The sequence below is a fragment of the Corynebacterium sp. ACRPS genome (assembly GCF_022346005.1).
Taxonomy (GTDB): Bacteria; Actinomycetota; Actinomycetes; order Mycobacteriales; family Mycobacteriaceae; genus Corynebacterium.
This window is the reverse complement of record NZ_JAKRMY010000003.1, coordinates 57,672-114,499: the sequence shown is the minus strand read 5'-3', so window position 1 is coordinate 114,499 and position 56,828 is coordinate 57,672. Positions and strand designations below refer to the sequence as shown.

Sequence of the window (56,828 nt, the reverse complement as noted above, 5' to 3'; positions counted from 1 at the left end):
AGGCCGAAAGGGCCGCTCGGCAAGCAGAAAGCTTGGGTGCGCGGGCGCGGGTGCTCGCAGTTCGGGTATCGGAGGAAGCGGGGAATTCGCTGGAAGCGGCGGCTCGGCAAGCGCGCTACCAAGCGATGTCCGCGGCCGTGTGCGAGGGGTGCGAGAGCCGCGAGAACGCAGCCTCGCGCCGGGCTGAGCCGCGCGAACGAGACGCGGGGCCTGGGGAGGAAGCTGCGCGCGGGAAAGCCCCGCGCGAAGACGGAGCTTCGCGCAGAGGAGAAAGGGCGCTGGAGATTGCCGTGGCGCATACGGCCGATGACCAGGCGGAAACGCTCCTCCTTGGTGCCCTGCGCGGCCGCGTGGCCGGCATGCCGGAGCGAGCAGTGGTGGAAGGCGCGCGGGTGGTGCGGCCTTTCCTGCAGGTGCGCCGTGCCGATACGGAGGGCGCGTGTGCGGAGCTGGGGCTTGAGGTGTGGCAGGACCCGCAGAACGCGGATACGGATTTTCGGCGGGTAGCGCTGCGCCGCGAAATCATCCCGGAGCTATCGCGGGTCATCGGCGGTGATGCGGTACCGGCGCTGGCGCAGGCGGCGATGGATACCGCGCGCGATGAAGAATACCTCGCCACGGCGGCCACCGCGGACTGTGCGGATTTGGCCGCGCTGCCGGAGCCGCGACGCCGGCGCGCTATTGCGGCCTGGCTCATCGAGCGGGGAGTGAAGGTGACGAGGGAGGGGATTGGGGGCATCGGCAAGCTGTGTACCAACTGGCACGGACAAGGGCCGGTGGCTGTGAGTTCGGTGCGGCAGGCGGGGCAGAGGTTGGAAGTAGCACGTATAGGTGGCAAACTGGCACTATTGTCTGGTCATTAAAGGAGCGCACACGTGCACGACAAGAAAGACTTCGCCGTCCCCGCAAACCGCTACGGAGACGATGTAGAAGCAATCCTCATCACGGAAGAGGAAATTAAAGACCGCGTCCAGCAGCTGGCGGATGCGGTATCTGAGAAATATGCCGACGCCGAGCAGGACCTGCTTTTGGTCTGCGTATTAAAGGGTGCGGCCTTTTTCCTGACGGACTTCGCGCGCAAGCTATCCATCCCCTCGGAGCTGGAGTTTATGGCCGTCTCCTCGTACGGCGCCTCCACGTCTTCTTCTGGGGTGGTGCGCATCTTGAAGGACTTGGACCGTGATATCGCCGGGCGCGATGTGGTCATCGTGGAAGACATCATCGACTCGGGCCTGACGCTATCCTGGCTCATTCGCAACCTGCGGGGGCGCAACCCGAAGTCGCTCAACGTGGTGACCTTGTTGCGCAAGCCGGAAGTGGTAAAAGCGCAGATCGATCTGCTCGATGTCGGCTTTGATATCCCCAATGAATTCGTCATTGGCTATGGCCTTGACTACGCGGAACGCTACCGCGACCTGCCCTTTGTGGGCACCCTTCACCCTGATGTCTATACCACCAACTAAAATCGCGCAGTAATGAAAAACAATAAACTCCTTCGCTACGGCGGCATTGCGGCACTGATCCTCGTAGCGCTGTACGCCTTTACGTTTTTTAGCAACGAGACCCGCGGATATGTGGACACGGATACCTCCGTGGCCCTGAAACAGCTGCAGGATAAAAACGTTGACGAGGTAGAAATTGATGACCGCGAGCAGCGCCTGCGCATCAAGCTCAAGGACGAAATCACGGTAGAAGAGCGCGAGGGCGTACAAGAGATCGTGTCTCAGTACCCCGCGCGCGCCTCCGAGCAGGTCTTTGATGCGGTCAAGGATTCGGGTGCGGAGAAGTATCAGACCAACGTCACCCAGGATTCGTTCTTGGGCTCCATGCTCAGCTTCCTGCTGCCGATGGTCATCCTCTTCGCCCTGCTGTTCTGGCTCATGTCCCGCATGCAGCAGGGTGCAGGCGGCATGTTCGGCATCGGCAGCTCCAAGGCCAAGGAGCTGACCAAGGATATGCCGACCAATACCTTCGAGGATGTTGCCGGCGCCGATGAGGCCGTGGATGAGCTGCAGGAAATCAAGGACTTCCTTGATGATCCTTCCCGTTATTACGAGCTCGGCGCGAAGATTCCGCGTGGCGTGCTGCTTTATGGCCCTCCGGGTACCGGTAAGACCCTGTTGGCCCGCGCCGTTGCGGGCGAGGCCGGCGTGCCTTTTTATTCCATCTCCGGTTCGGACTTCGTGGAGATGTTCGTCGGTGTGGGTGCCTCCCGCGTGCGTGACCTGTTCAAACAGGCCAAAGAGCACAGCCCGTGCATCATCTTCGTGGACGAGATCGACGCCGTGGGGCGCCAGCGCGGATCCGGAACCGGCGGCGGGCACGATGAGCGCGAGCAGACCCTGAACCAGCTGCTGGTGGAGATGGACGGCTTTGGCGATCGCGAGGGCGTTATCCTCATCGCGGCCACCAACCGCCCAGATATTTTGGACCCCGCATTGCTGCGCCCGGGCCGTTTCGACCGCCAGATTCCGGTCACCAACCCGGATCTGGCCGGCCGTGAGCAGATCCTGCGCGTCCACGCCAAGGACAAGCCTTTGGCGGAAGAGGTCGATGTGGCGCAGCTGGCCAAGCGCACCGCCGGCATGTCCGGTGCGGACCTTGCCAATGTGCTTAACGAGGCCGCGCTTCTCACCGCCCGCATCGGCGGCAACGTCATTACCTATGACGCGTTGGAAGAAGCCACCGACCGCGTGGTGGGCGGTCCACGGCGCCAAGGCAAGATCATCTCCGAGCACGAGAAGAAGGTCACCGCCTACCACGAGGGTGGCCACACCCTGTCCGCGTGGGCGCTCAAGGATATCGAGCGCGTGTACAAGGTCACCATCCTGGCCCGCGGCCGCACTGGTGGCCACGCCATGACCTCGCAGGAAGACGACAAGGGCATGTACACCCGCGACGAGCTGTTTTCCCGCTTGGTCTTTGCCATGGGTGGCCGCGCCGCCGAGGAATTGGTCTTCGGCGCTCCCACCACGGGTGCGTCCTCCGATATCGAGAACGCCACCAAGATCGCCCGCGCGATGCTGACGGAATACGGCTTTTCTCCTGACCTGGGCACCGTCAAGTACGGCCAGGAGCAGGGCGATCCGTTCAGCCAGATGGGCGGGGGTGGCGGCTCCATCGATTACTCGGATGACCTTGCCTCCAAGATCGATGAGCAGATGCGCTACCTCCTCGAGCGCGCGCACGAGCAGGCCTACGACATCCTGCGCACCAACCGCGAGTTCCTGGACAAGCTGGCCGAGGCCCTCCTGGAGAAGGAGACCCTGCGCCGACCGGACCTGGAGAGCATCTTCGACGGCATTGAGCCGCGCGATGCCTATGATGTCTTCCCCGGCGAAGACGATCGCTTCCCGCGCCAGATTGGTTACGCGCCGGTCAAGACCCCGGTTGAGCTGGCCAAGGAGCGCGGCGAGGAACTTCCTAAACGCATGACGCTTCTCGATGCCTCCCGGGCAGCCCGCGAGCGCCGCCTCGCCGGCGAAGAGATCAAGGGCGAGGTTGGCTTTAACTTCGGCCAGCACGCCGGCGACTACGTGAACCCCGAAACGGTGCGCGAGCTGCACGGCGGTGGCAGCAGCCACCGCGAAGACCGAACTGACCAGAGCGGCCGCAGCGATGGACGCAGCGGCCGAAACGACCAGAACGACCGCGCCGACCAGAGCGACCACGGCGACCGCGCCGACCAGAGCGACCACGGCAGCAGCGACGGTGGGGAAGGTCGAACGGATTCGGCATCGGAAAGCAGGGGAAAGCACCACAAGCCAGAGGGAGAAACCAGCCAATGGTTTACCCCAGGGTGGAATGAGTCTTCCCGCCGCGATAATCCCTACGCGCGCGATGCGGAAAAGCCGCGCGATGACGAAGAGTAAGAAGTACGTGCATGTCTGAAAATCACACTGATCCCCAGCAGGTGCCCGCCCGCGCGCCGTATGACCACGAGCGGGCGGAGGCGGCCGTCCGCGAGCTGCTCCTTGCCGTTGGTGAGGATCCTGACCGCGAAGGCCTGCGCGAAACCCCGGCACGTGTGGCTCGCGCCTACCGTGAGGTCTTCGCCGGCCTGCACGAGGATCCGACGGAGGTGCTGCATAAGACCTTTGCTGAGGATCACCAGGAACTGGTCTTGGTGCGCGATATTCCCATCTACTCCACCTGCGAGCACCACCTCGTGCCGTTTTATGGCGTGGCGCATATTGGCTATATTCCCGGCAAGGACGGGCACGTCACCGGGCTGAGCAAGCTGGCCCGCCTGGCGGATTTGTATGCCAAGCGCCCGCAGGTCCAAGAGCGCCTGACCCAGCAGATTGCCGATGCGCTCGTTAATGTCCTCGAAGCCCAATCCGTCATCGTGGTCATCGAGTGCGAGCACTTGTGCATGGCCATGCGCGGTATCCGTAAGCCGGGCGCAACCACAACGACTTCCGCGGTACGCGGCGGGTTTAAAAATAACGCCGCCTCGCGCGCAGAAGTGCTCAGTTTTATTCGTACGTAGCGCGTACGCAGTCGAGTTTGTCGAGCGAAAAGGAGAACGCAGTGCACCCGGCTTCCTCAGTTGCAGAGTTGACCATCGCGAAGCGCACGCTCGTCATGGGCATCGTGAATGTTACAAAGGATTCCTTTTCCGATGGCGGGCGGTGGCTCGACTTTGACGCCGCCACCAATCATGCCCGCGAGCTGGTGGAACAGGGTGCGGACATGATCGATGTGGGCGGCGAATCCACCCGCCCGGGCGCGGTGCGCGTGGAAGCACAAGAAGAAGCCGACCGCGTGGTCCCGGTCATCCAAGCACTGCACGAGCAGGGCATTCGCACCTCGGTGGACACGATGCGCGCCTCGGTTGCCGCCGCGGCGGCCGCGGCCGGGGTGGACATGATTAACGATGTCTCCGGCGGCCTCGCAGACCCCGAAATGTATGCCGCCATGGCCGATGCCGGCGTGCCCGTCTGCCTCATGCACTGGCGGACGCTGCAGGAAGGCGCGTTCGGATCCGCGGCGGGCACGGCGGATCACGGCGGCGATGTAGTGCGCGACGTGCACGAGACCCTCGAGCGCCTGAGCAATAACGCCCTGGATGCGGGCGTGAAAAGGGAGAATATAGTGCTGGATCCGGGCCTCGGCTTTGCCAAGAGCCCGCAGGATAACTGGGCGCTGCTGCAGGCCCTGCCCGAGTTTCTGGACGGGGAATTTCCCATCTTGGTGGGTGCCTCGCGCAAGCGCTTCCTCGCCGCCATTCGGGCGGACCGCGGGGTAGAGGCCAGCCCGCTGCTTGCCGATCCCGCCACCGCCGCCGTGACCGCCATTTCCGCCCAGATGGGCGCGTGGGGCGTGCGCGTGCACGAGGTGGGCGTATCCCGCGATGCCGTCGACGTGGCCGCCGCGTGGAACGCCGGCGAGTCCTATGTAGGCGGCGCCAATGCCACCGGCAGCTACCGCAATGCCGCCACCGGCACGGGCACAGTGACCTCTACCGCGATGGGTACGGAAAGGAATTAACCATGGCAGATCGCATCGAATTAACCGGCCTAGAGTGCTTTGGCTACCACGGCGTCTTTGATGAGGAAAAGCGCACCGGCCAGCCCTTCATCGTCGATATCACCTGCTGGTCCGAGTTTGCCGAGGCCGCAGCTCACGATGATCTGACCAAGACCATCAATTACGCAGAGCTTGCCGATGTCACCGCCAGCATCGTCGAAGGCCCCTCCCGCGACCTCATTGAGACCGTCGCCAGCGAGGTGGCCGATACCATCATGGAATCCTTCGCCGACCTGCACGCGGTGGAAGTGACCGTGCACAAGCCCAAGGCGCCGATCCCGCGCACTTTTGCCGATGTCGCCGTCGTCGCCCGCCGCTCCCGCAAGCACGCGCGCACCGGAGCCCCACGGCCCGCTCCGCAGGTGGGAACTCCGCAGGGAGCCGACGCGCAGCGCCCCGGCACGAACCCCGGGAGTCAGTAATGCGCGCGGTACTATCCATCGGCTCCAATATGGATGACCGCGTGGAGCTTTTGCGCACGGTATTTACCGAGTTCCGCGAGGACATCGTGGCGGCCTCGCCCGTCTATGCCACCCCGCCGTGGGGAGTAACGGACCAGGATGAATTCTTGAATGCGGTGCTCATCGTGGACGTCGAGGAGAGCCCGCTGGAGCTCTTACGGCGCGGCCAGAAGCTGGAAGAGGCGGCTGAGCGCGTGCGCGTGCGCCACTGGGGCCCGCGCACCCTGGACGTGGACATCGTCGATATCGAGGGCTATAGCTCCTCCGATGCGGAACTTATCGTCCCGCATCCCTATGCCCACGAGCGCGCATTCGTGCTTATACCCTGGTTGGCCGCCGAGCCGGCTGCTAAGTTGAAGGGACAGGATGTCTCCGCGCTGGTTGCCGCGTTGGACCCGCAGGAAACCGTCAATATCCACCGCTTGGGCCTGATGGAGGAGTTATGAAACGAACCTCGCTCGGTGCGCTTATCGGTGTTGGGATATTCATGGCAGCCGCGGCGGCCATCCTCACCACGCGCTTTTATGGCTCCATGATGTCCATCCCGGTCACGGTATCTGCCACGCTATGGCTCATGGTGGTGGTGTGCTTGGGGCTTACCTGGAAAGTGGATAAGGCCACCGATGAGGATCACGGCATCGGGCTAGATAATTCGCAGCTTAATCCGATGACCATCGCGCAGTTCATGCTGGTGGGCAAGGCTTCGGCGTGGACGGGTGCGATCGTCGGCGGGCTCTATGCAGGGGTGGCGGTGTATGTCATCCCGAATGCGGGCACCCTTGTCGCGGCTTCCGATGATCTGGTGGGAGTGCTCGCATCCGCGATTGGCGGCATCGCCATGTCTGCGGCTGGCCTGCGATTGGAGCGACACTGTGAGACCCCGCCGCCACCGGACGGGCTTCAAGCGGTACATTAGGGAGCATGACTCAGCCGCGCTCTTCTTCCAAAAACTCGTCGTCCTCGCCGGATTTGGGACAAATTGGGATTATCGCCCTTGTCATCTTGGCCGTCATCGCCAGCATCGTCATGCTCATTTCCGGCTCGGCAGCGGCGCTCAAGATTGCGCTGATTGCCGCCCTGTGGGCCGCGGTGGTGGGCTTTTTCTTGGTAATGCGCTACCGCCGCCAGGCCGAGGAATCCGTGACCAAGCTGGAGCTACAGGAGCGCGCCCACCGCGCGGAGCTCAAGCAGGCCCGCGCAGCCGAAGGCAAGGAGCTGCCGGATCAGCAGATCCTCGATGAGATCCGCACCGAGCTGGCCTCTATCCGGAAGCAGATCGAGGATTTGTCCGGCCACGAGTTCACCTACGAGCCCGCCGCCCTGCACGCTGAGGCGCGCCGCATCATGGAGCTGGAGGCCCAGACCGCCGCGGCGTCCCACCGCCGGGAGGAAGACATCGACTTTGAGCAGGCCTCTTCCGGCGCGCCGTCGGCCGATGCCATCGCCGGCCGCCTGGGCAATCAGCCCTCCGGTGCGCACGCGGACTCTAACCCGCTCAATGAGATCATCAGTGAAAACACCCGCGCGCAGCGCAGCACCGGCCGGACCGCCGAGCCGCTTGCCGATGCCCCCAAGCCCGCCACGTCCAGCGAGGCCGCGGGGGCGAAGGAGCCGAAGGACGTTTCCTTCGATACCGGCAGCTTCCAGGCCGTGCGCTGGGATTCGGGTGGGGACTCCAATATCAAGCGCCAAGGCTCTCGGCAGTCGGGCTCTGGCAACGCAGCTCACTCTGGCGCACGAGGTAGCCACCGCAAGCCAGAGGCTGATACCGCATCCGAGCCGGCTTCCGATGCGGTGACCCAGAACATCCCGCAGCAGACCACCGGCAAGGATGCGCGCGAGGAGTACAAGGGTTCGGGCCACCACGTGGCCGCCGAGCAGAAGCAATCGGCCTCGCGCCGCCAGCAGCAGACCCGCGGTCGCCGCCGCAGCGATGAACAGCGCGATGGTTCCGTGTCCGTCTCGGAGCTGTTGGCACAGATGAAGAAGGATAAATAAATGCGTCCACCGCGCATGCGCGTTGCCCTTTTCGGGCGCAGCCTCGCCGGGATTTCCCTGGCCACTGCCATGGAGCGCGCCGGCCACACCGTGGAGATGCTCAATGATCCGGCCGAACTTGGCTCCTTCCAGGCGCTGATTCTGGCAGTGGGTGAGGCACGGCTGGACGCTGCCGTCGAGCTGGTCCAGGACCACGTGCACAAGGGGCTCATCGCTTTCCACACGTGCCTGTCCCGAGGCGTGCAAGGCCTTGACCCGCTGGAGACCCACGGTTGTATCGTGGCGGCCGTCGCCCCCATGGCGGGCGGGCGCTGGGCAGTATCCACGCTGGATGAGTTGGGCGAAAATATCGCTGACTTCGTAGTGAGCGAATTCCGGGGGCAGGCAGTGCCGCTTTCCGATGCTGAGCGTCCCGCCTTCGCCGCCCGCTCCTACTACATAGAAATGCTCAGCCGCTTGCACCTAGCAGCGGCCGTAGAAGCCAATTTCTTTGCCGAGTTCGATGAGATCCCACCGTCTGAATTCGACATCGATACAGAGGACATCATTGCGGCCTACCGCGGCGCCACGGATCCCGGAATGCGCCGCCACTACTTAGAAACCGCTCGGCGCTTGGGTGAAGTAGAAGATCGCACCGAATTGGAAATGTGGGCCTTGCAGGAGGAATCCCGATGAGCTTGAAGATGGGACAAGCCACCGTCATCAGCGAGGTCGACCGCATCCGCATGGTGGGAAGCGCGCTGCGCAAGACCGGTCGCCCCGTGGCCTTCGTGCCGCTGACCATCGGCGTGCATGCCGGGCATATCGCGCTGGTGCGTGCGGCCCGTCGTATCCGCGGCGCGGTGACCGTCGTGGCCCTCCAGGAACCTCGTGCCGAGGATGTAGATCTCCTGCGCGCCGAGGGCGTGGACGTCATCTGGGATTACACGCCCGACAAACTCTGGCCCAATGGTCGCCGGATTACTATCTCGGCTCGCGGCGTCGCCGTCGAACGCGACGCCGCGAACTCCGCCGCTGCCGAGCAGACGCCTGATGCTGAATCTGCACCTGAAGGCTTAGAGCCCGATCTATCAGGCGAGCTCACCCTCTACCTCACGCTGATGATGGCACTGTCGCCCACCGATGTCCTCATCGGGGAAAAAGACTACGAGCTCCTCTTGGCCATTCACCATGCGGTGCAGGACCTGCACCTCGGGGTTCGCGTGCAGGGCGTACCCGCCGTGCGCATGCCCGATGGCGTGGTGATGAGCCTGCGCAATACCCGCGTGCCCGAAGATAAGAGGGAGGACGTAGCCGCCCTGTCCGCCGCGCTTACCGCCGGGGCACATGCCGCAGAGGCGGGGGCAGACAAGGTTCGCGAGGTTGCCGCAGGTGTCCTAGAAGCCGCCGGCGTTGAACCGGAATACTTAGAGGTGCGCGGCCGCGATCTGGGCGAGCCACCCGCCGAGGGCGATGCCCGCCTGCTCGTTGCGGCCACCATTGGCGGAGTTAGATTAATTGACAACGTTGGCCTGCCGTTGGGGATTGGGTTCACTAATATTGAAGAGCACGAGGCTAAGGCCGAGCTCGAGCGCGAAAAGCAGCGCGAACAAGACCAATCCCCGGAGGACTAATGACCGAAATCCACATCCGCGACCTCGACCCGCGCGATGAGCCCAAGGCGATTGAGTTTGCCATCGAAGGCATGCACCTGCACTGGTTTGTGAAGAACCCGCGCTTCGAGCGCGCCTACGGCCGTTACTTTTGGGATTTAGAGCGGGCCCAGGCCACCGATATTTTGGCCGCCTATGCCGATGATGGGCGTTTCCTCGGCGTGATTCTGGCATCGATTAAAGGCGAACCAGCGCTGCCGTATCCGTGGTGGCGCAAGGCTTATGTCAAGGCCGTGGATCTCTTCAATAGCCTGCGCCCTGGCGGGCACCGCGGTGACTATGATGCCGCGAACGAGGACATGTTGGTCAGCTACCTAGCCGAAAATACCGTGGACGGTGAAATCGGCTTTCTCGTCGCTGACCCGAACTCGGGTGTGAAGGGTGTGGGCACCGCGCTCATTGAGGCCTTTGAGGAGCGCCACCCCGGCAAGGATATTTACCTCTACACCGACGATGGCTGCACCTATCAGTTCTACGATTCCCGCGGTTTTGAGCGGGTGGGGGAGAAGCAAATCTCCATCGATAAGGACCGCGACCTTACCTGCATGCTGTACGTGCGCCACGTGGCGTGAGGCTACCGCGTCACGCCACGCAAACGAACGGAGCGTCACGCCACGCAACGCAGCCACATCGGCGAACGCTACAGACTTCGCGGCACGAACTCTCGCGGCGCGGGTCCTCCCCGCGCCGCCCGCGCCACCCGCGCCGCGTTAGTTCGCCAGCGCGCCCATCGGATCCCACGCTGGCAGGGTGGTGATATCGGAGGATTTGAGCGCCTCCTGGTACTGCTCAGGCAGGCGGGACGGGTGGACGGCGATTTCGAAGACGTACTCGTCAAACCAGTCATCGGCCATGGTCCAAAAGCCCTTGTCGCCCTTCTCGGTGCCCCAGGAATTCTCCACGCGCCAGCGGGTGACGTCGCCGCCCTCGGCGATATCCGCGCCGGTAAAGACCATCGCGTGCGTCATCAGGGACTCGTGGAGGCGGAGGCGGTCCGGCTTCTCGATGCCCATTTCCACCCCATACAGCCCCTCATAATCGTGCAGGCGCTTGGCCCAGACGCCGCTATCGGCATCGGATTGCTGGCCGGTATCGCAGCCGAACCAGACGGGCTGGCCATCCTCGATGGCAGAGCGGGTGGCATCGCGCAATACCTCGACTGGGGCGTTGAGGTAGGTGACCTTTTCACCGACGACGTTGCCCAAGTAGTCCACGGTGTAGAGCTCGCCGTAGTTATTGCGCGGGTCATTGACCACGCAGACGTACTCGCCCAGATCCTTCGGGAGGTACTCGCGGGCGAAGTCCTGCGGGGTAAAAGTGCCCTCGCGGTGGAAGTTATCGTCCTTATCGCGGTACTGCCACTGGAAATCTGTGGGCGGGAGGCCGAGGTTGGCGGTGAGGATGCGGTAGACATCGGCAAGCGCCTGCTCCTGCGCCCCAGACTTGCCCACGCGGATCTGGTGGGCGGCGCGGCGCAGGACGGTCTGCAGGTTGCGGTTGAGCATGGCGCTGGCCTCGGAGGACGCGGTCTCCGGCATGGCGTACTTGGGCACCACGCCGTACTTTTCCACCAGCGAGACGAACATGGACCACTGGCCGCCATCGCCAATGGGGTCATCCATGAGCTTGGTCAAGGTGCGGTCCGTAATTTCGCGGTCCTTGAGCTCGTCTACCGCAGTGAGGAACCAATTGGCTTTTTCCAGCTTGTCGTAGAAGTACAGGTAGGTCTGCGAAAGCTCGAAATCCTTGGTATTGGTGCGGTCCATGATGCCACCGCGCAGGGAATTCAGGCCCGCAAAAATCCAGCAGCGGCCAGAAGCCTTCTGGTTGGCCGCGCCCCACTTATCGAGCTTGTGGCTGGTCGCCGTGGTGAGCTCGCGCACGAGATCGCGGTCGACGCTCAGCTTATCGATACCCTCCTGCGCCACCGCATTCCGCGCCGCCTTGATGGCCGGCTCGCTGCTAAGCGTGGCGTTGGTGGTGTGAACTTCCTGTGGATTGATCTCATTCATTTCTCGATGCTCCTTAGTCCATCCGGTCCCAGAAGGGAAGCTCGATGGGCTCGGTCTCTAGCGCTTGTTGCTGCGCGGAAGTGAGGAATTCCTTGCGCACGACGATGTGGAAGACGTTTTCGCCGAACCATTCATCCGACATCGTGGCAAAGCCCTTGCCGGGTACCTCATCGGCGTCGTCCTTGCGCGGCGCCTTGGTGCCCCAGGAATTCTCCACGCGCCATGCACGGGGTGCACCATCGATGCCGGTCAGCGCCATCGCGTGGGTGGGTGCAGATTCGCCGGAGGTAAAGCGCTCCTCCTTGCTCATGGTGGAGTCGATGCCGTAGAGGCCATCGGTATCGACGAGGCCTTCGTCCCACACGGCGTTCTGGAAGGAGAACTGGCGGTCGACATCGCAGCTAAACCACACAGGCTCGCCGGCCTCGATGCTGGCGCGCGCGGCGGAGCGCAGTTCGTCCACATCGACGTTGAGGTAACCGGCGGGCGCGCCGCCAGCGACGTTGTTTACGGCGGCGCTGGTGTAGAGGCGGTGCTTATCGTTGGTGGTACGGGGATCATCGGCAAGCACGACGTACTCGTCCAACTTTGGCAGGTACTTATCCGCAAACTCGCGCGGGGTGGAGTGCACGCGGAAGAATTGATCGTCCTTGGTGCGGTAGCTCCACGTGAATTCCTCGGGCGGGGTGCCCAGGTGAATGGCGAGCACGCGTTGGATATCGGTGCGGGCTTGCTTGATAATGCCCCCGCGATCCCCCTCGCCTTCCACCGCACGGTGCGCGGCGCGGCGGATGATGGTGGCGATATCGCGGTTCATCTGGTCGGTGTGGCCGGACGAGTGCACCTCAGGCATGACCTCGGCCGGTACGGCACCGTACTTGTCCACGAGGTTGGTGAAAAATGACCACCAGCCGCCGTCGTCGCCTGTGAGCTCGAGGGAAGTAGCCACGTCGCGGTCATCCCAGTCGGTGCCGTCTTCGGTGAGATCCAGCAGTTGGTTGAGCACGAAGTTGGCGCGCTCTAGTTTGTCGAAGTACTGCAGGTAGGTAAAGGAAAACTCAAAGTCATCGATATTGAGCTCCTTGGCCGCGCGGTGGCGGAATACGTTGAGCGCGGCAAACATCCAGCAGCGCCCGGAGCGCATCTGGTCGGTAACCCCGAGGCTGTCGAGCTTTACTTCGGTGGTGGGGTAGAGGGCGGTAATGCGGTCACGGTCGAGGGCCGCCTTGGCCACCCCTACGCTGGTAATGGCATTGCGCGCGACGCGCAGCTGGGAGTCCGCTGCGGCCTCCTCGCGCAATTGGGACAGGAAGTCATTGGTGAGCAAAGTCATATTCTCTGTTTTAGCAGACTGCGATCTCACCCCAGGCCGTTGGGGCCGAATGGGCCATTATAAGTGCTCGGCTAGTCGCGCCACGGCCGCGGGGTTTCCCACCTCTTCTGGGAGCCAGGGGATCTCGTGGACCGGGGTACCTGGAAGCTTGTCGTGCAAGAGCGCTAAGGCTTCATCCTCTGCGGCGCGCCGGGCGGCTAGGAACTCGCCTTGGTCCGCGGGCGTGCGGCGGTTGACCAGCATGGATCCCACCCGCACTCCATTGCCTGTGAGATCCGCGTGGAACTCGGAGGATTCTAAGACGGGCAGGCGCTCGGCGGTGAGAACGATATGGAACACGGTGCGCTGAGAGGTCAGCGCAGCGCGCAGGTGCTCGAAGCGCTCGCGGCGCTGGAAGAGCGTGGCTCGGATTTCCTGATTGCGCCGGTCCACCGGATCGTTATCGGCACCGGACTCCGCGGACATCCCGCGCACCAGCGAGCCGAATTTATCGGACTTCTCGCGCCGGGCAAGCAGCCCATCGGTATAGGCCGCCATGATTTCCGGCAGGGCCATCAGCCGGGAGGTGTGACCGGACGGGGCGGTATCGAAGATGAGGTAGTCATACTCGTCCGCGTTAGCGACCAAGGTGGCCATGCGCTCCAAGAGCGCCGCCTCCTGCGTGCCGGGGGATTGCCGGGCCAAATCTAGGTGCTTTGTTACCTCGCCGTGCAAGTGCTCCGGCATGAACCGGCGCATCGAGGCGCCCACGGTCGTGAGGTGTTCCTCGGTGGCCCGGGCAGGATCGAGCTCGATGGCGGAGAGGGATGGGGTGAGGTGAGAGGAGGCATCGGAAAGCGTGGCATCAAAGATATGCCCCAGGTTGTGCGCCGGATCCGTGGAGACCAAGAGCACGTTGTGGTCCTGGGAAAGGGACAGGGCCGTGGCGGTGGCGAGGGTGGTCTTGCCCACGCCGCCCTTGCCGCCAAAGAACATGATGGGCGCGGTTTCTAGCAGCATTGAATATTCTCCAGGGGTGATTTATCCATGCCCATGCGTGTGTGCCAGGCATGGAAATCTTCGTAGACCAGCGGCAATAGCTCCAGCGTGTAGTAGCTGGCGGGGTTGGGGATGCCGAGCGCCTCCGAGGCCACCAGCATCATAAATAGGTCATCTTCTTGCTGCTGGGCCTTGGCAAAGACGGCGCGGTACGGGGCCTGGTAGTACTCATTGAGTCCCGCGCCGAAGGCCTTAAGCTTGTCGAGCATGCTGGGGAAGGGGAGCGTCGGTATCGTCATCGGTCCACTCCAGCGGTGGTTCCTTGCGCGCGTTGGAGATGGCGCCGATCGACTCCACGATGACCCAGATGGAGGCGATGACGATGACGACGTCCATGCCGAAGAGCAGCCAGTTCTGATCCGCAAACAGGGATTTCAGCTGTAGCAGCGCTGCCCACAGCGACATGATGGTGACGAAGATGAGCGGGATGATAACCGGCAGGGTAGGCCGGCGCAGGTGGGTGAGGATAACCACGACGATGGCCAAGGACAGGCTGGCCATGAGCTGGTTGGTGGTACCAAATAGTGGCCAGATGGTCATGCCACCGGAGCCATCCGCACCGGCGGAGAAGGTCAGGCCGAAGGCCAGGCCCACCGCGATGATGGTAGAGACCAGCGCCGTAATGCGGATGCCCATGATTTCGCCGATTTCCTGGACCACGATGCGCTGCAGGCGCACGCCGGAGTCCATGGTGGTGGCGGCGAAGAGTACGGCCATGGTCGCCAGGATGGTGGCAGACAATGAGGTGGGAATGCCCAAGCCCTCATTCATCAGCGCGCCGCCTCCCTGCACGAAGGCGTTGACGCCGCCGGCGTTCCACTCGGCGTAGATTTCCTCCCAATTCGCCAGGGTCTTAAAGCCGGCGGTGGTGGCGATGATGGTGCCGAGCGCCAGCAGACCCTCGCCCACCGCGCCGAAGTAACCCACGAAGCGAACGTCGGTTTCCTTATCAATCTGCTTCGACGAGGTACCCGAGGCCACGATGCCGTGGAAACCAGAGATGGCGCCGCAGGCGATGGTGACAAAGAGCAGCGGGAAAATGCCCGGGGTTCCGTCAGGAACGTTCTCGCGCACGGCAGGGGCGGCAAGCTCCGGACGGGTGATAAGGAAGGAGCCGTACAAGATGATAAGACCGACGAAAAGCTGCAGGCCATTGATGTAATCGCGCGGCTGGAGCAGTACCCACACCGGCAGCAGCGAAGCGATGAAGGCGTAGATAAATAGCAGGATGATCCACACGCCGTTGGCGGGAATACCCAGGACCGTCTCTGGCAGCACGACCGGGAAGCGGTCACCCAGGACCATCAGCGAGTACAGCGCCACCACGCCCACGAGGGAGACCAGCGGCAGGTTCCAGTTCAGGCGGTAGATGGCCTGCCCAATCAGCAGCGCGACGGCGATGGCGCCCCACGTGGGAATGACCGCCGAAGGCGTGGAGATAAGCAGGTTCGAAATCACCACGGCGAAGGCAGCATTGACCATGAGCAGCAGCAAGAAGATCACAATGAGGAAGAGGTTGCGCCCGCGCTTGCCGATGTAGCGCCCCGACAACGTACCAATCGACTGACCCTTGTGCCTTTGCGAGGCCCATAGCGCGCCCAGGTCGTGCATGCCGGCGATAAAGACGGTGCCGAACGTGACCCACAGGAATGCCGGGAGCCAACCCCAAATGACGGCCACTGCCGGGCCGATAATCGGTGCCGCACCCGCCACGGAGGTGAAGTGGTGGCCCCACAGCACGTATTTATTGGTGGGAACGTAATCCACGCCGTCTTTGAGGCGGTGCGCCGGGGTGGTGTAGTTCTCTGATAGCCGGAAGATGCTCTTGCCCAGGAATTTGGAATAGAGCAGGTAGCCGGCCAGCATCATCGCCACGCCGATGATGACAAGGATGAGAGAGTTCATGGCTGTGTCTCCTTGCGCGTCGAAGGTGGGGTGTTGTGTATCACAGGTCTGAACAGTATGTCACGGTTCACACAAATTCTTGCAGTGCGGGTGGATTAAGGGGGTGGTGTCCCACTATGTGGACGCGGTGGAGGGGCTTATGCGTTCCTTTGCGCGCTCGGCGTGGCTTGGCGGACATATCTGGGCCAAATCGCGGGTAGCGGGCGGGATTAAAGGACCCTGCTGGCGCGGCATGTAGCCAGTAGTGCCGAAGTACCGTGGTTAACGGCGAAGGCTCAATCGACTGGACTTATGGAGGAGTCGTTATCTCGCTTCCTGCAGTTGGGACCCCTTTGGTGGCGGCACTTGTAAATCTTGACGAAATATCTCAAAAATTTCCGAACAGCGGCTTTTTGGCGAGGTAGCGAATGATTCGATTTTCGGTCTGGCTAGTCTACTGGAGCTCGAATTCTACAACGTCAACTTCGTCTGTATCCGCTAATCCGGGGTAGTGAGTATCTAGAGCTTCGTGAAGCTCGGATAGAGAATTGAACCCGTCATTTTTAGCTTGCTTTTCCGACAGCAGCCCGCGCTGGGTAGATACAACGGCTGTGACCTGTGCGGGTAAGCTGACGACTTCCCCGGTTTCCTTCTCAAAGACTATTTGGGCTTTTCCTTCATTGAAGGGATCATCTACTCGGATTGTTTGACGCTTTTCTCCGCTCCGAATGGAATCCTCGTAGCCTTCCCACATGTAGATGCGCTGCTCTTTTTCCAAGTCTTGCAAGTTAAACGCGAATGGAAGAAGTTCTTCCACAGTGGGCGCAACGAGGCCGTTGCTTCCGCGCACAATACACTGGATAGATGGATCGACATCAAAAAGTACCTGGCGGCATTTACCACAGGGTGAAATTACTTGTCCGGTAGGTCCATATATGGCGACTACTGCTTGGATGGGATCCCCTGGATAACTAGCGGCATGGTTTGCTAAAGCAGAGACTTCGCCACAGGGGCCACCAAGGAAATGGTGTGCGTTTAAACCGAGAACGTGTTTTCCTGATTTGGTCAGGAGAGCTGCGGCTACGGTGTGGTCTCCTCCGTCTTGGAAGCGCTGCGCATGGGCGGCTGCTTTGGCTGTTAATTCCCGAAGTTCGTTAGTAATCACGCTTTAATGGTAGTAACTACTAGCAGCTTCGATCTGAAGTGTCCCAGATTTTCCCATCTACTCAAACGGAACAAAACCTGGGACACTTCAATGTCGGATATTACCTACCTGCGCACCGGTGAAGGATGGTTGTACTTGTGCGCGGTCCGCGATGGTCATTCCCGCAGGGTACTGGGCTGGGCTATGGATAGCGTGCAAGACACAAGTTTGGCCGAACGGGCCCTGCGGATGGCGTATACATTGCGCGGTGATGTTCCTGACGGGCTGGTGTTTCACGCCGACCGGGGAACACAATTTACCAGCGAACAACTCTGGGAGGCGTGCCGCAATCTGGGCGTTGCTCAATCCGTGGGGCGTACCGGGGTGTGTTTCGATAATGCGATGGCCGAGTCGTTCTGGTCGACGCTTAAGACCGAGTTCTACGACCGGAAACGCTGGGCAACCCGCGATACTGCGCGTCAGGCTGTGGCTTACTGGATTGAAGTAGTCTACAACCGTCGGCGCCGGCACTCCGCCCTTGGGATGGTCAGCCCTGTCGATTTCGAAAATCACATCACCCAAACCAGAAACGAAGAAAAAATCGCTGCCTAACCGCTAGGTAGCTCTACTACGTGTCCACGATTTGCGGGCAACCCCACTCGCATCTGACACTAGACAGTAAACTCTTATTAATATAAAGTAAGGCTATGCTAAAATCGTTTACAAAAGGGCGTGTAGTTCTCGCGCTCGTATTCGCCTTAGCTCTAGGGGCAGGCCTTGTGGCGTGTTCTTCTGATTCTTCTTCTACGGAAGAGAACGGAGATAAGAAGATCGAGCGAGTTGTGGCGCTCGATTGGCGCTACGAGGAAATCCTCAAGGCTCTCGATGTGGACCCAGTGGGAATCGTGGAAATCGGTAAATCGGAAGCGCCGACCACCTTAAAGGGCCAGCTGGAGCAGGCCACCTCAGTGGGTCAAGCCAAACAACCGAACCTAGAGGTTATCCAATCCTTGGAGCCAGATCTGATCCTGGCTAGCCCTACCCGCCAGGCCAATATCATGCCACAGCTAGAAGAGATTGCGGATACCGAATCCTACTCAGATGAGACTTACTCGGACGTGCTGGATTCGATGGATGAGATCGCGGCCAAGCTTGGCAAAGAGGAAAAGGCCAAAGAGGTCCGTCAGCGCATCGAGGACAAGATCGCTCAGACTAAGGACACGGTAAAGGCAGGCAGCCGTGCTGTTGTGGCCGGTTGGTCCAGCGAGCTGCTCTATACCTGGGTCAATCCTTCCTTCCCCCAGTCCCTGCTGAGTGAGGTGGGCTATGACTACGCCTTTGAAGGTGAGAAGTCATCCATCGAATCCAAGACCGATGTAGCGGAACTGACTGGCGATAAGCTCCCCGGTATGAAGGCTGACCGGGTCTTTATGTACAAGGACGTCGATGCGTTTAAGAAGACGCCCTATGCTAAAGGGAGCGGTGACATCGTAGAAGTAGACCAAGATATCTGGTCACGCGCCCGCGGGCCGCTTTCTGCTGAGCACATGCTCGATGACATTATTACAGCTGAAAAGTAGTGGCACTACGAACTAAAACCGGTTCCTGCTTGGTCCTTGCCACCGCTGCCGTCGTGTTCGTGTGGTGGTGGCAGCTTCGCCATGTTCAGGTGCCAGTTGATGCCCCGTGGCTGGAAGAAGAGCTACATAGCGTGGCTTTTGACCGCCTCCTTGCTACCACGGTGGTTGGTATCGCGTTAGGTGTGGGTGGGCTATTGCTGCGCACGGCCACCGCGAACCCGCTTGCCGATCCGTCCATTACTGGTGTGAACTCCGGTGCGGCACTCGGTGCAGTCGCAACCGCAATGTTTATAGGAAGCGAAACCTCGAGCGTCGATCAGCTGCCCGGCGCACTGTTGGGCGCAGGGATTGCTGTGGGGGTGACTGTGGGCGTCGGTAAGAGCGGTGAGATCCAGCGCATGGTGCTCGTTGGCGTTGCCGTTTCCACGCTGTGTAGCGCTTTGACCTCCATTTTCCTAGTGATCGATGAGGCTCAACTGGCTACGGTGATGTCATGGCTTTCTGGGCGGCTTGCCGGAGTGCGCCTGGTTGATATTACCCCCGCGCTGGTTTCCGTGCTGGTCGTGGTGCCCTTGACCTTAGTCAGCGCGAAAAGATTGGACTTACTCGTAGCTGGTGATGCCGTGGCCGGTGCTGTAGGCGCGAAGCCGGAGCGAATTCGGTTGGCTGCCATTGTGGCGGCGGTAGTGCTCATTGCTCCGGCGGTGGCCGCGACTGGGCCGATTGGGTTCTTGGGGTTAATGGCCGCAGCAGTTGCGTGGCGCGTATGTGGTCCGCATCACCGCACGGGGCTGTGCGTGGCTGGAATTGTTGGAGGGGCGGTGCTCCTAGTAGCTGATTTGATTGGCCAGGCAATCTGGGCGCCGGCCGAGACCCCAGTGGGCATCGTGACTTCTTTGGCTGGCATGCCATTAGTGTTGTGGTCCGTCCATGCGCTGGGGAGGAGGAAGCATGCGGCATAAGAGATTTGTTGGGGTGCTAGTAGTACTCATCCTGGCGTTGGCGTTGAGCGCAATCATCGGCATGGGCGTCGGTGCGGTGATGAAACCGCCGGGCGAGGTGATCACCGCCTTCGTTACCGGAGAGCCGCTCATCTGGAAGTACCGCGCCCCGCGGATCTTGGTGGGTATATGCGCAGGCGTTGCCATGGCCGTGTCCGGCTGCCTATTGCAATCTGCGCTGCGCAACCCCTTGGCTGCACCAGATACGGTGGGTATTACCTCCGGCGGTGGACTCGCGGCCGTTGCGGTACTCATGGGAGCAGGTGCCCTGCCGGCCCATCTGTTGACTTTTATTGTCTTTATCGGCGCGTTGGCGGGAACTGCGCTGGTTCTCCTCCTCGCTGGACGTGGGGCGAGTGATCCGGTACGCCTGCCGCTTACCGGGGTAGCGGTATCGTTTGGGCTGGGCGCAATCACCGAACTGTTGCTGGTGCGCGCCGCCCCAGAAGCGGGCGCGGCCATGACATGGCTGAAAGGTTCGCTTTACGCCCGCTCGCTTGGCGATGCCACTATTGTCGCCCCCTTTATCCTTTTCGCCCTAACCGTTGCGATGGTGGTGGCAAAACACCTGGATATGCTGGCGCTGGATGATTCCACCATGGCCGGTATCGGTGTTAGGACTAGGACGTGGCGCCTCGTAGCCATCGCCTTGGCCGTCATCCTCGGCGCCGCAGGGGTTGCTGCGGCTGGGGTCTTGGGGTTCGCCGGGCTTATCGTCCCACATGCTGCCCGTTTGGTGGTCGGTACGAATCTGCGCCGGCAAATACCCGTGGCGGCGCTCGGCGGCGCGGTCCTTGTCACCGCATGCGATTCGGTAGGCCGGTGGGCCTTTGCGCCCACGGAAATTCCCGTCGGTGCGCTCATCGCGTTGATTGGCGCACCTTACTTCATTTTCTTATTGACTCGGCTCACCCGAGTGCGAAACGGAGGCTAGACATGACACTGACGTGTAGCGCATTAACCGTGGGCTACGGTGGTCCAGATGTGGTTAAGAATGTAAATCTCCACTTAGCCAGCGGTCAAGTAACTGCCCTTATCGGGCCAAATGGCTGCGGTAAGTCGACGCTTCTCAAGACCTTGGGCCGCCAACTTACACCCAGCTCAGGTGCAGCCTACCTCTTAGGAAAAGATATCAGCGAGTATTCCTCGCGCGCTTTTGCCCGGGAAGTTTCTTTCCTGCCACAACACCCCGTGGCCCCGGAAGGTGTAGTAGTGCGCGATGTCATCGGCTACGGCCGCTATCCCTATACGGGGGCGCTAGCAACGATGCGGGCCGGAGATCATGAAGCGGTTGAGCGTGCAGCCAGACGTGCTGGGGTGAGCGAGCTGCTTGATACCCCCGCCGCAGACCTTTCGGGCGGCCAGCGCCAGCGCGTTTTCCTCGCTATGACGTTGGCGCAAGAAACACCAATTACCTTGCTTGATGAGCCAACTACTTACCTCGACCCCGCGCACCAATTGTCCATCTTGGACCTCATCCGAGATCTTAACCGTGCCGAGACTACGGTGGTCATGGTGGTCCACGATATGGTCCATGCCGCGCGTTACGCCGATCGAATCGTAGCTATGCGTGAGGGGCGCATTGTGGCCGAAGGGCCCACCGAGGAAGTTATGACCGCTGAACTCGTACGCGAAACCTTCCATGTTGAGTGCCTAGAGATGACTGATCCATCTACCGGTCGACGCTTCCCCATACCCATTTCCGTTCACGCTCCTGAACTTTTTGGACCCCAGAAGGAAGAAGATAAAACTCTTTAAAGGAACACGTAGTAATGGAAAACGATCTAGGCCACGAGGTCGACTCGAACCGCGCACTTAACTTTTGACAACTCCTTAGGGACCATAGTCAGCAAGAATGTTCCAGCCCGATCTCTCGGCACACCAACGGTCACTGGCCTGTAGTTAGAATCCACGGTTTTCGGGTAGGTGCCGTTGCGGTAATTGTCTGTTCCAGCAGCAGCTTTGCCTTCCCCATCGCCGGGCTCATAGCCAAGGTGGGCATCCATCTCAGCATTTAAACCTCTAGTGATCGAGACTTGCAACATGCCCCGAACCAGGTCGTTGGCATCCGTTGTAGACGTGCCTAGGTCATCAATCAGTTTCGCGATTTCAGGGTTAGCAAGAAGCTTCTTTTCAATCGCATCAATCTTGGCCTTATCAACTTAGATCTCGTCGTGCCACACTAGTCATTCTGGCTTATCTCCTTATGCAGGTTGGGAACCTACACACAAACCATTAGACACTCTCTCAATAGCGGCCACCGAATCTGCATAGGAGACTTTGACATGCGCAAAGCCACCTCCCCAATAGAACCGGACGAATAAAGGAAACAGCCGAGCCGACTCCGTCGGCCCGCCGCAGTACCAACTACCCAGAACACAGCAGTACCGAGTCCCCAGTACACCGGTACCAAAACCTCGCATCTGACAGCGCTATCACCGCACGGTAATCCGTCGTAACCGGAGTCCTTCCGGTACGTGCCGCACCCGAGCGGTGTATCTCCCGGAATGAAGTGTCCCGAGCATTGTGAACTGCTACCGGTTTCACACTCAAGCGCTACCGGATGGTCACGACACTGCTACCAAATAGCCGGTCACAACAGATTCCATCACGGTGAAGTGCATGCCACATTGTCCGCACGCCTAAGACACCGTCATTATCCCGATGAATAGCACTAATGCGTTCAATTAGCACAACCGTCACGAAGGCGACGAGCACTTAAGCCCTCGGGCTTTGGACTGGCGATAACCACGCGAGGTGATAAACCCGCCAGCCCGGTTATTCTCTTAACGCCAGTGCAGATGAACTCGACAGAGAAATGATTCCGGTATTTATCGATGAACCGGATCATAATCGAGGCTTGGGGCCTGGTCGTGAGGCGAAAAAGCTGACGCGGCCTTCAGCAACTCGTTGGTATCTCGAAGCTGGTGATTTTCGCGGCGTAGCCTGGCATTTTCGGCAGCCACGTCTTCAGGAACAGGTTCTGGGGTTCTTCCTGCACGGCGAGCAGGCTTAAGTCCATTGACGAGCTGTGTGCCATGAAACCCCCAACTTTGAAGCTACTGCCTAGCATGCGGGGCGCATTGACATGTTTTCCGCCACGATGCGGTCCTCTACAAGACGAACCACACGGTCCTTTAAATCCTGATCAAAATTTTTCTTGGCATGTTCCAGATTTTCCCATCTACTCAAACGGAACAAAACCTGGGACACTTCAATATGTCAGTTTAGGCATCACACACTTGTTTTCCTTTTAGAATAGGTATAAAAACTTAGCTATAGAGCGGGACAGTACCCGCAGCTACAGAATACCGGCGTTGAGTCAGTATCTCAGGGCCGGATTCTTTTTATAGGTGGGGAAGCGCAGGCTTAAACGAGGGTTAAACGATATTTTGTAGGAATCGTTAATGTTCTCGGTCGATACAGCGTCATGGTGTGTACTTGCTGTCTGTGCGCTCTTTCGTTGCTTTGGCAGACATGGCTGGGCCAAATCGCGGGTAGCGGGCGGGATCGACTACCCTTGGCTAACGTGAGCGAGCAGAAGAATACTGAAGTAAACGATGTCCCTGAGCAGCTGCGCATCCGCCGCGAAAAGCGCGACCGCCTGCTCGAATCCGGCGTGGAGGCCTACCCGGTATCCGTCGAGCGCACCATCGCGCTTAAGGAACTGCGCCATGATTTCCGCGTAGTGGCCGAGGGCGAAGAGCCGGGCAATGAAGAGGGCGTGACCTACCTGGAGCCCGGCGAGGAAACCGAGGTCACCCACGCCATCGCTGGCCGCCTTATCTTCATGCGCAATACCGGTAAGCTGTGCTTTGCCACCTTGCAGGACGGCGATGGCACCCAGATGCAGGCTATGCTTTCGCAGGCCAAGGTGGGCAAGGAGCGCCTCGATGCCTGGAAGTCCGACGTGGACTTGGGCGACTTCATCTCCGTTAGCGGCCACGTGGTTGCTTCCCGCCGCGGCGAGCTGTCCATCATGGCTGAGGAATGGACCATGGCGGCCAAGTCCCTGCGCCCGCTGCCGGTGTCCTTCGCGGATATGGCTGAAGATACCCGCGTGCGCCAGCGCTATAACGACCTCATTATCCGCGAAGAGGCCCGCAAGAACGCCATGGTGCGCGTGAAGGTCATGCGCGCGCTGCGCAATTACCTGGAAAGCCAGGACTTTGTAGAGATCGAAACCCCGATGCTGCAGACCCTGCACGGTGGTGCGGCCGCTCGCCCGTTTATCACCCACTCCAATGCGCTCGATATTGACCTCTACCTGCGCATTGCCCCGGAGCTGTACTTGAAGCGCGCCGTCGTCGGTGGCATCGACCGCGTCTTTGAAATCAACCGCAACTTCCGCAATGAGGGCGTGGACCGCTCCCACTCGCCGGAGTTCGCCATGCTGGAGACCTACGCCGCCTGGGGCGATTACAATGATTGCGCCCGCATGACCCGCGAGTCCATCCAGTCCGTGGCTCGCGAGGTCTTTGGTTCCACCACCGTCACGCTTGCCGACGGCACCGATTTCGACTTCGGCGGCGAGCAATGGCCCGAAATCGAGATGTATCCTTCCCTGAACGAGGCCTTGCAGCGCAAGTTCCCCGGTCAGCCGGAGGTCACCATCGATACCGACGTGGAGACCCTGAAGGGAATTGCCAAGGTCATCGGCCTCGACGTGCCGAAGGGGGAAGGCTGGGGCCACGGCAAGCTGGTGGAGGAAATCTGGGAGGTCCTGTGCGAGGACCAACTGGAAGGCCCCATCTTTGTGAAGAACTTCCCGGTGGAGACCTCCCCGCTAACCCGCCAGCACCGTTCCGAGCCCGGCGTGACCGAAAAGTGGGACCTGTACGTGCGCGGCTTCGAGCTGGCCACCGGCTATTCGGAGCTTGTCGATCCCGTCGTCCAGCGCGAGCGCTTTGAGGATCAGGCCCGCCTAGCCGCCGGCGGCGATGAGGAAGCCATGGTCTTGGACGAGGACTTCCTCGCCGCAATGGAACAGGGCATGCCGCCCACGGCCGGTACCGGTATGGGCATGGACCGCCTGCTCATGGCCCTGACCGGCCTCGGCATCCGCGAGACCGTGCTCTTCCCGCTGGTAAAGCCAGAACAGAAGTAGCCATACCCGGCGCCCACTCGGTGCCCGCCCACGCGGGCACACGTTAGCGCCCCGACACCGGCTGCAGCCTTCCTTTGGCTGCAGCCTTTTTGTTTGCCCATTGCACCCGTCGCATGTGCCTCGCAGCCCGAGTCGCACGCCTACTTCTGCCTACCTCTGCCTACCTCTATCGACTTCACAAAAGTGCAACCTCCTCGGTGATATCTGAGCGAAAAATGCTACATTTCAGGGCCGAGTTTGCTCAGTTATCACCGAGGACCTATTGCATAGGAGGGTGCACAAAGGAGGTTGCGCATCAGACGCTGCACAATCCAGGCCGAACGGGAGTCGTTGTGTCTTGCAAACCGGGCCGCGAAAGGTGGGAGTCAAGGAGTACCTGGTGTTCTCAGGAGCCATCCGTGGCAAGCGGTCCAGCGGAGGTATCGCCGCGCAGGCGCTTGATGATGTTTTCTGCAGAAATCAGGCACATAGGCACGCCGACGCCCGGCACGGTGGTCGCACCAGCGTAGTAGAGGCCGGCCACCTTGCGCGAGGCATTGCGCCCGCGGAAGAATGCAGATTGAAATAGCGTATGCGCTGGCCCCAAAGCTCCACCTGACCAGGAGTGATAGCGCTCGGCAAAATCGGCTGGTCCGAGACTGCGTGTGATGGTGAGTCGCTCGCGGAGGTCAGGAATATCGGCGGTGCGGGAAAGCTGGTCGAGGGCGGCATCGGCAATAGCAGCAACGCGCGGGGAAGCCTCGGAGTGGTAGGCATCGCCGTGCCCGTAGGCTTCTGCAGCGGGTACGGGGATGAGGAAGAACAGGTTTTCGTGGTCTTCCGGTGCGACATTCGCGTCGGTGGCAGAAACCTTCGAAACGTAGATGGACTCAGAGGCGCCGAGGGGACGTTCTGGGTCCGGTGCGGAAAAGACCGCGCGGAAATCGGGGTCCCAGTCCTGGCTGAACAAAAAGGTATGGTGAGCTAGCTGCGGGAGCTTGCCCTGCACACCGGCAAGTACCACCACGGTGCCCAGCCCCGGATTGCGGCGGGCCCAGTAGCGCTCCGGATAGGTGCGCAGTTTCCGGGGAAGCAGCTGATTTTCGGTATGGTGCAAATCCGCGGCGGAGACCACAATATCGGCATCGATATGCCCGGTTGTCGTGCAGACGCCGGTGGCACGTGTGGAAGACCCGCTGGCGGTGGTGATGGCGGTGACCTCTTCGCCCAAGCGGAATGTGGCGCCGAATTTTTCTGCTTGGCGGTAAATGGCCTGCACCACTGCGTGGAATCCGCCGAGGGGGTAGCGCACGCCTTCCACCAGGTCGGTATGGCTTAAAAGGGAATACAGTGCTGGGGCCGCGGCGGGCTCGGAAGAGAGAAAAACCGCTGGGTAGCTCAGAATCTGGCGCAGGCGCGTATCCGAAAATTGCCCGTTGACGTGCTTTTGCAAGCTGGTAGTCAGCAGCGCTGCAATCCGCGCTAGCCGATGCCGAATATCTGCATGCACCAGGTTCAACGGCGCCGAAAATGTGGTGTACAAAAAGTGATCGAGCGCTACGTGGTAGGCGTCGCTGGCATCTGCTAAATAAGTGCGCACCTGGCTGCCGGCACCTGGTTCAATCGATTCGAAGAGGTGGGCAACGTTATCGGTCCCGGAATGTACATCCACGGGGGTGGGGCGCGCGGCGGTGCCAGGAGCGGACTCGCCGGGGCCGCCGGTATAGACGCGGTAATCCGGCGAGAGTCCCACCAGATCCAGTTCCTTTTCTGTCGAGGTACCGCAGAGGGAAAAGAAGTGGTCGAAGGCATCCGGCATGAGGTACCAGGACGGTCCGGTATCCCAGCGGAACCCCGCCTCCGTATAGCTGCCTGCGCGTCCGCCTACCTCGTCTAAGGAATCTACGACGGTAACCTCGTAGCCCTCTTTTCCCAGGAGGGCAGCGGTGGCAAGGCCGGCGATGCCGGCCCCGATGACGACAGCGTGCATGATGTTCTCCTTAGTATTCAGTCTTCGGCGGGGTTCTTCATCTACGTGCGATGCGCTATCGCACCGCACGCACCGCACGCACCGCACGCACCGCGCGGGCGGCCAGCCACGCCTTGGTGCGATTCGGCACGGATATGCGGGTGGTTTTTAACTCCGCGGCGGGGGTAGCGGCGAGCTGGTTGGTGAGCTCGGCAAAGATATCGGCGGCCGCGCGCACGCCAACGCGGGCGGATAGCGGCAAGAGGTGTATAGCTTTTTCGGCGGCGGCGAGCTCGCGGCGGATTTCGGCGATGAGGGCGGACTTGGCGGCCTCGGAAAGCTCGCCACCAGCGGCCTGCGGGAAATAGGCCCGGCCCAGGACCGAGGAGTCCTCGCCCAGATCCCGCAGGAAGTTAATCTTTTGAAACGCGGAACCCAAGTAGCGCGCACCGCGGTCCATCGTGGCGCGATCGGCGGCGGAGACGGTCTCTTCCGCCAAGAAGACCTGCACGCACAATAAGCCGATGACCTCGGCGGAGCCGTAGATATACTCGGCGAGCTCGGAAGCGGAATACTCCCGATGGGTGAGATCTGCGCGCATGGAATCGAAAAAAGCCACGAGATGATCGCGCTGGAAGCCGCAGCGCCTGGCGGTAATGGCATAAGAGTGCACGACGGGATCGGTGTGCAGCCTTTTCTCCGGCGCCGCCAAGATAGCGGCCTCGTAGGCATCGAGCGCGGCGGCGGCATCGATGCGGGCTTGATGTGCGGTGCCATCGACAAGCTCGTCCGCGATGCGCACCACGGCATAAAGGTGGCGGATGTCTTCGCGCACCCGCCCGCGCAACAGGCGCGTGGCCAGGGAAAAACTGGTGGAATACTGCCCCATAACCCGCGCGGCCGCGCGCGAGGCCGCCTGGTCATAGCGAGTCAACATACTTGCAAAAGTAGCACGCGCCCAAAGCGCCCTAGCGGTTGGTGGCCCGCGGCTGGCCCTCGGCAAAACCGGCCGCCGATTGCACGCCCACGGTGGCGCGCTCGTGGAAGCTAGCCAGCGAATCGGCCCCGGCGTAGGTGCAGGATGAGCGCACGCCGGAGATGATGCGGTCTACCAAATACTCCACGCCGCCGTGCTCCGGATCGAGGTAGATGCGCGAGGTGGAAATGCCTTCCTCAAACATCTCCCGGCGGGCGCGCTCGAAGGCCTCGGTGGCGGAATTGCGCCCGCGCACCGCCCGGCGCGAGGCCATGCCGAACGATTCCTTGTAGAACGATCCATCGGCGTCCTTGTGCAGGTCACCGGGGGATTCAAAGGTGCCGGCGAACCAGGAGCCAATCATCACATTGGACGCACCCGCGGCCAGTGCCAGGGCCACGTCGCGGGGATCGCGCACGCCGCCATCGGCCCACACGTGCGCACCAACCTCGCGGGCCGCGGCGGCGCACTCCAGCACGGCGGAAAATTGCGGGCGGCCCACGCCGGTTTGCATGCGGGTGGTGCACATCGCGCCGGGGCCCACGCCGACCTTGATAATATCCGCGCCCGCCTCGGCCAGCTCGCGCACGCCGGCGGCCGTGACCACGTTGCCGGCGGCAATCGGTAGGCCCAGATCCAGGGCCTTGACCTTGCGCAGCGCCGCCAGCATGCTGTCTTGATGGCCGTGGGCGGTATCGATGACGAGGACGTCAGCGCCGGCATCGGCAAGCGCCCGCGCCCTGCCCTCAACGTCGCCATTAATGCCCACCGCGGCACCGATGTGCAAGCGCCCCTGCTTGTCGATGCCCGGCTTATACATCGTCGCCCGCAGCGCACCCTTGCGCGTCAAAATGCCCGCCAGCGTGCCATCCGGATTGACCACTGGGGCGAGCTTGCGCGAGGTTGCGCGCAGGCGGGTAAAGGCCTCCTGCGGGTCGATGCCCACAGGCAAAGTGACCAAATCAGTGGTCATGAGCTCGCCCACGGCGGTGAAATTATCCTGCCCGCGCAGGTCCTTCGGAGTAATGATGCCCACAGGCAGCGCGCCGTCGACCACGATGGCCGCGCCGTGGGCGCGTTTGTGCAAAAGGTTGCTGGCATAGCCCACCGTGTGGTGCGGCTTGATGGTGATAGGGGTGTCATAGACCAGGTCGGCGGCCTTTACCGAGGCGATCGTTTCCGCCGCGGCCTCCAGGCTGAGGTCCTGCGGCAGGATGGCCATGCCGCCGCGCCGGGCGATGGTTTCTGCCATGCGGCGGCCGGCCACAGCGGTCATATTCGCCACGATGAGCGGGATGGTATTGCCCGTGCCATCGGCCGCGGTGAGGTCGACCGCCTGCCGCGAGCCAACATCTGAGTGGTTCGGCACCATAAATACATCCGAGTAGGTCAGCTCGTAGGGCGGGCGGGAATCATTGAGGAAATGCACTGTGAGATTGCCTAACGTGAATCGAGGGTGCAGGAAAAGACATCTAAATCATACGCCCCAAGTTTTGCAGGTTTAGCCAAGTCAGTATCCTGATTTGGTGTCTCAGAATCCCGCTCCGAAAATCTCCGCAGAGGTCATAGTCAACCTCACCATCTTGGTGCTCTCCGCGATGGTGATGATTTTGAATGAAACCGCCCTTTCGGTGGCGCTGCCCACCATCATGGCGGATTTCTCCATCCCGGCGACCTCCGCGCAGTGGCTGCTGACCGGCTTCTTGCTCACCATGGGTGTGGTCATTCCCACCACCGGGTTCCTGATGGATAAATTCACCACCCGGCAGATTTTTGGCGCCTCCACCGGCGTTTTCCTCACGGGCACGGTGCTGGCGGCCCTCGCCCCGGCCTTTGGGTTGCTGCTTGCCGGCCGCGTGCTGCAGGCCGCCGGTACCGCCCTGATGATTCCTACCCTTATGACCGTGGCCATGACGCTCGTTCCACCGCAACGCCGCGGCACCGTCATGGGCATTATCACCGTGGTCATCTCCGTGGCGCCGGCCCTGGGCCCCACCGTCGGCGGGTTCATTTTGAGCATGGCGACCTGGCACGTCATCTTCTGGACCATGGTCCCGCTCATCGCCGCCATTTGCATCGCCGGCTACTTCCGCCTGGTCAATGTGGGCGAGCGCAGGGATACCCCGCTCGATATTCCGTCGGTATTCTTATCCGCCCTGGCCTTCGGCGGGCTCATTTATGGCCTATCGTCCATCGAGAAGATGGTGGAGGGTGGCTCGCTTGCCGATGCCCTCGTGCTCCTCCTCGGCGTCCTCACCCTCATTACCTTTACCGTGCGCCAACTCCGGCTGGCTAAGGTAAACCGCGCGCTTTTGGACCTGCGCCCGTTTAAGGTCCGCAATTTCACCCTCGCGGTCATCGCCATGCTGCTCATGTTCGCCCTGCTGCTGGGCACGGTGAATATCCTGCCCATTTATCTACAGACCTCGCTGGCGGTATCCTCGCTGGTCACCGGCCTCGTGGTGATGCCCGGCGGCCTTTTGCAGGGCGGGATTTCCCCGATTGTGGGACGGATTTATGACGCCCTTGGGCCTCGGCCGCTGTTGATTCCCGGCGCAGTCATGTTTTCTACCGGCATCTGGCTGATGACCCTGCTGACAGAAAACAGCGAGGTGTGGATGGTCATCGGCATGCATATCCTGTTCGCCGTGGGCATCGCGCTCATGATGACCCCGCTGATGACGGTCTCGCTGTCCTCGCTTCCCGATGACCTCTACTCCCACGGCTCTGCCATTCTAAATACGCTGCAGCAACTCGCCGGCGCGGCGGGTACCGCCTTCCTCGTCGCCTTTTTGACCAGCGGCACCAAATCCGGCCAAGCCGAGGGGATGAGCGAGGCCGCCGCCACCGCCCAAGGCGCGCACTGGGCCTTCCTTTTCGCCGGCGTGCTCTCGCTTTTCGTGCTCGTGCTAGCGCCCCTGCTCAAGCGCGTGCCCGCCGAAGACTAGTCCCCGCGCCGGGAAGCTGCACGTCGCCCGACGCGCCGACGGAGTGGCCTCCGCGCGGGCGTTCCGGGCCATCCCGCCGCCGGTTATCTTGCGGCGCCTACTGCGCACACAGCGGCAGCTTTAGCCGAGCGGCTTCGGCATCGTCGCCCCACACCATGAAGATGGACTGAGTACCCTCCACGGCCATGACGTAGGTCTGCGGATCCGTTGAGGCCTCGTAGCTTTGGATGGTGCACCTATCGTTAGACAGCTCTACTGGGGCAGCGTCTGGGAGGACGGCATCGCGTTCTTCCACGCTGGGGTAGTAGGCGGCGGTGTAGTCGAAACCGTTTCCCGAGCAGGTGATCTTCGCTTCTTGACCATCCTCTGGGGCGCGGGAGGAACACTCCGCGCCGAGCTCGCCGTCTTGGCCGCTGCGCGAGCCAATCAGGCTCGGATAAGCATTCGCTAGGTTCTTTTCCTTGTCATCCCAGCTGGGGTAGGACAGGAAATACCACAACGCTCCCGCCGCAGCCACTGCGATGACGGCCAAAACAGAAATGAGCGCGATGAGCCCGCCCTTGCCCTTCTTCTTTGGCGGGGCCGCATTCATCGGTGGTACCGGCTGTTGCTGGTATTGCTGTTGATACTGCGGCTGATACTGGGGCCCGCCTGGTTCTGCGGCGGGAACTGCTGCTGCGGTTGCGGTGGGAACTGTTGTTGCGGCTGGGACTCGGGCTCTTCGGCCTGCACCGGCGGGAACTGCGAAGTATCGAGATCGCGCTCGGGGCGCAGCGCTGCCACCACCTCTTTGGCGCTCGAGTAATCTTTGTCCGGCGTAAAGGAAGGGCACGTGGCGGCAACGAGTTTTTGGAAGGCGCGGACGGCATCGGCGCCGGTCACGCTCTCGGCCTTTTCTGGAGTTTTCTCGGCGGTTTCCTCCGCCGATTCCTCCGCCGTGCTGGCACCACCTGGGCCCGCGGCGGCGAGGACGGCGACCTCTTTATCCTCATCCACGAACACGCGCTCAGCCTTGAGCCCATGGACGGCGAAATCCGCGTGGTTGCGGCTAATCAGGAAATCCACCGCGCCGGCCACGGGGGTGAGGATTTCTTGGGCGCGGGGTTTGGTGGGGGCATCAGCAAGCGCGGGCAAGGCTGTGCCCTTACAGCCCTTGCGGACCAAGAATTCCTGGCCATCTGCGGTGGTGCCAGAGCCCTCCAGGGCGGCGAGCGCGGGGTGGTGCAGGCCGTGCAGGGCGGTAGAGGCCTTGACGATGCCCTCTACCCCCGCCGCGAAGATCTCCACCGTGAGTTCCTCATGGGTGGAGCCGTCCTCCACGGCAAAAAGGGTGGAATTGGGCCCCTCATCCAGCACTGCCTTTTCGTGCAGGTTGTGCTGGGAAGCAAAGAATTCGGGAAGGTGCGGCACGGCTGTTTTATTCCTTCGTATCTACGAGACGGCAGGGAGAATGTAGAAGATTCTAGGCTAAATAGAGCCTGTTCGCTACCGGCGTACACCCATGTGAGCTGCGAGTATGGGCGGTTTGGGGCGTTTATAGGGCAATGGGGGCCAAAAAGAGGAAATCCTTTGGGTCGTGCGGCGTTACAGTGGGTACCACATTAGAAGCGAAAGTTTAGGGGAGTCATGTTCGAGAGGTTTACAGACCGTGCTCGTCGCGTCATCGTTTTGGCGCAAGAAGAAGCACGCATGCTTAACCACAACTACATCGGAACCGAGCACATCCTGCTCGGCCTTATCCACGAGGGAGAAGGTGTAGCTGCCAAGGCTCTAGAGTCCATGGGCATTTCTTTGGAGGACGTGCGCCGTGAGGTAGAGGAGATCATCGGCCAGGGCAGCCAGCCGCACACCGGCCACATTCCTTTTACCCCGCGCGCTAAGAAGGTCCTCGAGCTGTCCTTGCGCGAGGGCCTGCAGATGGGGCACAAGTACATTGGCACGGAGTTCCTCCTGCTCGGACTTATCCGTGAGGGCGACGGCGTTGCCGCACAGGTGCTGACGAAGCTCGGCGCTGATCTGCCGCGCGTGCGCCAGCAGGTTATCCAGCTGCTGTCCGGCTACGAGGGCGGCCAGCAAGAAGGCGGCGGCGACTCGAACCAGGCCCCAGGCCCCATCGGCGCGGGCGCAGGTCCCGGTGCCGGTGCCGGTGGGCGCGGTGGTTCCGGCGGCTCGGGCGAGCGCTCCAACTCGCTCGTGCTAGACCAGTTTGGCCGCAACCTCACCCAGGCAGCCAAGGACGGCAAGCTAGACCCCGTCGTGGGCCGCGAGTCCGAGGTTGAGCGCATCATGCAGGTGCTCTCGCGCCGCACCAAGAACAACCCAGTGCTCATCGGTGAGCCTGGCGTTGGTAAGACCGCAGTGGTTGAGGGCTTGGCGCTGGACATTGTTAACGGCAAGGTCCCAGAAACTCTCAAGGACAAGCAGCTGTACTCGCTTGACCTGGGTTCTTTGGTTGCCGGTTCCCGCTACCGCGGTGACTTTGAGGAACGCCTGAAGAAGGTTCTTAAGGAAATTAACCAGCGCGGCGACATCATCTTGTTCATCGATGAGATCCACACCCTCGTCGGTGCCGGTGCTGCCGAAGGTGCCATCGACGCCGCTTCGCTGCTAAAACCCAAGCTGGCCCGCGGCGAGCTGCAGACAATCGGTGCTACCACCCTGGATGAGTACCGCAAGCACATCGAAAAGGATGCCGCGCTGGAGCGTCGTTTCCAGCCGGTGCAGGTCGATGAACCTTCGCTGGATGACACCTTCCTCATCCTGAAGGGCCTGCGCGATAAGTACGAGGCGCACCACCGCGTGTCCTACACCGATGAGGCGCTGCACGCCGCCGCGCAGCTGGCGGACCGCTACATCAATGACCGCTTCTTGCCGGACAAGGCCGTCGACCTCCTCGATGAGGCCGGTGCCCGCATGCGCATCAAGCGCATGACCGCCCCGAAGGGCCTGCGCGAGGTCGATGACCGCATTGCCGAGGTTCGCCGGGAAAAGGAAGCGGCTATCGATGCCCAGGACTTCGAAAAGGCCGCCGGCTTGCGCGATGACGAGCGCAAGCTGGGCGAGGAGCGCTCCGAGAAGGAAAAGCAGTGGCGCTCCGGTGACCTGGAGGAAATCGCCGAGGTGGGCGAGGACCAAATCGCTGAGGTCCTGGCGCACTGGACCGGCATCCCCGTGCTGAAGCTGACGGAGAAGGAATCTTCCCGCCTGCTCAACATGGAAGAGGAGCTGCACAAGCGCATCATTGGCCAGGACGAGGCGGTCAAGTCCGTCTCCCGCGCCATCCGCCGCACCCGTGCAGGCCTGAAGGATCCACGCCGTCCTTCCGGTTCCTTCATCTTCGCCGGCCCGTCCGGTGTGGGTAAGACTGAGCTGTCGAAGTCGCTGGCTAACTTCCTCTTCGGTTCGGATGATGACCTCATCCAGATCGATATGGGTGAGTTCCACGACCGCTTCACCGCTTCCCGCCTCTTCGGTGCTCCTCCGGGATACGTTGGCTACGAAGAGGGCGGCCAGCTGACCGAGAAGGTTCGCCGCAAGCCGTTCTCCGTGGTGCTTTTTGATGAGATCGAAAAGGCCCACAAAGAGATCTACAACACCTTGCTGCAGGTGCTGGAAGACGGCCGGCTTACCGATGGCCAGGGTCGCGTCGTCGACTTCAAGAACACCGTCCTCATCTTCACCTCGAACCTGGGTACCCAGGACATCTCGAAGCCGGTGGGCTTGGGCTTTACCGGCGCTAGCGAGAACGATTCGGACGCCCAGTACGAGCGCATGAAGGCGAAGGTTAACGACGAGCTGAAGAAGCACTTCCGCCCCGAGTTCCTGAACCGTATCGATGACGTCGTGGTCTTCCACCAGCTCACCCGCGAGCAGATCGTGCAGATGGTTAACCTGCTCATTGACCGCGTGGGTACCCAGCTGGAAGAGCGCGATATGGGCATCGAGCTCACCGATAAGGCCCAGAACCTCCTGGCCCAGCGCGGCTTCGACCCGGTTCTTGGTGCCCGCCCGTTGCGTCGCACCATTCAGCGCGATATCGAGGACCAGCTCTCAGAGAAGATTCTCTTCGGCGAGATTGGCGCCGGCGAGATCATCTCGGTCGACGTTGAAGGCTGGGACGGCGAGTCCAAGGACGACTCCGGCGCTACCTTCACCTTCACCCCGCGCCCGAAGCCGCTGCCGGATGACATCGATGAGCCCTCGCTTGCCGATGCCTCCGTGCGCGACAACAACCCCTCCGACGAGGCCGCCGACGGTTCCGCTTCGGATAATTCCGACTCCGATTCCGATGGCGACAACGGCGACGGTAACGGCGGCCCAGAGGGCGACGATCCGAAGGATGGTGGCCCGAAGGACGGCGGTTCCGGTTCCAGCAATGATGGCATCGACACCAACGGCGAGCCAGATGTCATTTCCCCGGACGTGCCTTCGGAAAAGCCGGGGCTCGGCAACTCCGACGACGATGGCAAGAACCCGCCACCGGCAGGCGCTGGCCAGCCGATGTAACTAATCGGCTAAGCCCCGCCCCCGTGCGGGCCTGCATAAACCACCCACGGTTCCACCGCGAACCCTGGGTGGTTTTCGTATGCGCCCACCCATGGTCAGCTTGCTCACCAGCCGGGGCGGGCGAATGCCTCTGTCCAGCGGTATGGCGGTACAGCGGCCCGCTGGTTCTGTGGCGCAGCGTCGTGCACGGGGGTATTGCTAGAATGACCGGTTATGGGACTTCAGTATCGTTCGCGCAAAAAGACCGGCAAGAATAGCTGGATAAACATTTCCGGATCCGGTGCCTCTATGTCCACGAAGATTGGGCCGGTGACCTTTAATTCCCGCGGCGGCATGTGGGTCAACCTCCCGGGCGGACTCAACTTCCGCGGCCGCTGGCGTTAGCGAGTCGCTGCGCCTAAACGCTGGCAGGCCCGGCGGCCAGTTAGTCCGGCAGATGGAAGAGGCCGGCGGGGTTTTGCTCGGCGAGGCCATCGTCAAGCAGCGAAGCCAGCGCGCGGGAACGCTGCGCGGCATCGGGCCAGACTACGTCGATCGCGGACTGCGGCACTGGGTGATCGGCGGCGCGCAGCACGTCTAGGATTTTGCCGCGCACCTGCCTATCGGTCCCGGCAAATTTCTGCACGCGCTTTTTGGCGCGCGTTTGTTCCGCGGCGGAAGGTTCGGGGCATCCGGCGAGCTGCCAGGCGCAGGTCGCGCGCAGGGGGCAGCGCTTACAATCGGGATTTTTCGCAGTACACACCAGCGCGCCGAGCTCCATGAGCGCGGCGGAAAAACGCGGCCCATTGCGCTCGGGCAACAGCGCGGCCACAGCGGCGAGCTCGCGCTTGGAGGGCGACGGAGCGAGGAAATTCCCGTCTTCGGCGCGGGCATAGACACGGCGCACGTTGGTATCGACCACCGGCACGTTCTGGCCAAAGTGAAAGCACGCCACGGCGCGGGCGGTATAGTCGCCAATTCCAGGCAGCGCCAGCAGCTCATCCACGTCCGCCGGAACCTCGTCCATTACCCCCGCGCACTCCCAGAGCCGCAGCGCGCGCCGCGGGTAGCCGAGCTTGCCCCACGCGCGCAACACCTCGGCGCGGGAGGCTTGGGCGAAGTCCGCGGGGGTGGGCCAGCGCCGCATCCATTCCTCCCACACGGGGGCGACGCGCGCGACGGGGGTCTGCTGGCTCATGACCTCGGAAAGCAGCACTCCCCAGGCGGAGGTGCCGGGGCGCCGCCAGGGTAAATCGCGTTCATTGGCGTCAAACCAGGAAAGAAGTGCGTGCGTATCCATCTCGCAGGACAGTCTAGGGCATTAAAATATAGTTCATGCCATTAAGTAACGTTGCCCATAATCCGCAGGCGGTCTGGGAGGCCCTCCAGGCTGGAAACCAGCGCGTCATCGACGGCACCATCATGGATCTCAACAAGATTTATGAGCGTGACGGGCTCACCAAAGGCCAGGATCCCCGCGTGGTGGTCCTGGCCTGCTCCGATTCCCGCGCGCCCATCGAGCACATATTCAATATCGGCTTTGGCGATGCCTTCGTCATCCGCACCGCCGGCCACATCCTGGACGCCTCCGTGCTGGCTTCCTTGGATTATGCGCTCGACCACCTGCACCCCAACCTGCTGGTGGTGTTGGGCCACCAGTCCTGCGGTGCGGTGGCGGCCGCGGTGGATTTTGTGCGCGGCGGCGAGCTGCCCATCGGCCTGCAGCGGCCCATCATCGAGAAGGTCGCGACGTCCGCGTGGACTGCGGGGCCAGACGCCACGCTTGCCGATGTCGAGCGCCAACACACCCTCCAAACCGTCACCCAGGTCGTGGCCAGCATCCCCAACGTGCGCAAGCAGCTTGACGATGGCTCCTTCGGCATTGTCGGCGCCCGCTACCTCCTCGAGGACTCGCGCGTGGAGCCGTTGCACTCTTACGGCGTTGAGTTGACACGCGGAGCCCGCTTAGCGGATCCAGGCGCGTCTACCACTTAAAATTGAGCGTGTGAACCAGAATAAGCCCCTTCCAGAAGAGATCTATAAGCGCCGCCGGGTTGCCGCGCTTATCATCGTGATCGTCCTGGCCGTGGTGCTGATCTGGGCGGCGGTGGCCGCCTTTGGCGGCGATAGCGATGATTCCGTTGCCGCGTCCTCAGAGTCTTCGGTGGCGACCACGTCTTCGGAATCCACTAGCGAATCTGAAACCACGTCCGCGGATTCGACGAGCGAATCCGAATCCGAGTCTGCCTCTGAATCTGAGTCCGAGGCGGAGGAAGCAGGGGATGGGGCATCGGTAAGCAAGGAGCCCGAGGAATCCGTGCACGCCGCGAAGGATACCTGCTCGCTTGAGGACTTGGAGGTGCGCACCTCCATGCTCAACTACTCCGTGCCGGACGGCGAGCTGCCGAAGTTCTTTATGACCGTGACCAACCCCACCGCCGCGGATTGCACGATCGATCTAGATGAGAACTCGCTGCGCTTCGAGGTCTACAAGATGGCCGATAACCAGCGCGTGTGGTCCGATACCGATTGCTACGCCTCCGTACAGACCGGAGAGCAGACCTTCCCTGCGGGCAAGGAGCTGAAATTCGAGGCCGAATGGTCCCGCCAGGCGTCCGAACCGGGCAAGTGCACCGACCGCCCGACCGCCGAGCCGGGTGCTTACTTCGCCCACACGGTCATTGGCGATAATTCCTCCCCGCCGCAGGACTTCACCCTCCGCTAAGCGCGCGGCCTCCTTGCAGTCGGCCGCTCGGAAGCAGCTCGGGCAGAACCAGCTCGGGCGGAAATAGTCCGTGCGGGAGCGGGTCGCGTGGAAGCAGTCCGCGCAGAGCCAGCCCGGGCGGAAGCAGGTCGCGCGGGAGCAGACCGCACGGAAGTTCGCGCCGCTGGAGCACCCGGCTCCTCGTCACCAGCCGGGCTAGAACCGGCCAGCGGTTACGGTTGGTCTACGGCTGGACCGCGGCGAGGGCCTCGCCAAGCGTTGCAACTTGGCGCACCTGCATGCCGTCCACGGGGTTGATTTCCCCGCGCGGGACAATCGCCCGCTTGTATCCCAGCCGCGCCGCCTCCTGCAGGCGCCGCTCAACATTGGGCACCGGCCGCAGCTCGCCTGCCAGGCCCACCTCGCCGATGACCACGGTCTTCGCAGGCAGCGGCTGCTCGTGCAGCGAGGACCACGTGGCCAGCGCCACCGCGAGGTCGGTTGCGGTTTCGGTAATCCGCATGCCGCCCACCGTGGCTACATACGCATCCTTATCGTTTGTGCGCTGTCCGGCGCGCGCCTGCAATACGGCCAGCACCATGGGCACGCGGTTGGCATCGAGTCCGGTGACCACGCGCCGCGGATTCTTCGCCACGGGGTCCACGGTCAGCGCTTGGACCTCGGCGAGGATGGGCCGCACACCGTCCATGGCGACGGTCACCGCGGAGCCATCCGGCGTCGTGCCCCGGTGGGAAAGGAAGAGCCCCGACGGGTCCGCGACCTCCCTAATACCCCCGGCGGTTTGCTCGAAACAGCCCACCTCGTCGGTCGCGCCGAAGCGATTTTTCATCCCGCGCAGCATGCGCAAGCTGGACTGGCGGTCGCCCTCGAAGTTTAAGACGACATCGACAAGATGCTCCAAAACCCGCGGTCCCGCCACGTTTCCGTCCTTGGTCACGTGCCCCACCAGCAGCACGGGGATACCGGTGGATTTCGCCAGCGACGTCAGCGCCGCGGTCACGGCGCGCGATTGCGCGACGCCGCCGGGCACGCCTTCCACCCCCACTGCATGCATGGTCTGCACGGAGTCCACGATGATGAGGCCGGGTTTTACGGCATCGACGTGCCCAAAGACGGCGTCCAGGTTGGATTCGGCCGCGAGGTACAGCGATTCCTGCAGCGCCCCGGTGCGCTCGGCGCGGGCGCGGACCTGGCCGGCGGATTCCTCGGCGGTGGCGTAGAGGACGGTGCGGCCGAGCTGCGCCCACCGGGAGGCGACCTCGAGAAGCAGCGTGGATTTGCCCACGCCGGGCTCGCCGGCCATGAGTACCACCGAGCCCGGCACGATGCCGGAGCCCAGCACGCGGTCGAGCTCGCCGATGCCCGTGCGCACCGTCTTCGTCGCCTGCGCGCCCACCTGCGTGATGGGCTGCACCGGGCTCGCAGGTGCCACGCTCGCATGCCCCCCGCTTGCCGATGCCCCCGCCACCACCGGCGCCTTTTCCTCCATCGTGCCCCACGAACCGCAATCCGGGCAGCGCCCGAGCCACTTGGGGGAGACATATCCGCATTCGGAGCAGGTGTGGATGGGGCGAGATTTTTTGGCCATGGTGTAGAGCCTAGAACGTGGCGGCAAAAACGACGAACGCGCCCGTACTCCGCAAAGTAGGGCGCGCGTGCGGTGGCTATTAGTGGTGCGAGTTACCGGTGTTCGCGTCGGTGGTGTAGCCCTCTGGGGATTCCACGTCGCGGTCGTACTTACCGGACTCCATCTGGGAGGCGGCGACGGTGGCATCGACCTCGATAGAGCCGTTGGAGAACTCGAAGGTAACCGGGCGGTGGCCGGCGTATCCAAAGTCATCGTTATCCAGGTGGGTGGCTACGTACTGCACGGTCTCGGAATCGTGATCCGGGGTTGCGTCCAGGTTCTTCTGGGAGTCCGCCACGATGGAGTGATCGCGCTTAAGCGGCTGGGTCTGCTTCATCTCGACGGTCTGGCCATCGACCTTCACGGACTTCAAAGTGATGACATCGGTTTCATAGCCCTGGTTGACGGCGTTGAACTTCAGCGCGGCGCCACCGTCAGGCTCTGTCAGGATGGTGACATCGCGGACGGCAATCTTATCGTCATCGGTGCTGGCAGAAGCACCATCAACCGCAGCTACCTTCTCTGCGGTCTGGGCGATGTGGCCTGCCGAGCAAGAAGCCAGCGCCAAAGCGGAGACGGCGGTAACGGAAATAATGGCACCGCGGCGGGCGGCGGACTTCAGGGACTGCACGTTGAGCATCCTCCATCAATTGCGATCTCAGGACTTATCAAATCTTTAGCCTAGTCCCTTTCGATATAAAGTACACAGTTTCTCGCTAACCTAGCGGGTAGTCCGTGGGGGTAATCGGGGGCATCCGGTGGTAGGCATGTCGCGCGTGATAAAATAGCGGCCTTAGTTATCGGCATATTCACGGGATTATAAGGAGTGGCAATGGAATATAAGGTCGGCGAGGTCGTCGTCTACCCGCACCACGGCGCGGCGGTCATCGAGGATATCGAAACCCGCGAAATGGGCGGCGAAGAGCTGGAATACCTCGTGCTGCACATTAACCAATCCGATCTCGTCGTCCGCGTGCCCAAGAAGAATGCGGATAACGTCGGCGTGCGCGATGTCGTGGGCAAGGAGGGCCTAGAAAAGGTTTTCTCCGTGCTGCGCGATGAGGACGTGGAAGAGGCCGGCAACTGGTCCCGCCGCTACAAGGCCAACCAGGAGCGCCTGGCTTCCGGCGATATCAACAAGGTCGCAGAGGTGGTGCGCGATCTGTGGCGCCGCGATCAGGACCGCGGCCTGTCCGCCGGCGAGAAGCGCATGCTGGGCAAGGCCCGCACCATCTTGGTGGGCGAGCTGGCGCTGGCGCAGCCGGTCGATGATAAAAAAGCCGATACCATGATGGAAGAAATCGACGCCACCATCGAGCGCCACCGCGCCGCAGGTCTAGTCGATGACCAGTCCATTACCACCGATATCGACAACGACATCGATCTCGATGACCTCTCCTTCGACGACGAAGACTAAACCCCGCGTTATCGCCTTAATCGCCGCGGCCGGGCAAGGCACCCGCCTCGGTGCGGAGGTGCCCAAGGCCTACGTCGAACTTCGTGGCCGCACCCTCTTGGAGCGATCCGTGCGCACCATGGCCCGCTCCGGCCTCGTGGACGAGGTCATCGCGGTGGTGAGCCCGGCCATGGAGGGGGAAGCTGGGGGCATCGTCAAGCGCGTGGGCGCAGATATCCCGGTGCGCCTGGTGCATGGGCGAGGCGAGCGCGCCGATTCGATCTGGGCCGGGCTGCAGGCCATTCCGGACGAGGATGCTGTGGTGCTCATCCACGATGCAGCCCGCGCGCTCACGCCCACCGCGATGGTCGAGCGCGTGGCGCGGCGCGTTCTTGTCGGCGCGCCCGCCGTTGTGCCGGTGGTTCCCGTGACCGACACCATCAAGGAAGTCGCCGGTAACGCCGTGGTTGGCACCCCTGATCGCGCCCGCCTGCGCGCCGTGCAGACCCCGCAGGGTTTCCGCCTCGCCGCGCTGCGCCAGGCCAACCTGGATTATTGGCGCGAGCAGCCGGATTTCACCGCCACGGACGACGCCAGCCTCATGGAATGGCACGGCCAGCGCGTGGAGACCGTGCCGGGCGATTTCCTCGCCTTCAAAATCACCACCCCCACGGACCTGACCCTGGCCCACGCCCTTGCAGAGGAGCAGCATGACTGAGCCCATCATTCCCCGCGTCGGCATCGCGACCGACGCCCACCAGATCGAAGCCGGCAAGCCCTGTTGGATTGCCGGGCTGCTTTTCGATGACACCCCCGGCTGCGAAGGCCACTCCGACGGCGACGTCGTAGCCCACGCGCTTGTCGATGCCCTCCTCTCCGCCTCCCACCTCGGCGATCTCGGCTCTTTCGTGGGGGTGGGCCGGCCCGAATACGACGGTGTGTCCGGCGCCCAGCTCCTGCGCGAGTGCCGTGAGCTGCTGGAAGCGGAAGGTTTTATCATCGGCAATGCCGCCGCCCAGCTCATTGGCCAGACGCCGAAGATGGGCCCGCGCCGCGAGGAAGCCGAGGCCGTGCTTTCGGAAATCCTCGGCGCTGATGTGTCCATTTCCGCCACCACGACCGACCATTTGGGCTTTACTGGCCGCAAAGAGGGCCGCGCGGCGGTGGCAACGGCCGTTGTCTGGCGGCGCCAACACTAACCCCGCGTACGGGTGATTTAGACTGGGGGCGTGAGTACTTTGCGCATTTTTGACACAGCCACCCGCAGCCAACGCGACTTCGAGCCGATCCGCCCCGGCCACGCCTCCATCTACTTGTGTGGCGCCACTCCGCAGGCGCAGCCGCATATCGGGCACCTGCGCTCCGGCGTGGCTTTCGATATCCTGCGCCGCTGGCTGCTCGCGCAAGGCTATGACGTCGCGCTCGTTCGCAATGTCACCGATATCGATGACAAGATCCTCACCAAGGCCGCCGAGAATAATCGCCCCTGGTGGGAGTGGGTGTCCACCTACGAGCGCGAGTTCACCAAGGCCTATAACCTGCTCGGCGTGCTCCCGCCGTCCGTGGAGCCGCGCGCGACGGGGTTTGTCACCCAGATGGTCGAGTACATGCAGCGGCTTATCGACGCCGGCTTTGCCTACCCCGTTCCCGCCCAAGACGCCGAGGCCACCCCGCAGACCGATGGCGCGGCCGGATCCGTGTACTTTGACGTCGAGGCCTGGACCAAGGCGGAGGGATCCGACTACGGTGCGCTGTCTGGCAACCGCGTCGAGGAGATGGAACAGGGCGAGTCAGACAACGCGGGCAAGCGCAGCCCGCTCGACTTCGCCCTGTGGAAGGCCGCCAAGCCGGGCGAGCCGAGCTGGCCCACCCCGTGGGGTCGCGGCCGCCCGGGCTGGCACCTCGAGTGCTCCGCCATGTCGACGTACTACCTGGGCTCCAATTTCGATATCCACTGCGGCGGTTTGGACCTGCAATTCCCGCACCACGAAAACGAGATCGCGCAATCGCACGCGGCAGGCGATAAGTTCGCCAATTACTGGATGCACAACCACTGGGTGACCATGGCCGGCGAGAAGATGTCGAAATCGCTCGGCAACGTGCTTTCCATCTCGAACATGCTGGAGCTCGTGCGCCCGGTGGAGCTGCGCTACTACCTGGGTTCTGCGCATTACCGCTCCGTGCTGGAATACTCCGAATCCGCCCTGACGGAGGCGGCGGCGGGCTACCGGCGTATTGAGGGCTTCGTCAAGCGCTTTGCAGGCGTCGAACGTGGCGACTGGACGCCGGACTTTGAGGACGCCATGAACGATGATATCGCCGTGCCGAAGGCTTTGGCCGCTATCCACACCACCGTGCGCGCGGGCAATAAGGACCTGGCCGCCGGGGACGAGGACGCCGCCCGCGCGAAGGCCGCTCAGGTGCGCGGGATGGCGCACGTACTTGGATTTGACCCGCTGGAGTGGGAAGATGGAGGCGAAGCTAGCGGAGCAGACGCGGCGCTCGATGCGCTGGTCCAGGCAGAACTGGAACGGCGCACGCAGGCCCGCGCGGAAAAAGACTTCGCTACTGCCGATGCCGTGCGTGACCGCCTCACCGCCGCCGGCATCACCATTACCGATACCCCAGACGGCCCCACGTGGTCGTTGACCCAGCGCTAGACAGCTTTCCGCTGTTATTTTCGCTGGTTATTGAACGGTTTCCTCGAAAGGACTGAAACGATGGCACGAACCCATGGCCGCGGTGGCGCGGGCATCCGCAAGACGAATAAGAAGGGCGCTACCAAAGGCTCCGGCGGGCAGCGTCGCAAGGGCCTAGAAGGCAAGGGACCCACCCCGAAGGCCGAGGACCGCGTCTACCACGCCAAGCACAAGGCGAAGCTGGAGCGCGAGCGCCGCAACTCTGGGCGCCACCAGAAAGAAACCGCAGAGATGGTGGTGGGCCGCAACCCGGTCATCGAGTGTTTGCACGCCAAGGTGCCGGCCACCACGCTCTACATCGCTGCCGGAACGCGCAACGATAAGCGGCTTTCTGAGGCCGTGTCCATGTGCAATACCCGCAATATCCCCATCATCGAGGTCCAGCGCCACGAGATGGACCGCATGACGGGAAATGGCATGCACCAGGGCATCGGCTTGCAGATACCGCCATATAAGTACGCAGCGGTGGAGGATTTGATTGCCAACGCCGCCGAGAACCCGCGCCCCGGCATGTTCGTCATCCTGGATAACATCACCGACCCGCGCAACCTGGGCGCCGTCATCCGTTCCGTGGCCGCTTTCGGCGGCGATGGCGTGATCATTCCAGAGCGCCGTTCGGCTTCTGTCACCGCGGTGGCGTGGCGCACCTCGGCTGGCACCGCTGCCCGTTTGCCGGTCGCCCGCGCAACGAATATCACCCGCACCGTGAAGGAATTCCAGAAAAACGGCTACCAGGTCGTCGGCCTCGATGCCGGTGGCGATCACACGCTGGATACCTATGAAGGCGGCACGGATCCCGTCGTCATCGTCATCGGCTCCGAGGGCAAGGGCATTTCGCGTTTGGTCAGCGAGACCTGCGACGTCCTCATGTCCATCCCCATGACCGGGTGGGTTGAGTCCCTCAACGCCTCCGTCGCTGCGGGTTCGGTGCTATCCGAGTTCGCACGCCAACGCCGCGCCGCCGAAAAATAACCCATTTCCGCTGCGCCAGCTCGCCGCGACGGATAAGCGCCATCCACGTTCGGTGCTGGCAAAGTCGAGCGCACAGAATCGCCTCCTCAGCCGCCGGTGCGGTTGTCGGCGCAGCTAGTGTCAAAGGCGCGCTGGGTCTTTGCGAGGCACAACCTTCTCAGTGCGAATCGTTGTGGCACACAACAATTTAACCATTATCTGCCCAGGGTGGCAGCCACCGGATGGTTCCGTCGACCCGGGCTAAGTGCCCGCGCAGGGGCGGGGCATTGGGATCATCGTCGTTCACGCCATTGTGGTACGGACAGGCGATGGTCAAGTTTCCCGGGTTAGTTTCGCCGCCATTTTTCCAGGCATTGAGGTGGTGAACCTGGCATTCATCGGCGGGGTAGCGGCACTCCGGCCACGGGCAGACCGGGTTTTCGGCCGCTGCCATCAGGCGTTGCTTTGCAGAAGCAAAGCGCGAGGTGCGGTAGAGGTTGACCGGACCTTCCACTGGGTGGATGAGCGTGACGTAGCCGTGCTCAGTAAATACCCGTCGCACCAGCTCGGCGCCGGTCATCGTGGCGCCATTGGTCAGCTGGACCACGATATCGCCCTGGGAGTCGGCGCTATGGGCAGAGCCAGGACCAGAGTCAGCGCTGACGTTGGAGTTTGAACCAGCAGTGGAGCCGGAGCCGAAATCGACGATGCGATCGAGCTCGTCGAGGCGAAGCACGACATTGGTCGTCACGCTGGGGCGGGCGGCGGCCTCGCCGTGGAAGATATTCTGCACAGAAGCAAGCGGGGCATCTTTATTAATCGCGGCGTGCATATCGGCGATATCGGCGGACGGGCCGGTAATGGACATGGTCCAGGGGCCGTCGGCGCGGCGATAAATCTTCACGCCGGGCTGGCGCTTGACGGGCCCCTTGAGCTCCTTGACGCGGGCGCGGCCCCGCTTATCAATATCCGAGACCTTCCCCTTCATCCCACACAATTCGCGCCGCAGCGCCCAGGCATCGCGCTTCTTCTTCAGCTTGGCGGCGTGGCGCTCGATGGTGAGCAGGGCCGTCAGGCTGTGCCCGTTGGCGCGGCTGGCGGCGATGGATTCGCGCTGCTGGCGGCGGAAGGCGGTGGTGCCGAAGTAGGTCTCGGCAAGCGTGAGCAGTCGGGTGGCGGTGGTATCGGGGCACCCGGCCGCAATCAGCGCGTGCAGCGAGAGGCCGTGGCAGTCGGCGATGATATCCATGCCGGGTGCCAGGCCCTTGAGAAATGTCTGCAGCGCGTTCATGCCCCAGAGACTAAGAAGCCCCGCAAGCCCGCGCTAGCCGATGCCCCACCTCCCTGTGGACAACTACCCTTAAGCGTCACCTAAGCCGAAAAATTCGCGGACTTTATCCACAGCATTGAAGGAATCCGTATTTGGTCCTATGCTCGCCGGCGTTTCTTTGCTAGAGGGAATCACGTGCCCGAGGCCCTCCATGGTCCAGAGCTCCACGGGGTAGTCGCCGTCGTAGTAGGTGGAGGTTATCCCGGGTATGGGCTGGGTTTCGCGGGGCGGGCGGCAGCCATTGGCCAGCGCGAAGTGCTCCGCGGTGGCGGGGGCAGAAAGCACGCACCCGTGGGTTTGCTGCCCATCGATGCCGGCAAGCCCGCCATCATAGGGCGCAATCAGATCTTCGGTGCCGTGGATAAACAGCAGCGGGGTAGGCCGGTAGTCATCGGGGTGGGTGGGCGCGTGGTTGGAACCTTCGCCCAGCGTGGAGGCGAAGACGCAGGCGCCGGTGAGGGTAAAGGGGGCATCGTAAAGCAGGCGCAGCACCATTTGCCCGCCATTGGAATAGCCGGCGGCGAAGGTGCGCGCGGTGGAGTACTCGCGCTGCATGGTCTCGATGAGGAAGGTGCTAAAGGCAACGTCATCCACCCCGAGCTCGCGGGCGCGGACCGGCAGGTTGGCGCGGGTGTCGTTGAAATGGTGGTCGATGCCATCGGGGTAGACGATGAGGGTATTGGTGGCATCGGCAAGCGCGTCCACCGTGCCGTTGGTAAAGCGGCGAATAACGTTGGCGGACTGGTGGGAGCCGTGGAAAAACAGCAGCAGATCCGGCTGGGGTCCGAGGTTCTCGGGCTCGATGACGATGAAGCGGCGGGTGTGGCCAGCCACATCCGCGGTGCGGCGATGAATATGCATGCCCGCCGAGTTTAGTCGGCGTGGTGGGCCTCTGCGGCGGTGCGGTTATCGGCGTGGAAATGCTTGGCCGCTACCTCATCGCGGATGGCGCGCTTGCCCTGCCGCCAGCCGATGAACCGGCACACCAGGTAGATCACAAAGGAAATGGTGGTCACGAAGACGGAAACCGGCAGGCCTGGGGCGAGGGAGAGGATGAAACCGCCCACGGCGGAGACCTCGGCGAAGATGGTGGACCACAGCACCGCGCGCAGGGGCGAGGAGGTGATCTGTACCGCCGCCGCGCCGGGGGTGATAAGCAGCGCCATGACGAGCAGCGAGCCGACGATTTGCACCGACTGCGCTGCGGCGAGGCCGACGAGGACGGCGAAGGCGACGGAGATGGCGCGGGTGGGCACGCCGGCGGCGCGGGCCATATCAGGATCGGCGGAGGCAAAGAGCATGGGCCGCCAGAGGAAGCCGACGGCGGCGACGATGATGACCGTGGTGGCGGCTAGCAGCCATACCGAGGCGGAGGATACGCCGACGATTTGGCCGGTCAGAAGCGTCATCGCCGTATTGGAATTGCCGGGGTAGAGGTGTAAAAACAGCACCGAGAGGCCCAGGCCAAAGCTCATGACCACGCCGATGGCGCTGTCTTGTTGGCCCTTAAAGCCCAGCATGGCCAGGATGATGGCGGCGACGATGGCGCCGGCGACCGCACCGAAGCCCAGGTTGAGGCCGAAGAGCAGCGCCGCGGAGGCGCCCATGAGCGCCAGCTCAGAGGTGGCGTGGACGGAAAAGGACATCTGGCGCAGCACGATGAGCGAGGTCATCACGCCAGACAAGATGCCCAGCAGCGCGGAGGCGATGAGCGAGGACTGCACGAAGTCCACGCTGAGCAGGTATTGGGTATCTTCCCAGTAATTAGACAACGATGAGCCTCCCGTCGACGTTTAAGACATTGACCTTGGAACCGTACAGCTCTGAAAGCACCTCGGAGCGCATGACCTCATCGACTGGGCCGAAGGTGTGGCCATTGGGCGCGATGTAGAGGACCTTATCCGTCACCCCGAGCACGGGGTTGATGCCGTGGGTGACAAAGACGATGGACGTCCCGCGCTCGCGGCGCAGCGAGTCCAGCTTGTTGACCGTGGCGTTTTGCCGGGCGGGGTCGAGAGAGAGCAGGGGCTCATCGGCAAGAATGAGGTCCGGGTCATTGGCCAGGGCTTGGGCCTGGCGGATGAGCTGCTGCTGGCCGCCGGATAGCTGGCCGACGCGCCGGTCCCGCAGCCCCGTGGCCCCCACCTCTTCCAAAAGCTCGTCCACCCGTCCACGGGGTGGGTGCCGGTGGCGGAATACCCCGTGCGCCACGGAGAGCGACACGAGGTCGCGGGCGCGCAGGGGAAGGTCAGCGGGGAACATGCGCTGCTGGGGGATGAACCCGACCCGGCAGTTGACGTCGACGCGGCCGCTGGTCAGCGTGCGGGTGCCGAGGATGGTGCCCAGCAGGGTGGACTTGCCCACGCCATTGGGGCCTAAAACGGCGATAAACTCGCCGCGGTCCACGGCGAGATTAAGCTGCGACCACAGTGGGTCTACTGCGGCCTCATGGAATTCAACGAGCACTAGTGCTTCCCCAGCTTGCTCGTGACTTCGTCGTAGTATTCCCAGAACTTCTTGCCATCCGGCGGGGTTTCGCCGATTTCTACGATATCGACGTCGTCGTCCTCTGCGGCGGACTTGATGCGGCCGGCGGTATCGGTTTCGGTCTGGGGGTTGAAGATGAGGAGATCGACCTCGCCATCGTCGATGGCCTTGATGAAGGCGGCGACATCGGCAGTAGCGGGCTCGCCCTCGGAGATGGTGGCCTTGCGGTAGCCCTCGGGGGTGACGTCCTTGCCGTCGGTGTACTTCATGAGGTAATCGGCGATGGGCTCGGTTTGGGCGTAATTCAGGCCATCGGGAAGCTCCTTGAGCTTATCGCGCAGCTGGTCCACGTGGGAGTCGATCTTCTCGGTAGTGGCACCGGCGTCGGAGTACTTCTCGTTGATCTGGTCCGCGATGGATCCGGCGACCTCCTCCAGGGCGGCGGGGTCGTACCAGATGTGCTCGTTGCCCTCGATATTAGTGACCTTGTCCGGGTCATCCTTGGCGGTGGCCTTCGCGGCATCGATGGTCATGACATCGGGGTCCTCGTCCAGCTTGCCGTGGTCCGTCAGCGGCAGGGCGGAAATGATGTTGTCCTGATCGGAGACGGCCTGGTAGATCCAGGCGTCGTAGCCGCCGCCGTTGACCACGAGCATGTCGGCGTCGTTGGCCTTGGCTACATCGGCCGCGGTGGGCTCGAAGTGGTGGGGGTCGGTGTCATTGCCCTCCACGATGGGCTCGACCTCGATGTCGATGCCGGAGGCGGTATCGGCCACGGCCTGGGCAACATCGGCCCAGATGGAGGTAGAGGCGACGATGGAAATCTTCTTATCACCGGAGTCGCCGGAACCAGAGTCGGTTCCGGATCCAGAATCGGAATCTGTAGAGCATGCGGCGGTAAATAGGAGGCCACTTGCTGCGAGTAGGGCTGTTGTTGCGCGTAATGACGTGTGCATACCCTCCAGTGTGCGTTTGCTGGCAATCGTTGTCAATTGAACATGCACTGAAAATCGGGCGGTGGGGTGCAGGGTAAGGTAACAGGCATGGTTAAACGCAGCCCCACCCGGAAGACATTGGCCTCCCTCGCCGCGGAGTTGGGCGTTTCGCGCACAACCGTATCCAATGCCTATAGCCGCCCTGACCAGCTCTCCTCGGCGACGAGGCAGCGCATTTTGGCGGCGGCCAAGGCGCGCGGTTACCCGGGGCCCGATCCCACGGCGCGCAGCCTGCGTACCCGCCGCGCCGGGTCGGTGGGAGTGCTGCTGACCGAGCACCTGTCCTATGCCTTCGAAGACATGGCGTCGGTGGATTTCTTGGCGGGCATGGCGGAGGCATCGGCAGGCGCTCAGACTACGCTGACGCTGATTCCCGCCGGCCCAGAAGGCGAGGCGGAGGCGACCAGCCTGGTGGGTTCGGCCGCGGTCGATGGCTTCGTGGTCTATTCGGTCGCCGCGGGCGATGCCTACCTCGCGGCCGCGCGGGGCCGGGGCCTGCCGCTGGTGGTCTGCGATCAGCCCACCGATGCGGGGCTGCCGTTCGTGGGCATTGATGATCGCGCGGCGATTGCCCCGGCGGCGCGTGCGCTTATCGATGCCGGGCATCGCCACATCGGCATCCTCGCCATCCGCCTGCGCCTGCAGCGCCACGACGGCCCGATTTCCTGGCAGGAAGTCCAGGATGCGGAGATGCACGTGCAGCGCTCGCGGGTGATGGGCGCGCTCGACGTCTTCGCCGAGGCGGGCATCGCGCCCGAGTCCGTGCCCGTGGTCACGCAGCACATTAACGATGCCCACACCACCCGCGCCGCCGCCGAGCTCCTGCTCGAGGCGCACCCGGAGCTTACGGCCGTGCTGTGCACGACCGACTCCATGGCGCTCGGCGTGCTGGCCTATGCCCGCGAGCGCGGGCTGAGCGTGCCAGAAGATTTATCCGTGACCGGCTTTGACGGCATCGATGCGGCGCAGCGCCTCGACCTGGCTACCGTTATCCAGCCCAATAAGGCGAAGGGCGCCGCGGCCGGCCACATGCTGGAAAAGCTCATCGCTAGCGCGACAAGTGATTCTGCCGGTGCAGGCAGCGCGAAGGTCGGCGCCGAAGAAGCGGAGGAGGTGCCGCGGCGGGTGTTGCAGACGCGGTTCGCGCCGGGTAAGTCGGTTATTGCACCGCGGCCGCGCGGGCGGTAGCCAGCTCGGTGAGGAAGTGGGCGACGGCGTCGACATCGGCAAGCTGCACGGCGGCGATGGAGTCGCCCTCGCCCACCTTGACGCCCACGTCTGGCGGCTGGTGGAGGGCGCGGAAGCCGTGCTCATCGGTGACGTCATCGCCCAAGAAGACCATGGCGGTGGCGCCGGTGCGCTCGCGAAGGGCCTCCAGCCACGTGCCCTTGGTGGCGGTGGTGGCAGAAAACTCGATCACGGACTTGCCGGCGGTGCGCGGGAAACCGGCGGTATCTAGCGCCAGACCCGCCTCATAGGCGGCCGCGGCCTGCTCCGGGTTGCCCAGCTCGAGCGAGCGCAGGTGCAGCACGCGCTGGAAGGGCTTGACCTCCAGCTCTGCGCCGGGGAAGCGGTCTACGATGCCGCGGATTTCTTCCTCCTTGCGCGCAAGGTGCTCGCGCATGGCGGGGGTGAGCTCGGTCTGCTGCCAGGAGGACTCGGCGCCGTGGGAGCCACCGAAGAGGACGGGCTCGCGCAGGGGACACACGCGCTGCAGACCCTCGAGGTGGCGCCCAGACAGCACCGCGGCCGTGGTGCGCGGCAGGTGGGCCAAGTGGTTGAGGGCGCGGGCGGCATCGGCGTTGATTTCCACGTCATAAATGTCGGCGGCAATCGGGGCCAGCGTACCGTCAAAATCAGAAACCACGGCGAGCTCTTCTGCCGCGGCCAAGGCCTTAATGGTGGTAGAAAGCGTCATGGCATCCCATGCTACGCGCCGGAGACCAGCTTGATGGAGGGCGAATCTACCTCATCGGTATCGAGCTCCAGGATGAGCTGGTTATTGCTATTTACGGTGTAGATAAAATCATTATCCGAGGTAATGAGGTTGCGCAGCAGGTTATCGGCCCACACGGAACTGCCTTCGCAGTCCTCATCGGTGTCGTCGTATTTGACCTCATCGAAGTGCAGCTTGTTGCCATCGCGAATATTCTCGCGCTCGTCATCGGTGGTGTAGGTCAGCCGGGCCGCAAGGCGGGTGCAGCCGGTGGTGCCCACCAAGGTGGATTCGCCGAAGCTAAATTCCGGCGCGTGAGGAATCGACTCTGGGATGGTGGATGCTGCATCCGGCGCGGTGTTGATGGAGACGACCTGCCACTGCTTGTCCACGATCCGGTCATCACCCGCGGGCCGTGGGGCATCGTCCTCGGAACCGCAGGCGGCAAGCAGGGTGACGGCACCCAGCGCGGCCACGGTGACAGCATGCTTGCCGACGCCTCTGTGCACAGCGGGTGTACCCGCACCGGCCGCTCCGGCCGTGCGTACGCGGGGGAGGGAAAGAGGCATTAGGAGTCCTTTCCGTGTGAGTCGGGAGCTTGCGAGGCGGATTCGGTCCGAACGGCGCGCAGGCAGCCCAAAAAGGACTGCGACCACAGCTGCACATCGTGGCTTATGACCTGATCGTGCATGGTGAGCATGCGCTGGGTCATGGTGGAGGGGGCATCGGAAAGCGCCCGCACTGCGTTAAGCAAGGCGCGCTTGACGGACTCGATATCGAAGGGGTTGCACAGGTAGGCCTCATCCAGCTCCGCGGCGGCGCCGGCGAATTCCGAGAGCACTAGGGCGCCAGAACCGTCGTCGTGGCAGGCCACGAACTCCTTGGCTACGAGGTTCATGCCGTCCTTAAAGGGGGTGACCAGCATGATATCGGCCATGCGGTAATAGCAGCGCAGCACATCCTTGGGCACACCGCGGTGCTGGTAGTGCACCACGGGGTGGCCCATGCGGGAAAAGCGGCCATTGATGCGGCCGACGGCCTCTTCCACCTGGGAGCGGGTGGCCTTGTAGTGGTCGAGGCGCTCACGCGAGGGCGTGGCCAGCTGCACCAAGGTGACCTCCTCCGGATCCAGGGCGCCGGTTTCCAAGAGCTCCTCGAAGGCGGTCAGGCGCTGCAGGATGCCCTTGGTGTAATCGAGGCGATCCACGCCCAAAATGATGCGCTTGGGGCTGCCCAAATCCTTGCGCAATTGGGCCACGCGGCGTTTATCCTCGTCGCTAAACTGGCCGAAATCCTGCGCGGCGATGGAAATGGGGAACGCGCCCACGCCCACGGTGCGGCCACCGGGGAGGCGGATATGGGCGGTGACATCGCGGGTGGTGGCCTCGCCACGCACCTCGAGGCCCTGGCGGCGGGCCAATTCCAAGAAATTGCGGGCATTGGCCTCCAAGTGGAAGCCGATCAGGTCTGCCCCCAAGATGCCGCGCACCGTTTCCTCCCGCCAAGGCAGCTGCCGGAAAAGATCGGGGGAGGGGAACGGGATGTGCAGGAAGAACCCAATGGTGAGATCGGGGCGCATTTGCCGCAGGATGCCCGGTAATAATTGCAGCTGATAGTCCTGCACCCAGACCGTCGCGCCTTCTGCGGCCACGTGGGCTACCTCGTCCGCGAAGCGGAGGTTGACCTCGCGGTAGGCATCCCACCAGTCGCGGTCATAGGTCGGGGTGACGATGAGATCGTGGTAGAGCGGCCACAGCGTGGCATTGGAAAAGCCCTCGTAAAAGGCCTCAAAATCGGACTCGCTAAGCCTGACCGGGTGCAATAACACCCCGGCCTCGGTGCGGAAGGGCTCGGGCGCGGCATCGGCGACGCCGGGCCACCCCACCCAGCAGCCCTGGTGCGCTTCCAGCACCGGTGAGAGCGCGGTGACCAGACCGCCAGGCGAGGGCGTCCACTCCTGACTGCCATCGGCCGCGGTAGTTAAATCTACCGGCAGGCGGTTTGCCACTACTACGAAGTCATTGCCGCGCTCACTCATAGTCCAAGACTAGCTTAAGACTTCTTGGTCGACTTCTTTGTTGCTTTCTTTGTCGACTTCTTGGTGGACTTTTTGGCCGCTTTGGTGGTCTTCTTCGTCGACTTTTTAGTGGACTTCTTCGATGCCTTGGACGTCGACTTCTTGGTGGCCTTCTTCGTGGATTTCTTCGGCGCGGCATCGGCTTGTTCCGCCAGCACCTTCTTGTGCACCAAGCCCTTGGGCTCGACACCCAGCATGGACATCAAGGTCACGCCATCCAAGAAATCTTGGGAGTAGGTGGCCACCACGCGGCGGGCGGCGCGGGCGGTTTCCTCTGCCAGGGCAATATCTTGTTCTTCCTGTGGGTGCGTGTCTTGGACCTTGGGTGGCACGGCGAGTCCTCCTGAATGTTGGGAAAGCTATCAGGCTAAATATTGTACGCTACCGGCGGCGTTTAGGGCTCCTCGGGTTCCTCCCCGTCGGGCTTGGTGTGATCGGATTCCTCCGGCGCGGGTGATTTCTGGCCGGGCACCGTATAGGTGGTGCGCTCAGTTTCTTGCGGCTGGGCCGGCCACTGGGAATCTGCCGGCCACAAATCTTCCGCCGGAGTGGTCCCCGGCGCGTGCTGCTGAGCTTGCGCGTGTTGCGGTGGCTTTGGCCCCAGCGTGGGCGGCAATTCGGGGCGGTTGACGCGTGGGGCAAAGGGGGACATCGGCACACGCGGGATGCGCGGGGCCTTGCGAGCCAGGTGAGTTGCCTTGTGGAAGGAGAACCGGCCGATGCGCTTGAAAGCGGAGTACGGGCGGAAGTACTTCGGGCGGCGCAGGCGGCGCGCGACGCGCTCGCCAAAAACGACGCCGGCTGCTAGCGCGCCGGAGATGGCCAGCGCGGTAGCCAGGTTGGTAAAGCCGGTAATCATCTGCTCGTTGATGGAGGCATACATGCCGCGGTACAGCATGAGGCCCGGCAGCATGGGCGTATAGCCCACGATCATCGTAATGAGCGGCGGGATGCCCCACCGGCGCGACATCAAACCGCCGGCTAGGCCCACCACGATGGCGGATAGGCCCGAGGCAATCACCGGGCCGACGCCGAAGGGCACGACCACGAAGTAGTAGAAGACCATACCGGCGGCCGCCGTGAGGCCTGAGAGGGTAATTTCTATCCAATTAGCCCCGCAGGCCAGCGCGAAGGCGGCCGAACCCGTGCCGCCGAGCAGCACCAAGAGGGGAATCTTGTGATAGACCGGCGGCGCCAAGGTACCCATTGGGGGCAGGTCAAAGCCCATGGCGGAGGCCAGCTGGATGCCCACACCCACGCCGGCGATGATCGCGCCCGTTGATAACAGCGCGGAGAAAAAACGCGCGGAAGAGGTTACGGGGGAGCGGGTGATGCCATCGACAAGCGATTGCACCAACGTCAGCCCCGCCACCAGCACGATGATTCCGGACGCAATAATCTGCGCCGGCGACATGCTAATGCCAAAGGCGGCGGCTACGTTATACAAAATCGCGGCTGGGAAGACGGCCAAGAAGCCGCCGACGACGTTTTGATAAAAGGGCGGCAGGCGGTAATTGGCCAACCAATCATTAAGCCCCATAATCAGCGCGGAAACCACGAAGGCAACGAGGCCGACGAGGAGATCGCCGCCGAGCATCATGGAAATCAGGCCACCCATGCCGCCCCAGCCAAGCATCACCGTGGACGGCTTATAGGGCGCTGGCATGCGGTCGATGTCATCCAGGCGCTTTTCCGCCATGGCGGGCGGCACCCTACCGGAGTGGATATCGCGGATGAGGCGGTCTACTTCCGAAAGCTTGGAAAAGTTCACGCCCACATCCGGCACCACGCGAAAGACGTGGAGGTTCTGGCGTTTATCGCCCGTGCCAATCGCGGTGTGGATGGTGATGGTATTCATCAAAATATCCACGTGGCAGTAGTGCAGGCCATACGACGACGCCGCCAGGTGGACCTGCGCGCGGGCATCCGAGTTGGCGGATCCTGCGCTAATGAGCAGCTCGCCGATGCGCGCGGCAATCTCCATCACGCCCGTGACCTGGGCGGCATCGGTCAGATCGACCGGGGCGAGTGGCGATGGTGGGGGTGCGGCTTTGGCCGCGTCAATGATGGCGACTTGGCCTGCAGATGCGCGCAGGCGCTCCCGCATAGCGGACAGTAGTGACACGAAAATAACCCTCGAAAAAGCGGTGGGACACTAGTAATAATTTCAGCCTGAACTCTAACCCTTGTGGGGCGCAAATGCATACAAGGGGGACCAGCTTTCCACTTGGGCGAGGTCCTCGGGTACCATGCAACGAGCGGAAGAAATTCCGCGGTGCTGGAGTGGCGCAATTGGTAGCGCAACGCACTTGTAATGCGTAGGTTGCGAGTTCAAGTCTCGTCTCCAGCTCAAAAAACTACCCCCTAGCTGCACAAACAGTTAGGGGGTAAAAGTTTACAAGTTAGCTAGGTGGCTATTTATCGGCTACTTTGTGCAAACAGCGCCCCAGACTTCGGGTTACCGCGGAAACACCAGGCGGTAAGCACCGCGAAGATGAAGGTGGTGCAGGCAAGCCCGCCGACGGTGAGGAAGTACGCGGAGTCATACGCCGCCGCGGCGGTGTCGTGCGTGGCGGGCGATAGGAGGGCATCGGTGCCTTGCGGGGCGAGGGCATCGGGAAGCTTGTGCGTCATCAGTAGTGGCACGAGGGAGCCGGTAATGGCGATGGAGAGCAGCGTGCCGAACTCGTAGGACACGGCTTCCACACCAGAGGCCATGCCTGCCCGGTGGGAGGGGGCGGCATTAATGATGGCGGTAGAAGATACGGACATCGAGGAGCCAGCGCCTAAGCCGGTGAGGATGAGGCCGGTAATAAATACCGCGAGGTTATCGGCGCGGTCGGCCCAGATGATGCCCAGCATGCCGATGCCCATGCTCAAGAAACCGCCGCTGATGATGGGCAAAAAGCCCACGCGGTGCAAGACGCTGCCGCCCACAATGGCGGTGGGGATGGCCGCAACCGCCATGGCGGAGATGAAAAGGCCGGCGTCGAGGGGCGAGAGGGCATCGACAAGCTGCAGCTTTTGGGTGGTAAGTAATTCAAGCCCCGTAAGGCCAAACATGGCGCCACCGGCGGTGAGCACGCCGCCGGTAAAGGTGGGCGAGTAGAAGATGTCAAAGGTCAAAAGCGGATCATTTAGTCGGGTTTGCCGGTGGGAAAAAGCTGCGGCGCCGAGCAAGAAGGTGGCAATGGAGCAGACCAGCAGCGCGACATTGATCTGGGTGGCCGCAGCCGTCTTAATGGCCAGGACCAGGCTGGACAGGGTGATAAGCGCGTAGAACGAGGATGGAAAATCCCAGTGCTTGTGCGGGTTCGGTAGGTTGGGCGGGCCAAGGAGGAAGGTGAGGATGATGGCGAGGGCCACGATGGGTACGTTGATCAAAAAGACCGAGCCCCACCAGAAATGCTCTAAGAGGAATCCGCCCACGGTGGGTCCGGCGGCAGCGCCTACGACGGCGACAGAACTCCAGATACCGATGGCTTTATTGCGCTCTACCTCATTGG

Annotated in this window: 54 protein-coding genes, 1 tRNA gene and 3 pseudogenes (2 of these 58 cut by a window edge); 31 read left to right on the top strand and 27 right to left on the bottom strand. The window is 62.5% G+C overall.

The window, feature by feature from the left end; genetic code table 11:
* From MHX65_RS02810 to MHX65_RS02755, 12 genes and pseudogenes are all read left to right on the top strand, one after another.
* Positions 1–863, top strand: partial view of a tRNA lysidine(34) synthetase gene (locus MHX65_RS02810; RefSeq protein ID WP_239268453.1) — the 3' portion only. Its footprint begins 220 nt before the window's first position; the window shows 863 of its 1,083 coding nt (coding positions 221–1,083); its start codon lies beyond the left edge, outside the window; its stop codon occupies positions 861–863.
* A 12-nt stretch (positions 864–875) separates the two neighbouring features.
* Positions 876–1,463, top strand: coding sequence for a hypoxanthine phosphoribosyltransferase (gene hpt, locus MHX65_RS02805; protein WP_005279498.1), 588 nt, complete (start codon positions 876–878; stop codon positions 1,461–1,463).
* A 12-nt stretch (positions 1,464–1,475) separates the two neighbouring features.
* A complete protein-coding gene (gene ftsH, locus MHX65_RS02800; protein ID WP_239268451.1) occupies positions 1,476–3,872 on the top strand; it encodes an ATP-dependent zinc metalloprotease FtsH in 2,397 nt (798 codons plus the stop codon).
* An 11-nt stretch (positions 3,873–3,883) separates the two neighbouring features.
* Positions 3,884–4,492, top strand: a complete 609-nt coding sequence (gene folE / locus MHX65_RS02795) for a GTP cyclohydrolase I FolE (protein ID WP_237801155.1) — start codon at positions 3,884–3,886, stop codon at positions 4,490–4,492.
* Between the two features lie 41 nt (positions 4,493–4,533).
* Positions 4,534–5,493, top strand: a complete 960-nt coding sequence (gene folP / locus MHX65_RS02790) for a dihydropteroate synthase (protein ID WP_370657780.1) — start codon at positions 4,534–4,536, stop codon at positions 5,491–5,493.
* A 2-nt stretch (positions 5,494–5,495) separates the two neighbouring features.
* Positions 5,496–5,870 (top strand): annotated as a pseudogene (folB, locus tag MHX65_RS02785) (dihydroneopterin aldolase); the annotation flags it as partial.
* 83 nt (positions 5,871–5,953) lie between these two features.
* On the top strand, positions 5,954–6,439 hold the full coding sequence (gene folK / locus MHX65_RS02780; protein ID WP_023023952.1) for a 2-amino-4-hydroxy-6-hydroxymethyldihydropteridine diphosphokinase: 486 nt from the start codon (positions 5,954–5,956) through the stop codon (positions 6,437–6,439).
* Positions 6,436–6,909 carry a DUF3180 domain-containing protein gene (locus MHX65_RS02775; RefSeq protein ID WP_023023950.1) on the top strand — a complete coding sequence of 158 codons (474 nt, stop codon included), beginning with the start codon at positions 6,436–6,438 and terminating at the stop codon, positions 6,907–6,909. Before folK ends, MHX65_RS02775 begins: the two co-directional genes overlap by 4 nt.
* Before the next feature lie 5 nt (positions 6,910–6,914).
* Positions 6,915–7,991: a DUF6779 domain-containing protein gene (locus tag MHX65_RS02770; protein ID WP_239268448.1), complete on the top strand. Its 1,077-nt coding sequence runs from the start codon at positions 6,915–6,917 to the stop codon at positions 7,989–7,991.
* Entirely contained in the window at positions 7,992–8,666 is a 675-nt protein-coding gene (locus MHX65_RS02765) for a hypothetical protein (RefSeq protein ID WP_239268446.1), read from the top strand.
* Positions 8,663–9,604, top strand: a complete 942-nt coding sequence (locus tag MHX65_RS02760; RefSeq protein ID WP_239268443.1) for a pantoate--beta-alanine ligase — start codon at positions 8,663–8,665, stop codon at positions 9,602–9,604. Before MHX65_RS02765 ends, MHX65_RS02760 begins: the two co-directional genes overlap by 4 nt.
* Positions 9,604–10,215: a GNAT family N-acetyltransferase gene (locus MHX65_RS02755; protein WP_239268440.1), complete on the top strand. Its 612-nt coding sequence runs from the start codon at positions 9,604–9,606 to the stop codon at positions 10,213–10,215. Before MHX65_RS02760 ends, MHX65_RS02755 begins: the two co-directional genes overlap by 1 nt.
* A 138-nt stretch (positions 10,216–10,353) precedes the next feature.
* Here the strand turns inward: MHX65_RS02755 and MHX65_RS02750 are convergent, their stop codons facing one another.
* The 6 genes from MHX65_RS02750 to MHX65_RS11595 all read right to left on the bottom strand — a co-directional run bounded on the left by MHX65_RS02750 (position 10,354) and on the right by MHX65_RS11595 (position 17,075).
* Positions 10,354–11,655: an aminopeptidase C gene (locus MHX65_RS02750; protein WP_239268438.1), complete on the bottom strand. Its 1,302-nt coding sequence runs from the start codon at positions 11,653–11,655 to the stop codon at positions 10,354–10,356.
* Positions 11,656–11,668: 13 nt separating this feature from the next.
* Entirely contained in the window at positions 11,669–12,988 is a 1,320-nt protein-coding gene (locus tag MHX65_RS02745; RefSeq protein ID WP_239268436.1) for an aminopeptidase C, read from the bottom strand.
* A 57-nt stretch (positions 12,989–13,045) separates the two neighbouring features.
* Complete coding sequence (locus MHX65_RS02740; protein WP_239268435.1) at positions 13,046–13,987, bottom strand: ArsA family ATPase; 942 nt, start codon at positions 13,985–13,987, stop codon at positions 13,046–13,048.
* On the bottom strand, positions 13,978–14,235 hold the full coding sequence (locus tag MHX65_RS02735; RefSeq protein WP_239268433.1) for a cory-CC-star protein: 258 nt from the start codon (positions 14,233–14,235) through the stop codon (positions 13,978–13,980). Before MHX65_RS02735 ends, MHX65_RS02740 begins: the two co-directional genes overlap by 10 nt.
* Entirely contained in the window at positions 14,219–15,931 is a 1,713-nt protein-coding gene (locus MHX65_RS02730) for a carbon starvation CstA family protein (protein ID WP_005284818.1), read from the bottom strand. Before MHX65_RS02730 ends, MHX65_RS02735 begins: the two co-directional genes overlap by 17 nt.
* A gap of 433 nt (positions 15,932–16,364) precedes the next feature.
* Complete coding sequence (locus MHX65_RS11595) at positions 16,365–17,075, bottom strand: ASCH domain-containing protein (protein ID WP_034657790.1); 711 nt, start codon at positions 17,073–17,075, stop codon at positions 16,365–16,367.
* A gap of 90 nt (positions 17,076–17,165) precedes the next feature.
* Here MHX65_RS11595 and MHX65_RS02720 point away from each other — a divergent pair.
* From MHX65_RS02720 to MHX65_RS02700, 5 genes and pseudogenes are all read left to right on the top strand, one after another.
* Positions 17,166–17,666: pseudogene (locus MHX65_RS02720) on the top strand (IS3 family transposase); the annotation flags it as partial.
* 95 nt (positions 17,667–17,761) lie between these two features.
* Entirely contained in the window at positions 17,762–18,634 is an 873-nt protein-coding gene (locus MHX65_RS02715; RefSeq protein ID WP_239268432.1) for an ABC transporter substrate-binding protein, read from the top strand.
* Positions 18,634–19,596 (top strand): FecCD family ABC transporter permease, encoded by a 963-nt coding sequence (locus MHX65_RS02710; protein WP_370658456.1) that lies wholly within the window; start codon positions 18,634–18,636, stop codon positions 19,594–19,596. The genes MHX65_RS02715 and MHX65_RS02710 overlap by 1 nt, the downstream gene beginning before the upstream one ends.
* Positions 19,586–20,569 (top strand): FecCD family ABC transporter permease, encoded by a 984-nt coding sequence (locus tag MHX65_RS02705; protein ID WP_239268430.1) that lies wholly within the window; start codon positions 19,586–19,588, stop codon positions 20,567–20,569. The genes MHX65_RS02710 and MHX65_RS02705 overlap by 11 nt, the downstream gene beginning before the upstream one ends.
* A 2-nt stretch (positions 20,570–20,571) precedes the next feature.
* Positions 20,572–21,393 carry an ABC transporter ATP-binding protein gene (locus MHX65_RS02700; RefSeq protein WP_239268428.1) on the top strand — a complete coding sequence of 274 codons (822 nt, stop codon included), beginning with the start codon at positions 20,572–20,574 and terminating at the stop codon, positions 21,391–21,393.
* 74 nt (positions 21,394–21,467) lie between these two features.
* On the opposite strand, the pseudogene MHX65_RS02695 reads toward MHX65_RS02700, so the two are convergent.
* Positions 21,468–21,825: pseudogene (locus tag MHX65_RS02695) on the bottom strand (transposase); the annotation flags it as partial.
* A 366-nt stretch (positions 21,826–22,191) separates the two neighbouring features.
* Positions 22,192–22,329: an IS3 family transposase gene (locus tag MHX65_RS11590; protein ID WP_349819793.1), complete on the bottom strand. Its 138-nt coding sequence runs from the start codon at positions 22,327–22,329 to the stop codon at positions 22,192–22,194.
* 124 nt (positions 22,330–22,453) lie between these two features.
* Here MHX65_RS11590 and MHX65_RS02690 point away from each other — a divergent pair, with 124 nt between their 5' ends.
* Together MHX65_RS02690 and lysS are read left to right on the top strand one after the other, a co-directional pair.
* The gene (locus MHX65_RS02690; RefSeq protein WP_156907259.1) at positions 22,454–22,651 is read left to right on the top strand and encodes a hypothetical protein; all 198 of its coding nucleotides are present in this window, start codon (positions 22,454–22,456) and stop codon (positions 22,649–22,651) included.
* Positions 22,652–23,164: 513 nt separating this feature from the next.
* Positions 23,165–24,742, top strand: a complete 1,578-nt coding sequence (gene lysS, locus MHX65_RS02685) for a lysine--tRNA ligase (RefSeq protein WP_034657788.1) — start codon at positions 23,165–23,167, stop codon at positions 24,740–24,742.
* A gap of 385 nt (positions 24,743–25,127) precedes the next feature.
* On the opposite strand, the gene crtI is transcribed toward lysS, so the two are convergent.
* From crtI to MHX65_RS02670, 3 genes are read right to left on the bottom strand one after another with little or no spacing between them, the layout of a single operon-like run.
* Positions 25,128–26,711: a phytoene desaturase family protein gene (gene crtI / locus MHX65_RS02680; protein ID WP_239268425.1), complete on the bottom strand. Its 1,584-nt coding sequence runs from the start codon at positions 26,709–26,711 to the stop codon at positions 25,128–25,130.
* A gap of 55 nt (positions 26,712–26,766) precedes the next feature.
* Positions 26,767–27,627, bottom strand: coding sequence for a phytoene/squalene synthase family protein (locus MHX65_RS02675; RefSeq protein ID WP_023023924.1), 861 nt, complete (start codon positions 27,625–27,627; stop codon positions 26,767–26,769).
* A 31-nt stretch (positions 27,628–27,658) separates the two neighbouring features.
* Positions 27,659–29,095 carry a GuaB1 family IMP dehydrogenase-related protein gene (locus MHX65_RS02670; RefSeq protein WP_239268424.1) on the bottom strand — a complete coding sequence of 479 codons (1,437 nt, stop codon included), beginning with the start codon at positions 29,093–29,095 and terminating at the stop codon, positions 27,659–27,661.
* A 97-nt stretch (positions 29,096–29,192) separates the two neighbouring features.
* Here MHX65_RS02670 and MHX65_RS02665 point away from each other — a divergent pair, with 97 nt between their 5' ends.
* Positions 29,193–30,614, top strand: a complete 1,422-nt coding sequence (locus MHX65_RS02665; RefSeq protein ID WP_023023920.1) for an MDR family MFS transporter — start codon at positions 29,193–29,195, stop codon at positions 30,612–30,614.
* Between the two features lie 97 nt (positions 30,615–30,711).
* On the opposite strand, the gene MHX65_RS02660 is transcribed toward MHX65_RS02665, so the two are convergent.
* Positions 30,712–31,206, bottom strand: coding sequence for a hypothetical protein (locus tag MHX65_RS02660; RefSeq protein ID WP_239268422.1), 495 nt, complete (start codon positions 31,204–31,206; stop codon positions 30,712–30,714).
* Positions 31,203–32,024 carry a hypothetical protein gene (locus MHX65_RS02655; protein WP_239268419.1) on the bottom strand — a complete coding sequence of 274 codons (822 nt, stop codon included), beginning with the start codon at positions 32,022–32,024 and terminating at the stop codon, positions 31,203–31,205. The genes MHX65_RS02660 and MHX65_RS02655 overlap by 4 nt, the downstream gene beginning before the upstream one ends.
* A gap of 216 nt (positions 32,025–32,240) precedes the next feature.
* Here MHX65_RS02655 and MHX65_RS02650 point away from each other — a divergent pair, with 216 nt between their 5' ends.
* Positions 32,241–35,120 (top strand): ATP-dependent Clp protease ATP-binding subunit, encoded by a 2,880-nt coding sequence (locus MHX65_RS02650; RefSeq protein ID WP_239268416.1) that lies wholly within the window; start codon positions 32,241–32,243, stop codon positions 35,118–35,120.
* Positions 35,121–35,333: 213 nt separating this feature from the next.
* Positions 35,334–35,504 (top strand): DUF4236 domain-containing protein, encoded by a 171-nt coding sequence (locus MHX65_RS02645; RefSeq protein ID WP_081443674.1) that lies wholly within the window; start codon positions 35,334–35,336, stop codon positions 35,502–35,504.
* 40 nt (positions 35,505–35,544) lie between these two features.
* Here the strand turns inward: MHX65_RS02645 and MHX65_RS02640 are convergent, their stop codons facing one another.
* Positions 35,545–36,399, bottom strand: coding sequence for an A/G-specific adenine glycosylase (locus MHX65_RS02640; protein WP_239268414.1), 855 nt, complete (start codon positions 36,397–36,399; stop codon positions 35,545–35,547).
* A 35-nt stretch (positions 36,400–36,434) separates the two neighbouring features.
* On the opposite strand from MHX65_RS02640, the gene MHX65_RS02635 reads away from it, so the two are divergent.
* Complete coding sequence (locus MHX65_RS02635) at positions 36,435–37,094, top strand: carbonic anhydrase (RefSeq protein WP_239268412.1); 660 nt, start codon at positions 36,435–36,437, stop codon at positions 37,092–37,094.
* 10 nt (positions 37,095–37,104) lie between these two features.
* Positions 37,105–37,824 (top strand): hypothetical protein, encoded by a 720-nt coding sequence (locus tag MHX65_RS02630; RefSeq protein ID WP_239268409.1) that lies wholly within the window; start codon positions 37,105–37,107, stop codon positions 37,822–37,824.
* A 223-nt stretch (positions 37,825–38,047) separates the two neighbouring features.
* Here MHX65_RS02630 and radA read toward each other — a convergent pair whose 3' ends face one another.
* Both radA and MHX65_RS02620 read right to left on the bottom strand, forming a co-directional pair.
* On the bottom strand, positions 38,048–39,412 hold the full coding sequence (gene radA / locus MHX65_RS02625) for a DNA repair protein RadA (protein WP_239268407.1): 1,365 nt from the start codon (positions 39,410–39,412) through the stop codon (positions 38,048–38,050).
* Between the two features lie 79 nt (positions 39,413–39,491).
* Positions 39,492–40,091, bottom strand: coding sequence for a hypothetical protein (locus MHX65_RS02620; protein WP_239268405.1), 600 nt, complete (start codon positions 40,089–40,091; stop codon positions 39,492–39,494).
* Positions 40,092–40,283: 192 nt separating this feature from the next.
* On the opposite strand from MHX65_RS02620, the gene MHX65_RS02615 reads away from it, so the two are divergent.
* The 5 genes from MHX65_RS02615 to rlmB are packed head-to-tail and all read left to right on the top strand — an operon-like array spanning position 40,284 to position 44,518.
* Complete coding sequence (locus tag MHX65_RS02615) at positions 40,284–40,868, top strand: CarD family transcriptional regulator (RefSeq protein ID WP_005279544.1); 585 nt, start codon at positions 40,284–40,286, stop codon at positions 40,866–40,868.
* The gene (gene ispD, locus MHX65_RS02610) at positions 40,840–41,565 is read left to right on the top strand and encodes a 2-C-methyl-D-erythritol 4-phosphate cytidylyltransferase (protein WP_239268403.1); all 726 of its coding nucleotides are present in this window, start codon (positions 40,840–40,842) and stop codon (positions 41,563–41,565) included. The genes MHX65_RS02615 and ispD overlap by 29 nt, the downstream gene beginning before the upstream one ends.
* A complete protein-coding gene (gene ispF, locus MHX65_RS02605; RefSeq protein ID WP_023023902.1) occupies positions 41,558–42,046 on the top strand; it encodes a 2-C-methyl-D-erythritol 2,4-cyclodiphosphate synthase in 489 nt (162 codons plus the stop codon). The genes ispD and ispF overlap by 8 nt, the downstream gene beginning before the upstream one ends.
* 30 nt (positions 42,047–42,076) lie before the next feature.
* Positions 42,077–43,507, top strand: a complete 1,431-nt coding sequence (gene cysS / locus MHX65_RS02600) for a cysteine--tRNA ligase (protein ID WP_023023900.1) — start codon at positions 42,077–42,079, stop codon at positions 43,505–43,507.
* A gap of 60 nt (positions 43,508–43,567) precedes the next feature.
* Positions 43,568–44,518: a 23S rRNA (guanosine(2251)-2'-O)-methyltransferase RlmB gene (rlmB, locus tag MHX65_RS02595; RefSeq protein ID WP_237792359.1), complete on the top strand. Its 951-nt coding sequence runs from the start codon at positions 43,568–43,570 to the stop codon at positions 44,516–44,518.
* Positions 44,519–44,705: 187 nt separating this feature from the next.
* Here rlmB and MHX65_RS02590 read toward each other — a convergent pair whose 3' ends face one another.
* The 5 genes from MHX65_RS02590 to MHX65_RS02570 all read right to left on the bottom strand — a co-directional run bounded on the left by MHX65_RS02590 (position 44,706) and on the right by MHX65_RS02570 (position 49,318).
* Entirely contained in the window at positions 44,706–45,788 is a 1,083-nt protein-coding gene (locus tag MHX65_RS02590; RefSeq protein ID WP_239268401.1) for an HNH endonuclease signature motif containing protein, read from the bottom strand.
* A 69-nt stretch (positions 45,789–45,857) separates the two neighbouring features.
* Positions 45,858–46,688 carry an alpha/beta hydrolase family esterase gene (locus MHX65_RS02585; protein ID WP_239268399.1) on the bottom strand — a complete coding sequence of 277 codons (831 nt, stop codon included), beginning with the start codon at positions 46,686–46,688 and terminating at the stop codon, positions 45,858–45,860.
* Between the two features lie 11 nt (positions 46,689–46,699).
* Entirely contained in the window at positions 46,700–47,599 is a 900-nt protein-coding gene (locus MHX65_RS02580; protein ID WP_239268397.1) for a metal ABC transporter permease, read from the bottom strand.
* Positions 47,592–48,293, bottom strand: coding sequence for a metal ABC transporter ATP-binding protein (locus MHX65_RS02575; protein WP_239268395.1), 702 nt, complete (start codon positions 48,291–48,293; stop codon positions 47,592–47,594). Before MHX65_RS02575 ends, MHX65_RS02580 begins: the two co-directional genes overlap by 8 nt.
* Positions 48,293–49,318 (bottom strand): metal ABC transporter solute-binding protein, Zn/Mn family, encoded by a 1,026-nt coding sequence (locus MHX65_RS02570; RefSeq protein WP_370657779.1) that lies wholly within the window; start codon positions 49,316–49,318, stop codon positions 48,293–48,295. Before MHX65_RS02570 ends, MHX65_RS02575 begins: the two co-directional genes overlap by 1 nt.
* Before the next feature lie 39 nt (positions 49,319–49,357).
* On the opposite strand from MHX65_RS02570, the gene MHX65_RS02565 reads away from it, so the two are divergent.
* Positions 49,358–50,497: a LacI family DNA-binding transcriptional regulator gene (locus MHX65_RS02565; RefSeq protein ID WP_239268390.1), complete on the top strand. Its 1,140-nt coding sequence runs from the start codon at positions 49,358–49,360 to the stop codon at positions 50,495–50,497.
* Here the strand turns inward: MHX65_RS02565 and otsB are convergent.
* From otsB to thrE, 5 genes are all read right to left on the bottom strand, one after another.
* Positions 50,469–51,227 carry a trehalose-phosphatase gene (gene otsB / locus MHX65_RS02560; RefSeq protein WP_239268387.1) on the bottom strand — a complete coding sequence of 253 codons (759 nt, stop codon included), beginning with the start codon at positions 51,225–51,227 and terminating at the stop codon, positions 50,469–50,471. The two genes, MHX65_RS02565 and otsB, sit on opposite strands and share 29 nt — an antisense overlap.
* 11 nt (positions 51,228–51,238) lie before the next feature.
* A complete protein-coding gene (locus MHX65_RS02555; RefSeq protein WP_239268385.1) occupies positions 51,239–51,814 on the bottom strand; it encodes a hypothetical protein in 576 nt (191 codons plus the stop codon).
* Positions 51,814–53,283, bottom strand: a complete 1,470-nt coding sequence (locus tag MHX65_RS02550; RefSeq protein ID WP_239268382.1) for an alpha,alpha-trehalose-phosphate synthase (UDP-forming) — start codon at positions 53,281–53,283, stop codon at positions 51,814–51,816. Before MHX65_RS02550 ends, MHX65_RS02555 begins: the two co-directional genes overlap by 1 nt.
* A gap of 14 nt (positions 53,284–53,297) precedes the next feature.
* Positions 53,298–53,654 (bottom strand): hypothetical protein, encoded by a 357-nt coding sequence (locus MHX65_RS02545; RefSeq protein ID WP_239268380.1) that lies wholly within the window; start codon positions 53,652–53,654, stop codon positions 53,298–53,300.
* 62 nt (positions 53,655–53,716) lie between these two features.
* A complete protein-coding gene (gene thrE, locus MHX65_RS02540) occupies positions 53,717–55,447 on the bottom strand; it encodes a threonine/serine exporter ThrE (RefSeq protein WP_239268378.1) in 1,731 nt (576 codons plus the stop codon).
* A 152-nt stretch (positions 55,448–55,599) separates the two neighbouring features.
* On the opposite strand from thrE, the gene MHX65_RS02535 reads away from it, so the two are divergent.
* Positions 55,600–55,672: transfer RNA gene (locus MHX65_RS02535), tRNA-Thr, on the top strand.
* Positions 55,673–55,740: 68 nt separating this feature from the next.
* Here MHX65_RS02535 and MHX65_RS02530 read toward each other — a convergent pair.
* Positions 55,741–56,828: the 3' portion of an MFS transporter gene (locus tag MHX65_RS02530; protein WP_239268375.1), read on the bottom strand. The gene runs 436 nt beyond the window's last position; only the last 1,088 of its 1,524 coding nucleotides appear in the window; its start codon lies beyond the right edge, outside the window; the stop codon is at positions 55,741–55,743.

Coding starts and splice junctions, on each gene's coding strand:
- MHX65_RS02730 (WP_005284818.1), bottom strand. CDS start 15,931: ATGAACTCTCTCATCCTTGTCATCATCGGCGTGGCGATGATGCTGGCC.
- MHX65_RS02775 (WP_023023950.1), top strand. CDS start 6,436: ATGAAACGAACCTCGCTCGGTGCGCTTATCGGTGTTGGGATATTCATG.
- MHX65_RS02640 (WP_239268414.1), bottom strand. CDS start 36,399: ATGGATACGCACGCACTTCTTTCCTGGTTTGACGCCAATGAACGCGAT.
- MHX65_RS02745 (WP_239268436.1), bottom strand. CDS start 12,988: ATGACTTTGCTCACCAATGACTTCCTGTCCCAATTGCGCGAGGAGGCC.
- ispD (WP_239268403.1), top strand. CDS start 40,840: ATGACCTCTCCTTCGACGACGAAGACTAAACCCCGCGTTATCGCCTTA.
- MHX65_RS02620 (WP_239268405.1), bottom strand. CDS start 40,091: ATGCTCAACGTGCAGTCCCTGAAGTCCGCCGCCCGCCGCGGTGCCATT.
- MHX65_RS02755 (WP_239268440.1), top strand. CDS start 9,604: ATGACCGAAATCCACATCCGCGACCTCGACCCGCGCGATGAGCCCAAG.
- MHX65_RS02700 (WP_239268428.1), top strand. CDS start 20,572: ATGACACTGACGTGTAGCGCATTAACCGTGGGCTACGGTGGTCCAGAT.
- folK (WP_023023952.1), top strand. CDS start 5,954: ATGCGCGCGGTACTATCCATCGGCTCCAATATGGATGACCGCGTGGAG.
- folE (WP_237801155.1), top strand. CDS start 3,884: ATGTCTGAAAATCACACTGATCCCCAGCAGGTGCCCGCCCGCGCGCCG.
- MHX65_RS02635 (WP_239268412.1), top strand. CDS start 36,435: ATGCCATTAAGTAACGTTGCCCATAATCCGCAGGCGGTCTGGGAGGCC.
- MHX65_RS02740 (WP_239268435.1), bottom strand. CDS start 13,987: ATGCTGCTAGAAACCGCGCCCATCATGTTCTTTGGCGGCAAGGGCGGC.
- ftsH (WP_239268451.1), top strand. CDS start 1,476: ATGAAAAACAATAAACTCCTTCGCTACGGCGGCATTGCGGCACTGATC.
- MHX65_RS02660 (WP_239268422.1), bottom strand. CDS start 31,206: ATGAATGCGGCCCCGCCAAAGAAGAAGGGCAAGGGCGGGCTCATCGCG.
- MHX65_RS02650 (WP_239268416.1), top strand. CDS start 32,241: ATGTTCGAGAGGTTTACAGACCGTGCTCGTCGCGTCATCGTTTTGGCG.
- rlmB (WP_237792359.1), top strand. CDS start 43,568: ATGGCACGAACCCATGGCCGCGGTGGCGCGGGCATCCGCAAGACGAAT.
- ispF (WP_023023902.1), top strand. CDS start 41,558: ATGACTGAGCCCATCATTCCCCGCGTCGGCATCGCGACCGACGCCCAC.
- radA (WP_239268407.1), bottom strand. CDS start 39,412: ATGGCCAAAAAATCTCGCCCCATCCACACCTGCTCCGAATGCGGATAT.
- MHX65_RS02770 (WP_239268448.1), top strand. CDS start 6,915: ATGACTCAGCCGCGCTCTTCTTCCAAAAACTCGTCGTCCTCGCCGGAT.
- MHX65_RS02715 (WP_239268432.1), top strand. CDS start 17,762: ATGCTAAAATCGTTTACAAAAGGGCGTGTAGTTCTCGCGCTCGTATTC.
- MHX65_RS02555 (WP_239268385.1), bottom strand. CDS start 51,814: ATGCCTCTTTCCCTCCCCCGCGTACGCACGGCCGGAGCGGCCGGTGCG.
- MHX65_RS02675 (WP_023023924.1), bottom strand. CDS start 27,627: ATGTTGACTCGCTATGACCAGGCGGCCTCGCGCGCGGCCGCGCGGGTT.
- MHX65_RS02565 (WP_239268390.1), top strand. CDS start 49,358: ATGGTTAAACGCAGCCCCACCCGGAAGACATTGGCCTCCCTCGCCGCG.
- MHX65_RS02615 (WP_005279544.1), top strand. CDS start 40,284: ATGGAATATAAGGTCGGCGAGGTCGTCGTCTACCCGCACCACGGCGCG.
- MHX65_RS02590 (WP_239268401.1), bottom strand. CDS start 45,788: ATGAACGCGCTGCAGACATTTCTCAAGGGCCTGGCACCCGGCATGGAT.
- otsB (WP_239268387.1), bottom strand. CDS start 51,227: ATGACGCTTTCTACCACCATTAAGGCCTTGGCCGCGGCAGAAGAGCTC.
- MHX65_RS02750 (WP_239268438.1), bottom strand. CDS start 11,655: ATGAATGAGATCAATCCACAGGAAGTTCACACCACCAACGCCACGCTT.
- MHX65_RS02585 (WP_239268399.1), bottom strand. CDS start 46,688: ATGCATATTCATCGCCGCACCGCGGATGTGGCTGGCCACACCCGCCGC.
- MHX65_RS02760 (WP_239268443.1), top strand. CDS start 8,663: ATGAGCTTGAAGATGGGACAAGCCACCGTCATCAGCGAGGTCGACCGC.
- MHX65_RS02735 (WP_239268433.1), bottom strand. CDS start 14,235: ATGCTCGACAAGCTTAAGGCCTTCGGCGCGGGACTCAATGAGTACTAC.
- MHX65_RS02645 (WP_081443674.1), top strand. CDS start 35,334: ATGGGACTTCAGTATCGTTCGCGCAAAAAGACCGGCAAGAATAGCTGG.
- MHX65_RS02705 (WP_239268430.1), top strand. CDS start 19,586: ATGCGGCATAAGAGATTTGTTGGGGTGCTAGTAGTACTCATCCTGGCG.
- crtI (WP_239268425.1), bottom strand. CDS start 26,711: ATGCACGCTGTCGTCATCGGGGCCGGCATCGCCGGCCTTGCCACCGCT.
- MHX65_RS02690 (WP_156907259.1), top strand. CDS start 22,454: ATGATTCCGGTATTTATCGATGAACCGGATCATAATCGAGGCTTGGGG.
- MHX65_RS02550 (WP_239268382.1), bottom strand. CDS start 53,283: ATGAGTGAGCGCGGCAATGACTTCGTAGTAGTGGCAAACCGCCTGCCG.
- MHX65_RS02765 (WP_239268446.1), top strand. CDS start 7,992: ATGCGTCCACCGCGCATGCGCGTTGCCCTTTTCGGGCGCAGCCTCGCC.